52 protein-coding genes and 1 tRNA gene (2 of these 53 running past the window's edge) are annotated in these 57,671 nt (G+C 50.0%); 48 read left to right on the top strand and 5 right to left on the bottom strand.

Features of this window, described 5'->3' with window-relative positions; translation table 11 throughout:
• The 8 genes from HH215_RS12620 to pstA (HH215_RS12585) form a co-directional block, all read left to right on the top strand.
• Positions 1 to 1,054, top strand: the 3' portion of a protein-coding gene (locus HH215_RS12620; protein WP_169280227.1) for a substrate-binding domain-containing protein. The gene continues 11 nt to the left of window position 1, outside the view; the window shows 1,054 of its 1,065 coding nt (coding positions 12-1,065); its start codon lies beyond the left edge, outside the window; its stop codon occupies positions 1,052 to 1,054.
• Positions 1,055 to 1,306: 252 nt separating this feature from the next.
• Positions 1,307 to 2,269: a sugar phosphate isomerase/epimerase family protein gene (locus HH215_RS12615; RefSeq protein ID WP_169280226.1), complete on the top strand. Its 963-nt coding sequence runs from the start codon at positions 1,307 to 1,309 to the stop codon at positions 2,267 to 2,269.
• Positions 2,270 to 2,292: 23 nt separating this feature from the next.
• Entirely contained in the window at positions 2,293 to 3,429 is a 1,137-nt protein-coding gene (locus HH215_RS12610; protein ID WP_169284366.1) for a Gfo/Idh/MocA family protein, read from the top strand.
• A gap of 1,415 nt (positions 3,430 to 4,844) precedes the next feature.
• A complete protein-coding gene (locus HH215_RS12605) occupies positions 4,845 to 6,011 on the top strand; it encodes a methyl-accepting chemotaxis protein (protein ID WP_169280225.1) in 1,167 nt (388 codons plus the stop codon).
• Between the two features lie 373 nt (positions 6,012 to 6,384).
• A complete protein-coding gene (locus tag HH215_RS12600) occupies positions 6,385 to 7,737 on the top strand; it encodes a stalk domain-containing protein (RefSeq protein ID WP_169280224.1) in 1,353 nt (450 codons plus the stop codon).
• 50 nt (positions 7,738 to 7,787) lie between these two features.
• A complete protein-coding gene (locus HH215_RS12595; RefSeq protein ID WP_169280223.1) occupies positions 7,788 to 8,639 on the top strand; it encodes a phosphate ABC transporter substrate-binding protein in 852 nt (283 codons plus the stop codon).
• A gap of 90 nt (positions 8,640 to 8,729) precedes the next feature.
• Complete coding sequence (gene pstC / locus HH215_RS12590) at positions 8,730 to 9,698, top strand: phosphate ABC transporter permease subunit PstC (protein WP_169280222.1); 969 nt, start codon at positions 8,730 to 8,732, stop codon at positions 9,696 to 9,698.
• Between the two features lie 26 nt (positions 9,699 to 9,724).
• The gene (pstA, locus tag HH215_RS12585) at positions 9,725 to 10,591 is read left to right on the top strand and encodes a phosphate ABC transporter permease PstA (RefSeq protein WP_169284365.1); all 867 of its coding nucleotides are present in this window, start codon (positions 9,725 to 9,727) and stop codon (positions 10,589 to 10,591) included.
• A gap of 34 nt (positions 10,592 to 10,625) precedes the next feature.
• On the opposite strand, the gene HH215_RS12580 is transcribed toward pstA (HH215_RS12585), so the two are convergent.
• Positions 10,626 to 11,480: a LysR family transcriptional regulator gene (locus HH215_RS12580; protein ID WP_169280221.1), complete on the bottom strand. Its 855-nt coding sequence runs from the start codon at positions 11,478 to 11,480 to the stop codon at positions 10,626 to 10,628.
• Between the two features lie 204 nt (positions 11,481 to 11,684).
• Here HH215_RS12580 and HH215_RS12575 point away from each other — a divergent pair, with 204 nt between their 5' ends.
• From HH215_RS12575 to HH215_RS12515, 13 genes are all read left to right on the top strand, one after another.
• Complete coding sequence (locus HH215_RS12575; RefSeq protein WP_169284364.1) at positions 11,685 to 12,584, top strand: phosphate ABC transporter substrate-binding protein; 900 nt, start codon at positions 11,685 to 11,687, stop codon at positions 12,582 to 12,584.
• A 77-nt stretch (positions 12,585 to 12,661) separates the two neighbouring features.
• On the top strand, positions 12,662 to 13,564 hold the full coding sequence (pstC, locus tag HH215_RS12570) for a phosphate ABC transporter permease subunit PstC (protein WP_169280220.1): 903 nt from the start codon (positions 12,662 to 12,664) through the stop codon (positions 13,562 to 13,564).
• Positions 13,561 to 14,448: a phosphate ABC transporter permease PstA gene (pstA, locus tag HH215_RS12565; RefSeq protein ID WP_169280219.1), complete on the top strand. Its 888-nt coding sequence runs from the start codon at positions 13,561 to 13,563 to the stop codon at positions 14,446 to 14,448. The genes pstC (HH215_RS12570) and pstA (HH215_RS12565) overlap by 4 nt, the downstream gene beginning before the upstream one ends.
• Positions 14,449 to 14,460: 12 nt before the next feature.
• Positions 14,461 to 15,219, top strand: coding sequence for a phosphate ABC transporter ATP-binding protein PstB (gene pstB / locus HH215_RS12560; protein WP_169280218.1), 759 nt, complete (start codon positions 14,461 to 14,463; stop codon positions 15,217 to 15,219).
• A gap of 36 nt (positions 15,220 to 15,255) precedes the next feature.
• Positions 15,256 to 16,011: a phosphate ABC transporter ATP-binding protein PstB gene (gene pstB, locus HH215_RS12555; RefSeq protein ID WP_169280217.1), complete on the top strand. Its 756-nt coding sequence runs from the start codon at positions 15,256 to 15,258 to the stop codon at positions 16,009 to 16,011.
• Between the two features lie 24 nt (positions 16,012 to 16,035).
• Positions 16,036 to 16,695, top strand: a complete 660-nt coding sequence (gene phoU / locus HH215_RS12550; RefSeq protein WP_169284363.1) for a phosphate signaling complex protein PhoU — start codon at positions 16,036 to 16,038, stop codon at positions 16,693 to 16,695.
• Between the two features lie 941 nt (positions 16,696 to 17,636).
• Positions 17,637 to 19,934, top strand: a complete 2,298-nt coding sequence (locus tag HH215_RS12545; protein WP_169280216.1) for a GGDEF domain-containing protein — start codon at positions 17,637 to 17,639, stop codon at positions 19,932 to 19,934.
• 78 nt (positions 19,935 to 20,012) lie between these two features.
• Positions 20,013 to 21,242, top strand: coding sequence for an EAL domain-containing protein (locus HH215_RS12540; protein ID WP_169280215.1), 1,230 nt, complete (start codon positions 20,013 to 20,015; stop codon positions 21,240 to 21,242).
• A 121-nt stretch (positions 21,243 to 21,363) separates the two neighbouring features.
• Complete coding sequence (gene polA / locus HH215_RS12535) at positions 21,364 to 24,036, top strand: DNA polymerase I (RefSeq protein WP_169280214.1); 2,673 nt, start codon at positions 21,364 to 21,366, stop codon at positions 24,034 to 24,036.
• Between the two features lie 52 nt (positions 24,037 to 24,088).
• Positions 24,089 to 25,009: a DNA-formamidopyrimidine glycosylase gene (mutM, locus tag HH215_RS12530; protein WP_169280213.1), complete on the top strand. Its 921-nt coding sequence runs from the start codon at positions 24,089 to 24,091 to the stop codon at positions 25,007 to 25,009.
• A gap of 130 nt (positions 25,010 to 25,139) precedes the next feature.
• Positions 25,140 to 25,835 carry a sporulation membrane protein YtaF gene (ytaF, locus tag HH215_RS12525; protein WP_375140497.1) on the top strand — a complete coding sequence of 232 codons (696 nt, stop codon included), beginning with the start codon at positions 25,140 to 25,142 and terminating at the stop codon, positions 25,833 to 25,835.
• A 26-nt stretch (positions 25,836 to 25,861) separates the two neighbouring features.
• Positions 25,862 to 26,458: a dephospho-CoA kinase gene (gene coaE / locus HH215_RS12520; protein ID WP_169280212.1), complete on the top strand. Its 597-nt coding sequence runs from the start codon at positions 25,862 to 25,864 to the stop codon at positions 26,456 to 26,458.
• On the top strand, positions 26,455 to 27,024 hold the full coding sequence (locus HH215_RS12515) for a lytic transglycosylase domain-containing protein (RefSeq protein ID WP_169280211.1): 570 nt from the start codon (positions 26,455 to 26,457) through the stop codon (positions 27,022 to 27,024). The genes coaE and HH215_RS12515 overlap by 4 nt, the downstream gene beginning before the upstream one ends.
• Before the next feature lie 96 nt (positions 27,025 to 27,120).
• On the opposite strand, the gene HH215_RS12510 is transcribed toward HH215_RS12515, so the two are convergent.
• Positions 27,121 to 27,333, bottom strand: a complete 213-nt coding sequence (locus HH215_RS12510; protein ID WP_169280210.1) for an alpha/beta-type small acid-soluble spore protein — start codon at positions 27,331 to 27,333, stop codon at positions 27,121 to 27,123.
• A 111-nt stretch (positions 27,334 to 27,444) separates the two neighbouring features.
• On the opposite strand from HH215_RS12510, the gene nrdR reads away from it, so the two are divergent.
• The 8 genes from nrdR (at position 27,445) to HH215_RS12470 (ending at position 33,615) form a co-directional block, all read left to right on the top strand.
• Entirely contained in the window at positions 27,445 to 27,906 is a 462-nt protein-coding gene (gene nrdR, locus HH215_RS12505) for a transcriptional regulator NrdR (RefSeq protein ID WP_169280209.1), read from the top strand.
• Positions 27,907 to 28,233: 327 nt separating this feature from the next.
• Positions 28,234 to 28,309, top strand: a tRNA-Ala gene (locus tag HH215_RS12500).
• 793 nt (positions 28,310 to 29,102) lie between these two features.
• Positions 29,103 to 30,359 carry an ABC transporter substrate-binding protein gene (locus HH215_RS12495; protein WP_169280208.1) on the top strand — a complete coding sequence of 419 codons (1,257 nt, stop codon included), beginning with the start codon at positions 29,103 to 29,105 and terminating at the stop codon, positions 30,357 to 30,359.
• Positions 30,360 to 30,407: 48 nt separating this feature from the next.
• On the top strand, positions 30,408 to 30,794 hold the full coding sequence (locus tag HH215_RS12490; protein ID WP_169280207.1) for a hypothetical protein: 387 nt from the start codon (positions 30,408 to 30,410) through the stop codon (positions 30,792 to 30,794).
• Positions 30,791 to 31,627 carry a helix-turn-helix domain-containing protein gene (locus tag HH215_RS12485; protein WP_169280206.1) on the top strand — a complete coding sequence of 279 codons (837 nt, stop codon included), beginning with the start codon at positions 30,791 to 30,793 and terminating at the stop codon, positions 31,625 to 31,627. The genes HH215_RS12490 and HH215_RS12485 overlap by 4 nt, the downstream gene beginning before the upstream one ends.
• A 98-nt stretch (positions 31,628 to 31,725) precedes the next feature.
• On the top strand, positions 31,726 to 32,301 hold the full coding sequence (locus HH215_RS12480; RefSeq protein WP_169280205.1) for a dihydrofolate reductase family protein: 576 nt from the start codon (positions 31,726 to 31,728) through the stop codon (positions 32,299 to 32,301).
• A 188-nt stretch (positions 32,302 to 32,489) separates the two neighbouring features.
• Positions 32,490 to 33,401, top strand: a complete 912-nt coding sequence (locus tag HH215_RS12475) for a Crp/Fnr family transcriptional regulator (RefSeq protein ID WP_169280204.1) — start codon at positions 32,490 to 32,492, stop codon at positions 33,399 to 33,401.
• A gap of 19 nt (positions 33,402 to 33,420) precedes the next feature.
• Positions 33,421 to 33,615 carry a hypothetical protein gene (locus HH215_RS12470; protein ID WP_169280203.1) on the top strand — a complete coding sequence of 65 codons (195 nt, stop codon included), beginning with the start codon at positions 33,421 to 33,423 and terminating at the stop codon, positions 33,613 to 33,615.
• On the opposite strand, the gene HH215_RS12465 is transcribed toward HH215_RS12470, so the two are convergent.
• The gene (locus HH215_RS12465) at positions 33,575 to 34,300 is read right to left on the bottom strand and encodes a response regulator transcription factor (protein WP_169280202.1); all 726 of its coding nucleotides are present in this window, start codon (positions 34,298 to 34,300) and stop codon (positions 33,575 to 33,577) included. The two genes, HH215_RS12470 and HH215_RS12465, sit on opposite strands and share 41 nt — an antisense overlap.
• Positions 34,301 to 34,511: 211 nt before the next feature.
• On the opposite strand from HH215_RS12465, the gene HH215_RS12460 reads away from it, so the two are divergent.
• The 11 genes from HH215_RS12460 (at position 34,512) to HH215_RS12410 (ending at position 45,761) form a co-directional block, all read left to right on the top strand.
• Positions 34,512 to 36,170: a helix-turn-helix domain-containing protein gene (locus tag HH215_RS12460; protein WP_169280201.1), complete on the top strand. Its 1,659-nt coding sequence runs from the start codon at positions 34,512 to 34,514 to the stop codon at positions 36,168 to 36,170.
• A 140-nt stretch (positions 36,171 to 36,310) separates the two neighbouring features.
• Complete coding sequence (locus HH215_RS12455; RefSeq protein WP_169280200.1) at positions 36,311 to 37,291, top strand: iron-hydroxamate ABC transporter substrate-binding protein; 981 nt, start codon at positions 36,311 to 36,313, stop codon at positions 37,289 to 37,291.
• A gap of 20 nt (positions 37,292 to 37,311) precedes the next feature.
• Positions 37,312 to 38,316 (top strand): FecCD family ABC transporter permease, encoded by a 1,005-nt coding sequence (locus HH215_RS12450; protein WP_169280199.1) that lies wholly within the window; start codon positions 37,312 to 37,314, stop codon positions 38,314 to 38,316.
• Positions 38,313 to 39,320 carry a FecCD family ABC transporter permease gene (locus HH215_RS12445; protein ID WP_169280198.1) on the top strand — a complete coding sequence of 336 codons (1,008 nt, stop codon included), beginning with the start codon at positions 38,313 to 38,315 and terminating at the stop codon, positions 39,318 to 39,320. The genes HH215_RS12450 and HH215_RS12445 overlap by 4 nt, the downstream gene beginning before the upstream one ends.
• Before the next feature lie 150 nt (positions 39,321 to 39,470).
• Positions 39,471 to 40,274 (top strand): hypothetical protein, encoded by an 804-nt coding sequence (locus HH215_RS12440; protein WP_169280197.1) that lies wholly within the window; start codon positions 39,471 to 39,473, stop codon positions 40,272 to 40,274.
• A gap of 282 nt (positions 40,275 to 40,556) precedes the next feature.
• On the top strand, positions 40,557 to 41,588 hold the full coding sequence (locus HH215_RS12435; protein WP_169280196.1) for an ATP-binding cassette domain-containing protein: 1,032 nt from the start codon (positions 40,557 to 40,559) through the stop codon (positions 41,586 to 41,588).
• Positions 41,585 to 42,400, top strand: a complete 816-nt coding sequence (locus tag HH215_RS12430; protein ID WP_169280195.1) for an ABC transporter permease — start codon at positions 41,585 to 41,587, stop codon at positions 42,398 to 42,400. Before HH215_RS12435 ends, HH215_RS12430 begins: the two co-directional genes overlap by 4 nt.
• Positions 42,401 to 42,539: 139 nt before the next feature.
• Positions 42,540 to 43,520 (top strand): helix-turn-helix transcriptional regulator, encoded by a 981-nt coding sequence (locus tag HH215_RS12425; RefSeq protein ID WP_169280194.1) that lies wholly within the window; start codon positions 42,540 to 42,542, stop codon positions 43,518 to 43,520.
• 78 nt (positions 43,521 to 43,598) lie between these two features.
• A complete protein-coding gene (locus HH215_RS12420) occupies positions 43,599 to 44,150 on the top strand; it encodes an SRPBCC domain-containing protein (protein WP_310735591.1) in 552 nt (183 codons plus the stop codon).
• Between the two features lie 217 nt (positions 44,151 to 44,367).
• The gene (locus HH215_RS12415) at positions 44,368 to 45,039 is read left to right on the top strand and encodes a DUF4386 domain-containing protein (protein ID WP_254450458.1); all 672 of its coding nucleotides are present in this window, start codon (positions 44,368 to 44,370) and stop codon (positions 45,037 to 45,039) included.
• A gap of 113 nt (positions 45,040 to 45,152) precedes the next feature.
• Positions 45,153 to 45,761 carry a hypothetical protein gene (locus HH215_RS12410; RefSeq protein ID WP_169280193.1) on the top strand — a complete coding sequence of 203 codons (609 nt, stop codon included), beginning with the start codon at positions 45,153 to 45,155 and terminating at the stop codon, positions 45,759 to 45,761.
• A 142-nt stretch (positions 45,762 to 45,903) separates the two neighbouring features.
• On the opposite strand, the gene HH215_RS12405 is transcribed toward HH215_RS12410, so the two are convergent.
• On the bottom strand, positions 45,904 to 46,782 hold the full coding sequence (locus tag HH215_RS12405; RefSeq protein WP_169280192.1) for a LysR family transcriptional regulator: 879 nt from the start codon (positions 46,780 to 46,782) through the stop codon (positions 45,904 to 45,906).
• A 122-nt stretch (positions 46,783 to 46,904) separates the two neighbouring features.
• Here HH215_RS12405 and zwf point away from each other — a divergent pair, with 122 nt between their 5' ends.
• From zwf to HH215_RS12380, 5 genes are all read left to right on the top strand, one after another.
• Positions 46,905 to 48,437 carry a glucose-6-phosphate dehydrogenase gene (gene zwf / locus HH215_RS12400; protein ID WP_169280191.1) on the top strand — a complete coding sequence of 511 codons (1,533 nt, stop codon included), beginning with the start codon at positions 46,905 to 46,907 and terminating at the stop codon, positions 48,435 to 48,437.
• Positions 48,415 to 50,400, top strand: a complete 1,986-nt coding sequence (tkt, locus tag HH215_RS12395; protein ID WP_169280190.1) for a transketolase — start codon at positions 48,415 to 48,417, stop codon at positions 50,398 to 50,400. Before zwf ends, tkt begins: the two co-directional genes overlap by 23 nt.
• 52 nt (positions 50,401 to 50,452) lie before the next feature.
• A complete protein-coding gene (gene fsa / locus HH215_RS12390; protein ID WP_169280189.1) occupies positions 50,453 to 51,118 on the top strand; it encodes a fructose-6-phosphate aldolase in 666 nt (221 codons plus the stop codon).
• Positions 51,119 to 51,163: 45 nt separating this feature from the next.
• Positions 51,164 to 52,573, top strand: coding sequence for an NADP-dependent phosphogluconate dehydrogenase (gene gnd / locus HH215_RS12385; protein WP_169280188.1), 1,410 nt, complete (start codon positions 51,164 to 51,166; stop codon positions 52,571 to 52,573).
• A 149-nt stretch (positions 52,574 to 52,722) separates the two neighbouring features.
• The gene (locus HH215_RS12380) at positions 52,723 to 53,481 is read left to right on the top strand and encodes a YheC/YheD family protein (protein ID WP_169280187.1); all 759 of its coding nucleotides are present in this window, start codon (positions 52,723 to 52,725) and stop codon (positions 53,479 to 53,481) included.
• A 4-nt stretch (positions 53,482 to 53,485) separates the two neighbouring features.
• Here the strand turns inward: HH215_RS12380 and HH215_RS12375 are convergent, their stop codons facing one another.
• Entirely contained in the window at positions 53,486 to 53,734 is a 249-nt protein-coding gene (locus HH215_RS12375) for a hypothetical protein (protein ID WP_169280186.1), read from the bottom strand.
• Between the two features lie 299 nt (positions 53,735 to 54,033).
• On the opposite strand from HH215_RS12375, the gene HH215_RS12370 reads away from it, so the two are divergent.
• The 3 genes from HH215_RS12370 to HH215_RS12360 form a co-directional block, all read left to right on the top strand.
• Entirely contained in the window at positions 54,034 to 55,569 is a 1,536-nt protein-coding gene (locus HH215_RS12370; RefSeq protein ID WP_169280185.1) for a glycoside hydrolase family 31 protein, read from the top strand.
• Positions 55,570 to 55,620: 51 nt separating this feature from the next.
• Complete coding sequence (locus HH215_RS12365; protein WP_310735616.1) at positions 55,621 to 56,661, top strand: LacI family DNA-binding transcriptional regulator; 1,041 nt, start codon at positions 55,621 to 55,623, stop codon at positions 56,659 to 56,661.
• 238 nt (positions 56,662 to 56,899) lie between these two features.
• Positions 56,900 to 57,671: the beginning of a DUF4832 domain-containing protein gene (locus HH215_RS12360; RefSeq protein ID WP_169280183.1), read on the top strand. 2,144 nt of this gene lie beyond the right edge of the window; only the first 772 of its 2,916 coding nucleotides appear in the window; the start codon lies at positions 56,900 to 56,902; its stop codon lies beyond the right edge, outside the window.

Here is a 57,671-nt window from a genome sequence, read left to right as displayed (position 1 = left end):
ATCGCTTTTATCGTTCATCGTAATTCTGGCATTCGCAGTTGTACTTTCCGCATGCAACAGCGGGAATAACGAGAGCTCGGAAAGCCCGCAGGCAAGTAACTCGGCAAGTCCGGAAGCAACCGCTTCGGGAGATGAAGCTAATGCGGTCGGCGGTAACTACACGATCGGAATCTCGCTTCCCGCTGCCGATCACGGATGGATGGGCGCGCTAATCGGCAATGCCAAGGCGGAGGCCGAGAAGCATAAGAACATTGAATCGATCGTCTATACCGCTAAAGATCCGGCAAAACAGACATCGGACATCGAAGACCTGATCACGAAGAAAGTCGATGCCATCGTTATGCTGCCGATCGAATCGGCCGCGCTTACGCCGGCGGCCGAGAAAGTGGCTAAGGCAGGCATTCCGCTTATCGTTATCGACCGCGCGGTTAATACCGAGAGCTACCGTTTATATGTCGGCGGCGACAATTATGGAATCGGATACGGCGATGCGAAGTATCTTGTCGATGCCCTTGTTAAACGTAATGGGAAAGCGGCAGGCAAAGTCGTCGAGATCAGCGGCGTGCCTTCGTCGGTAACCGATTTACGCTCTAAAGGTTTCCGCGATTACATTAAAGATTATCCGGAAATCGAGATCATCGCTTCCCAACCGGGCGACTTTACTCGGGAGAAAGCGCTGAAAGCGACGGAAAACATTTTGCAAGCGAACAAACTGATCGATGCCGTCTATTCCCAGGACGACGATATGACCGTCGGAATCGTGCAAGCGATCAAAGACGCCAAGAGACAAGATGAAATGTTCATCGTCAGCTCCGGCGGCATGCAGGAAATCTATAAGATGATGAAAGAAAAAGCGAAACCGGAAATCGTCGTTTCCTTGACGTATTCCCCGACCATGAGCGGTACCGCCGTTAAGATGGCTACATTGATCCTGGAAGGAAAAGGCATCGAAGGTTTCTGGGAGAAAAGCGTACCTCACCACATCGTACTTGAGGCTACTCCCGTTACGCCGGACAACGTGGACGCTTACTTGAATCCCGACTCCAAATATTGATACTAAAATGACTAAATCGGGAAATGAATTCATGGACAAAGTAATGTAATCTAGATTTAACCCTATTAGGGATAGGAGGAGGCGAGTCGCCCTTACCGGCGGCTCGTTTTCGTTACTTTTCCTAAGTAACATGAAATAGGGGGTGGCATTAAGCATGCGTTTTCATGTAAACTAGAGTTGTCTTTCGTGAACGCGTGTACATTTCCAGCAACATCATAATGATCCGATTAAGAAAGGTTTGGTGGTTAACAAGTGAAAGCAGGCGTATTTATCGTATTGTTCAGCCAGCAATCGTTCGAGCAAGCGCTTGATACCGTTAAAGCGGCAGGTTTGCAAGCAGTTGAAATCGGAACCGGTGCATATCCGGGAACCGCGCACGTGAACGCGCAGGAAATCGTGAACGACGAGGCCGCTATTCGCCGTATTCGGGATGCCGTAGATTCACGCGGCTTAACGATCAGCGCATTGAGCTGTCACGGAAATCCTCTTCATCCGGATGCGGCCGTCGCCAAATCCCATCATGACGATTTCGTCGCTACCGTCCAACTGGCGGAGAAGCTTGGCGTGGATACCGTCATTACGTTCTCCGGTTGCCCCGGCGAATCCGAGAACTCTAAGTACCCGTCCTGGGTTACTTGCCCTTGGCCGCCTGATTTCTTGACCGTACTCGAATGGCAATGGAACGAAATCGCGATTCCTTATTGGAAGGAACAATCCGCGTTCTTGCGCAAACATAACGTGAGAGTAGCGATCGAAGCCCATCCGGGTTTCCTCGTATACAACACGGAGACGGCTCTTCGCCTTCGCGAGGAAGCGGGAGACAATATCGGCGTTAACTTCGATCCTTCCCACTTGTTCTGGCAAGGCATGGATCCGATCGAGTGCATCAAAGCGCTCGGGAAGTCCATCTATCACGTGCATGCGAAGGATACGAAGATCGACAAACGCAATACGGCGCTGAACGGCGTTCTCGATACGAAACATTACGGCGACATTCTGAACCGCTCTTTCGTGTTCCGGACGGTAGGATACGGCCATGACGACGAGTTTTGGAAAGATCTCGTGAGCACGCTTCGTCTTGTAGGCTATGAAGGAACGATCAGCATCGAACACGAAGACGGCGTAATGAGCGTTAACGAAGGCTTCACGAAAGCTGCGAATTTCCTTAACTCCCTCATCTTGAAGGAGAGCGCGGGTGAGATGTGGTGGGCGTAAGCAAAAATAAAATCAACGTAGGCATGGTTGGATACAAGTTTATGGGCAAGGCGCACAGCCATGCGTACAAAGACGTCGGAATGTTCTTCGAACCGGCGGCGGATGTCGTCATGAAGGCGATCTGCGGGCGCGACGAGAACGGCGTTAAGGAAGCGGCCGATAAATTCGGCTGGGAATCCTACGAGACGGACTGGCGGAAAATGATCGAGCGCGACGATATCGATTTCGTCGATATCAACGCGCCGAGCGACGCTCACAAGGAAATCGCGCTTGCAGCCATTGCGGCAGGCAAGCACGTATTTTGCGAGAAGCCGCTTGCCCTGACCTTGGCGGATGGACGCGAGATGCTGGAAGCAGCGGAGAAAGCGGGGGTTAAGCATGGCATTTGCTTCAACTATCGTTTCTTGCCTGCCGTTCAGCTTGCTAAGCAAATTATCGACGAAGGACGCTTAGGCGAAATTCATCATTATCGCGCGACTTATCTTCAGGATTGGCTCGTTGATCCGAACACGCCGCTCGCTTGGCGGCTCAAGAAAGAAGTTGCGGGATCCGGCGCTCACGGCGATATCAACGCGCATAGCATCGATCTTGCCCGGTTCTTGATCGGAGAGTTCGATCGCGTAGTCGGTCATAATCGGACATTCGTTAAAGAGCGTCCGCTGCTTACCGGTTCGTCCGGGTTGTCCGGTACGGGTTCGACGACTGAGAAAGGTGAAGTAACCGTCGACGACGCGACGGGCTTTCTGGCCGACTTCAAAAACGGAGCGATGGGGATGTTCATCGCTTCGCGGTTTGCGGCCGGCCGCAAAAACCACAACACGTTCGAGATTCACGGCAGCAAGGGCTCCATCCGCTGGGATCTTGAGAAGCTTAACGAGCTAGAAGTTTATTTCCGCGAGGACGAGCCTAATCTTGCCGGATTTCGTCGGATTATGGCCACGGAGCCGTCGCACAAGTACGCGGGCAACTGGTGGCCGACCGGACATATTATCGGTTACGAGCATGCATTCGTTCATATCGTATACGAATTCTTACAACATATGGCGATCGATTCGCCGTTCACGCCAACGTTCCTCGACGGCGTGAAATGCCAAGAAGTGCTGGAAGCGGTAGATCTGTCGATCGAGCGCGGCGCTTGGGTGAACGTTGACGAAGTTTAAAAAGTATTGAGGCACGATGCTAGGTGAGAATTTGAGTCGGGTCGAGTGGAGTCGGAGAATCTATGATTCTCCGGCTTTTTTTGAAGATTCAGAAAGTATATAATTGCTCTGCTTGTCTGAATCGTCTACGACATAAACGTTCCCCCGCCATCCCCAAGGACGGCGGAAGCTGTTTATGCTTGTTTCTATTTATGTTTTTGAAGGGGATAAATGGATATATATATAGTTATTTTTCCTGCTAATAGCTGCTTGTGAACAAATAAATGGATTTCTACATTTATTCACGGCCATCGATCGTTTGGGCTCGATTAGGGAAGTGAAACAACTGTATTAATCCATCTATTTTAGATTTTTAGGCATTTAGTGAGGAAAGCAACTGTACTTTTCCAGTTATTTTACGCGTTCTAGTTAAGAGATACGCCTGCCTGAAAGTAGATTTCCCGCCAGTCAAGGCCACCATGCCGAACATTTCTTTCAGCTAAAAATGTGACGTAAGTAGTAATAAATTTTCGATACTTTTCTGTTAGGTCTCCGATAAGAATTAATGTCTGATGGGATATTTGAAAAGGCGAATTCGCATGGTTTGATGGATTGCTTTCTCAAATCTAGGTGTAAGAAGTCTAGTAATCAGATCTACCTCTAGCACTATGGGAGGAAATAGCTCGACTGATCCGGGTTAATTCGGAGGAAGAGACACGCCATAGTACCAGAATTCACCATTATAGCTTCCACCAACCTTCGATCAGCCGCGATAGTACCAGAATTCACCACTATAGCCTCCAATAACCATCGATCAGCCGCGATAGTACCGGAATTCACCACTATAGTCTCCACTAACCATCGATCAGCCGCCATAGTGCCAGATTTCACCACTATAGCCTCCACCAACCTTCGATCAGCCGCGATAGTACAGGAATTCACCACTATAGTCTCCACTAACCATCGATCAGCCGCGATAGTACCAGAATTCACCACTATAGCCTCCACCAACCTTCGCTCAGCCGCCATAGTGCCAGATTTCACCACTATTGCCTCCACCAACCATCGATCCGACGTCATAGTATCAAAATTCACCACTATAGCTTCCACCAACCTTCGATCAGCCGCGATAGTACCGGAATTCACCACTATAGTCTCCACTAACCATCGATCAGCCGCGATAGTACCAGAATTCACCACTATAGCCTCCACCAACCTTCGATCAGCAGCCACAGTGTCAGATTTCAGCACTATTGCCTCCACCAACCATCGTTCCGACAACGCTAGACTATTTTCCGAGTTTACAGTCTACTTTCGTTCGACAAACTTTACATTCCGTTAACGAATTTCGAACAAATGGATGACATCGATTTGATACTTTCTATATAGGTAATATTTTCCGAGCCCTATAACCGAAATAGAACGAGGTGTTTCTCATGGTAAGTACATCGGTTCTAACGAAACCCGAGGCGGAACGGACGACAGCCCGCGTGTCGAGGGTAATAGATCAACCCGTAATCGAAATTTTCCAACCGATTGTCGTCAGAGATTGGATGAAAGGCTGCCCCGTCATTCCGCCGACCCAGATGAGCGATGACCTGGTTACTTTGTTCCGGAGGAAAAAACAGTTCGATTGCGTCGTGGTGTGCGATGACTTGCAGCGTCCGGTAGGTTTGATTATGAAAGATAGGTTTTTCCGGTTGTTGGGCTCCTTGTACGGAATGTCTCTATTCGGACATAAGGCAATATCCGAGCAGATGGATTCAGCCCCGCTAATCGCGGAAATTTCCATCGACCCGCAGGAACTAATCGACCGTGCCTTATCTCGCGGAGAGGAGACTTTCTACGATGCGGTCGTATTAACGGATAACGGAAAATTCGTCGGGGTATTGACGATGAACGATCTGTTGAACGTTTCACGGCTGTTGCAGAGGGAAGCGGTAAGCAGGCAAATTCGCACGATCAAAGATACCGAAACGATGATCACGAGCATTCACGAGTCCGTTGATAGCGTTTCGGAGGCAACGAACGATACGCAAGCTTGCAGCGAACGCATTACGGAAATTACCGATCAAGGGCGGGAAGAGCTCGATGAGACGTTGCAGCTGTTCAAGCTCTGGTCTGCGAATGCGGTCAAGCAGGAGAAGGCCGTCGATCAGCTTACGGAGAGGTCGGCGGCGGCAGACGGAATCATTCGGTTAATCGCGGACTTGGCCGATCAATGTAATCTGCTTGCGGTGAACGCCACGATCGAAGCGGCGCGGGCAGGCGAGCATGGCAAAGGCTTCGGCGTCGTCGCGAATGAAATCCGTTTGTTAGCCGATCAGACGAAACACTCCGCGGGACAGATCACCGGCCTGATCAAGTCGATGACGGAAGCCGCGCAAAGCGCCGCGAAGCTAGTCGGAGAAGGGAAGAAGGGAGCCGATAAAGGATTTTCCCAAGTCAAGAAAACCGAGGATATTTTCGCGCAACTGTGGAGCTCCTCCGAGCTTAATCAAGAAGCGGCGTCTAGACTCATGGAAGCATCGCGCGAAGCTCAACTCAGATCTAATGAGGTGCGGAAGGAGTTTCAGAAGCTAGTCCAACAATTAAACGCTTAAGCGGTAGTTCAAAAAGTCATCTTTTGATCACGAAGTGAAGCAAGGAGCGGATTCGACATCGAATCTTGAATTCAGCCGGGCCTTCCGGTGCTCACGTAGGTTTCGCCTACGCTCCGCTCCTCAGTCCCTAAGCTTCATCCAACCTTCTCGGTGCTGAAAACCTGACTTTTTGAACTTCATTTGAAGCGGTAGTTCAAATATAATCTTAAATTTAACAATTAGAAAATAATTCCTGAACAGACGCTTTACAAAACGGGACTATACTCACATTAGCAAGTAGAATCTACCATAATCAGAAGGGTGATCAGAGTCGATGTTGCTAAAAAAAGCGTCTATTGTTTCTGTATTAGCGTTGGCAGTCGGAGTATCCGCCGTGGGTGCGGCATCAGCGGCAACCGCAACGAAAGCGACCGTAGTACAGGTTACAAATTCGGCTTATATCGTGAACGGAGTATCCGTTAACCTCAGTACGTTCTTCGAAAAGGGCAGAACGATGGTGTCCATTCGGGATCTTAGCTTGAAACTCGGCGCTAAGCTGCAAGTCGTCAACGGCGAAATTCAGGCGATCTTAAACGGTCACACGGTACTACTTAAGGCGAACAGCAACCTAATCAAGGTTGACGGCGTAGAGAAGCAACTGGAAGTTCCGGTTAAAAGCGTTAAAGGCACTACATATGTGGAGTTGAAAGCATACGTCGAAGCTTTAGGAGCCCAATTCGCCAAAGATCCGTCCGGCGCGATCTGGATCGATGCGGATTTGCTTGCTAACGTTGACCATATCGAATGGGTAGACTCTTCCAAATTCATTGCTTCGCAAGAGAACGAGACGGGACGTACGGATTACTTGGTCGATGCGCAATCCGGCAAATATCAGAGGCTGTTGATTTCTGCCGATGCATCCGATCTAGCGATTGCTCCGAATGGAACTAAAGCGGCCTACACGAACGCTAGCGGCGAAGTTTACGTCATTAACTTCGACTCTATCGCCCCTACTAAAGTCAGCGGAGACACGAGCATCAAGCCTGAATTGGTCTGGTCCGCGGACAGCGCGTCCATCTATTTCCTGCAAGGGGATAAGGGAAGCGTAATCGCCAAGCTGGATCCGACGATCAACAAAATCTCGAAGATCGTAGACGATAAAGTCGATTACAAAGCAAACCTGGCCGTATCCACGGACGGCAATACGTTTACTTACACGGTTACGAAACCGGGCGCGGTCGTAGCGGACAGCTCGAAACCGGTAGAGAGCGACGACGTTGCTATCGATATGAAAGGTACGGAGCCGCAAATTTTCTTGTATAAAGTCGATCCGGCTATTAAAGACAACAAGGCTGTGCAATTGACGACTTCCGCGGACGACAAAGTGTTCATTCAAGCTTCGCCGGATGCTTCAAGCGTAGCATTCGTAAACGTCGGCAGCGACGAGGCGGCGAAATCCGCGCTTGTATCGGTCGGCAGCGACAAGGCGGTAAAAACGTTGTTCAACGAGAAAGACGTTTATCAAGCGGTTCTTACCGACGGCAAATGGTATTTGCTGACGGAAGGAAGCGGAGCCAACAATTTCGTCTACGAAATCGATTCCGCAACCGGCACTTCCAAGCAGTTGTACACGCTGGACGAATCCGTAAGCGAGATCGTTGTAAAATCGGGCGCGCCGTTCGCGATTATTAACGAAGGCCGGGTGTTCCTGAACATCAACGGACTTTGGAAACCTACAACAAGATAATAGGCCATTCAATCAATTAACGTTCCGAGAATCGAGAGGAGAACTTAACCATGAAATTATTTAAATCCTTATCCGTCGCTGCGATGGCGATCGCTTTGATCACGTCGTCCGTATCCGTAGTCGGCGCTGCCAGCTCTTTGAAAGGCAAAATCGTAATCAACGGATCTTCCGCGCTTCTTCCTTTGACGCTTCAAGCGGCTAACGAGTTCAAAAAGCTGAATCCGAAAGTTAAAATCTCTGCTTCCGCGGCAGGTTCCATCACGGGACCGCAATCCGTGCGCAAAGGCATCGCGGATATCGGCGCAGTAGACTGGGATGCTTCCCAAGACGTTCCGGGCTTCAAAAAATTCGACGGTCAAGTGGCGCATAAAGTAGCCGTTATCCCGTTCGCCGCAGTCGTGAACAAGAACGTTAAAGTCGACAACTTGACTACGAAACAGCTTCAGGATATTTTCTCGGGCAAAGTGACGAACTGGAAAGACGTTGGCGGATCGGATGGCGATATTATCGTCGTTAACCGCGCATTCGGTTCCGGTACTCGCGTTAACTTCCAAATGAAAGCATTGGCAGGCTCCGAATTTCTGAGCAAAGGCAGCAACTACAAAGAAGTCAAATCGAGCGGAGACATGAAAACGGCCGTAGAAACGACTCCTAACGCGATCGGATACATGGATCTTGTATACGTAACGAGCAACATGAAAGCCGTTAAAATCAATGACGTTGCTCCATCCGAAGCTAACTTAGTTAACGGAACTTACAAAGTGTGGGGCTTCGGATATTACATGACGAAGGGCCAACCGGACGGTGCGACGAAGGCATTCATCGAATACATTCAAAGCAGCAAGTTCCAAAACGGTTCTCTGAAAAAGCTTAAATTTATCCCGATTTCCGCGATTAAGTAGTCAATAGCGTTCTAACAACCAAACATACGTAAGAAACCAGCATAGCGTCATCACGCGAAGCTGGTTTCTTCATGGGAGGATCAACCACTCATGCACTTGGAAACGTCCGCGCAAGGCCGGATTGCCGAGCGAAACCCGAATGAGCTCGGGGGCAGCATTAAAGCCGGTTCAGGCAAGTTATTCGATCGGAAGAACCGGTTGTTGTTCTATAACCGCACATTCAAAATCATCTGTATCGCAAGCGCGATATTCGTTTGTCTTGTCTTGTTCAGCATTCTGTTCTTCATGTTCCGGACCGGCGTACTGACTTTCCGGGACGTCTCGCCTCTTACGTTCTTCTTCTCGAGCGATTGGAGTCCGGAGAACGAAAGCTATGGCGCCTTCGTATTCATTTTCGGAACGTTCGCGCTAACGCTTCTAACCCTCTTGATCTCGGTCCCGTTATCGGTCGTCATCGCGGTGTTTTTAGCCGAAATCGCTCCTTCATGGCTGCGTAACTTATTGCGCCCCGTTCTGGATTTGTTAGTCGGAATCCCGTCGGTCGTATACGGTTTTCTAGGATTGACGATCTTGATTCCGCTTCTGAGGGACGTGACCGGCACGAACATGGGGGACGGCATTTTGGCGGCGGCGATCGTACTGACGATCATGGTATTGCCGACGATCAGCCGGATCAGCGACGATGCGATCAGCGTCGTGCCGCGGAAATACCGCGATGCTTCTTACGCGCTTGGCGCAACGAGATTCCAAACGATATTCAAGGTGACCATTCCGGCCGCCCGCAGCGGAATTATGTATGGCGTCATCTTAGGAATGGCTCGCGCGATCGGGGAGACGATGGCCGTCGTCATGGTTATCGGCAATACGCCGCAACTGGCGGACGCCCTGTTCAAGCCTACCTCTGTTCTGACGAGTAACATCGTTATGCAGATCGCCAACGTTCCGTTCGACTCGACTTGGAATAACGCTCTCTATATGATGGGCTTCCTATTGTTGGTTATCTCTCTCTTCATGATCGTCGTTGTGCGCTTGCTACAACGGAAAGGAGCCCACGAATGAAAACAGCTTCCACGGGGACGCGCGGGATGTTCAGCACCGGCAGAGGAATCAATGGCGTTAACAATCGGATATTCACCGTTTTCGTCTGGGGAGTATCGGCCTGTATCGTATTATTCATATGCGCATTGCTTTATCTGATCCTGCAAAAAGGGCTTCCGAGCCTGACATGGGACTTCATTACGGGATTGCCAAGCGAGATGGAAGAAGGCGGAGGGATTGGACCAGCGCTGTTCAATTCCTTCTACATGCTCTTCATTTCGTTGCTTATCGCGGTTCCGCTAGGAATGGCTGCTGGCATCTATTTGGCGGAGTTCGCGCCGAACAACAAACTGATCGGATTCGTGAGAATATGCGTCGAAGGATTGGCATCCGTTCCTTCTATTATATTCGGGTTATTCGGAATCGCTTTGTTCGTCGAAATGTTTCAGATCGGTCTTACGATTATCGGGGGAGCGATCAGCTTGGCTTTCCTTAACCTGCCGGTCATGACCCGGGTAACGGAGGAAGCGATCCGTGCCGTGCCGAAAGAAATGAAACAAGCTTCGTTCGCCTTGGGAGCCACTCATCTGCAGACGATCAGGCGCGTCCTCGTACCGACGGCGATCAGCGGAATCGTAACGGGAATATGTTTGGTCGCGGGTCGCGCTTTCGGAGAAAGCGCCGTAATTATCCTGACCGCGGGCGTGACGACATCCGGAGAAATGTGGGATTTCAATCTGCTCTCGCCGGGAGAGACGCTGGCCGTTCATCTGTGGTACGTGCAATCCGAGGCCATCGTGCCCGATGCGGTATCGATCTCGGATAAATCGGCAGCCGTGCTCGTGTTCATTATCCTTCTATTTAATATCGTGTTTCGTATCCCGCTGTGGATTAAAGATCGGAAAAACCGCTAAGTGCACTATAAGTGAGAGTTCAAAGAGTCAGGTTTTATTGAAATACCGAATCCACGAACCGCCTTACGAGGGTAGGGTTCCAGTAGTTCGGTCTCCAGGACGCGTACAAACTCCAAGGCGAGGATTGTCCCGGCAGATCGAGTACCGCTACCCTTTGGGCAGGATCCGGAAGCACGATTTCGGGCAAGATCGCCAATCCCATTCCGGCGCTGACCGCGCCGAGAATCAGTTCGATCGAATCGAACTTCGCTTTGACGTCTAACGACCAACTGAGCATCGCTCTCCATAAAGCAATATTTTCGTTTAAGCTGACTTCCGTGTGATCGATAAAGGCATACTTATAAAGATGATGTGCAGCGATTTCTTTAGATTGAAGCAAAGGATGTCCCAACGGCACGACCAGCTTAAGCGCGGAAGATTTCAATTTTTCCTCCATGAAGTCATCGTTTTCCCTGGAAGGCATACCGCAGAGGATCACATCAAGCATCTCGGCTTGCAATTGACGATTAAGCGTTTCTTCGTCGCCCGATTGAATGGAGATCAGAATATCGGATTGATTTTTGTAATGGAGCAACCAGCCCGAACGGGCCAGAGCGGTCAATGCGCAGTCCGTGCATCCAACCCGGAGAGCCGCTCTTTCATTATCCCGCCATTCGCCGATTTTAGATTCCGCTTCCGAATAGAGCTTGCTGATTTGAAAAGCGTAAGGCAACATCATCTTCCCTGCGTTGGTGAGATAGATACGACCGGCTTTGGCCTCGAACAATTTAACGCCCCACTCGGACTCCATTTTCTTCATATGAAAACTAATCGTCGGCTGCTTCATCTCAAGCGCATTGGCAACCGCGGTTACTTGTTTGAATCGATCCAGAAGGACCAGTATTTTCATTTTTAACAGACTGATGATAAAAACCCCGCTTTGTTTAACGCATTATTGAATTCGCCTATAATAATAACACTTACATAGATAAAATGTATTTATTTTTTTCACTTAGTTAACACAACGAAAACATCAGCCTAACGACAACCTTCTACAATATGAACTGTAAGCAAAAAAACACGAGAGTTGGAAGGGGTTCTACAAGAAATGAAGATGAAAAAGACGATGACGGTATTAATGGCATTGACTCTGACGGTAGCCCTGGCTGCATGCGGCCAAAATAATAAAGGAAACGGCAACGCAAGCAACGGCGGCGGAAGCGAAATCGAAGGCTCGTTCTTAGCATCCGGATCTTCGGCGCTACTGCCTCTCGTTGAACAAGTATCGAAGAAGTTCATGGAAACGAACAACAAGGTGTCCATTCAAGTTCAAGCCGGCGGAAGCGGCACGGGTTTGACGCAAGTTTCCGAAGGACAATCGGCTATCGGTAACTCCGACGTATTCGCGGAAGAGAAGCTGGACGCGGACAAAGCGGCCGAGCTAGTCGATCACCAAGTCGCGGTTGTCGGTATCGCGGCGGTCGTGAATAAAGAAGTAACGGTCGATAATCTTACGAAACAACAATTGGTCGATATTTTCACGGGTAAAGTCACGAACTGGAAAGACGTAGGCGGTAACGATCAAAACATTCAAATCATTAACCGTCCTTCTAGCTCCGGTACTCGCGCTACTTTCGAGAAATACGCGTTAGGCCAAAAATCGGAAGATCTGAAAGGTTCGATCCAAGAAGATTCCTCCGGTACGGTTAATAAACTTGTCGGCGAAACGCCAGGAGCGATCGGTTACTTGGCTCTGTCTTACCTGGATGATTCCATCAAAACAGTGAAATACGAAGGCGTCGAAGCAAGCGTGGATAACGTAGCGAACGGAACTTATCCAGTTTGGGCATACGAGCACATGTACACTAAAGGCGAACCGAACGCAGCGGTTAAAGCATTCCTCGATTACATGCTGAGCGATGAAGTTCAGAACGGCGACGTTGTCGAGCTTGGATACATCCCTGCAAGCAAAATGGAAGTTAAACGCGATGTAGAAGGCAACATCACGAAGTAATCCAGGTTCCATATCATGAGCCAATCAAGAGGCAGATTGTCTTTGCCTCTTGATTGGCTGTGTAAAGGGAGAGATTTATGGCTCAGTCGCTAGAACGGCAAAAAGCGAAACCGCATCTTGTTGAGGAATGGGTAGGCAAAGTTTACACATTGCTATGCATCGCGTTCCTGATTATCACGATTTTCTCCATCGTATATTTTGTTGCTTCTAAAGGTCTTAGTACGTTTTTCGTAAACCATGTTAACGTCATCGACCTGTTATCGGGGTTGAAATGGGTCCCGGAAGGCGAACCTGCACTGTTCGGAGCGCTCCCTTTTATCTTCGGATCATTCAGTACATCCATACTCGCAGCGCTTATCGCAGCGCCGCTCGGTTTCTGCGCGGCCGTGTTCATGGTAGAGATCGCGCCTAAATTCGGACGCCGGTACTTACAGCCCGTCATTGAACTATTGGCCGGCATTCCATCCGTCGTGTACGGTTTCGTCGGGTTGAGCGTGATCGTTCCGTTCTTCCGCAACGTGTTTCCCGGACAAGGAATCGGTATCGCGGCGGGAGCGATCGTGCTTTCCGTAATGATTCTACCCACGATTACGACAATAGCGACCGACGCGTTAGCCGCGCTGCCTAGGGGTCTTAAAGAAGGCTCGTTCGCGCTTGGGGCTACCCGTTGGCAAACCATATACCGTATTGTTCTTCCCACGACGTTGCCGGCATTGATGACGGGTATCGTGCTCGGCATCGCGCGCGCTTTCGGCGAGGCGCTTGCCGTACAGATGGTCATCGGAAACGCTCCGCATATCCCGCGTTCCCTGTTCGAATCGGCTTCTACGTTAACAAGCGCGATTACGCTTAGCATGGGGAATACGGCTATGGGAACGATCGCCAATAACGCCTTGTGGTCTTTGGCCTTGATCCTCATGCTAATGACATTCGTCTTCGTATTCATCGTGCGTTGGCTGGAGGGGAGATCGAAATTATGAGAGCAAAAACCGCGGACAAAATCGCGACAAGCGTCATTATAGCGGTAGCGGCCTTAATCGTTCTAGTATTAGCCGGGTTGCTCGGCTATATCCTCGTCAGGGGCTTAGGCCATATCAGCTTCGACTTTCTGACGTCGGCTCCGGAGACGATTCGTAAAGGCGGCGGAATCGGACCGCAACTGTTCAACTCCGTATTCTTGCTCGTCCTGACGATGCTGATCACGATCCCTATCGGACTCGGCGCGGGAATCTACATGAGCGAATACGCTCCCGCTAACCGGATTACGAACTTCATTCGTTTAATCGTGGAAGTGTTATCGTCCGTCCCTTCAATTATCGTCGGGTTGTTCGGGCTTCTCGTTCTGGTCAATTTATTCGGCTTCGGATTCTCCCTGTTCTCGGGCGCATTGGCATTAACCGTATTTAACTTGCCGCTCATGGTGCGTATTACCGAGCAAGGACTTAAAGGCGTTCCGCGCGAGCAGAAGGAAGCTAGCTTAGCCTTGGGCTTATCCAAGTGGAAAACGATCACGTCCGTTATGCTGCCGATTGCGCTTCCCGTGATTCTAACGGGAACGATTCTCGCGGCCGGAAGAGTGTTCGGCGAAGCCGCCGCCTTATTGTTCACCGCCGGCATGAGCTCTCCGCGACTCGACTTCACGGATTGGAATCCGTTCAGCCCGTTCTCTCCGCTGAATCCGTTCCGTCCGGCCGAGACGCTGGCCGTCCATATTTGGAAGATCAATTCCGAAGGCTTGGCACCCGATGCCGCCGAGATCGCGGCCGGAGCGTCCGCCGTACTCGTCATCACCGTTCTTATCTTCAACTTTGGCGCGAGATGGCTCGGACGTTATATGCACCGGAAATTTACCGCAATCAAATAAGGGGGTTATCGCGTGGAATCCATCGGATTGTCCGCTAAAGACTTGACCGTATCTTACGGCGATAGGCCTGCCGTCAAGAAAGTATCGCTCGATTTCTCCGCCAAGCAGGTAACCGCGCTAATCGGTCCGTCCGGCTGCGGGAAGTCGACCTTCTTGCGGAGCTTGAATCGAATGAACGACCTCATCGCGAATTGTACGGTAACGGGAGAAATATGGATCAGGGACCAGAACATCAACAGCCCGACGACCGACGTCGTATCGTTACGTCAGCGAATCGGCATGGTCTGGCAACGCCCGAATCCTTTTCATAAATCGATCTACGAGAACATTGCTTTCGGCCCCCGCTATCATGGAGTCAAGAAAAAAAGCGAGTTGGACGAGATCGTCGAACAATCGTTAAAGAAAGCCGCTTTATGGGAAGAAACCAAAGATCGGCTCCACAATTCCGCGTTGGCCTTATCAGGAGGACAGCAACAACGTCTATGCATCGCTCGTTCGATAGCGGTTAAACCCGATATCATTCTCATGGATGAGCCGGCGTCCGCGTTGGATCCCGTATCGACTTCGAAGATCGAAGAGCTGATCGCGGAACTGAAGCAGGATTATTGCATCGTCATCGTTACGCACAACATGCATCAAGCGGCTCGAGTTTCGGATAAAACGGCTTTTTTCCTAATGGGGGAAGTCGTGGAATACGATCTCACGCACAATATTTTCACCAATCCGCAGAAAACACAGACAAGCGACTACATCACCGGACGGTTTGGTTAATCGCAAGCATTCATTTCTGACAAGGGAGAATCGGCCATGAACTCCATCATCGAGATCAATGATTTGGACTTATTTTATGGAGAGTTTCACGCTTTGAAGCATGTCAACATGGAGATTCCCGAGAAAGCCATTACCGCCTTTATCGGTCCTTCCGGCTGCGGCAAATCAACGTTGCTTAGAACGTTTAACCGGATGAACGATATGATTTCCGGTACGCGGATCGAAGGAAAGGTCGCGATCGCGGGTACGGATATTTATTCGGACGAGGTAGACGTCGAGACGTTGCGCAAACGGGTGGGAATGGTGTTCCAGCAGCCGAATCCTTTTCCGAAATCGATTTACGACAATGTCGCTTACGGGCCTCGCTTGCACGGCATTTCGGATCGCAAGAAGCTGGACGAGATCGTCGAGACGAGCCTGCGCTCCGCCGCGCTCTGGAACGAAGTCAAGGATCATTTGAAACGTTCCGCTTACAGCATATCCGGCGGACAGCAGCAGCGTCTATGCATCGCCCGCGCGTTAGCGGTCGAACCGGACATTCTGCTCATGGACGAAGCGACTTCGGCGCTCGATCCGATCTCCACGCTGAAGATCGAGGAGTTGGCGCAAGAGCTCAAGGATCGTTACACGATCGTCATGGTTACGCACAACATGCATCAAGCGGCTCGCGTTTCGCAGCAAACCGTCTTCTTCCTGAACGGGGAAGTCGTCGAGTATTCGGAAACGGAGCGTTTGTTCTCCAATCCGACAGACCAACGTACGGAAGATTACATTAGTGGACGGTTCGGTTGATTCCGAGAGAGGATGGTTTGGATGATGGTTAAACGCCTGGAATTGGATCACGGCTTGGAAGATATGACGCAATTGCTCGTCGAGATGGGGAATCGCGTGGAAAGCGCCCTTATCGAATCTATGAACGCTTTGAAGAACGGCGACGTGGAAACCGCAAAGAAAATCGTGAAATCCGATTCCGAGCTTAATCAAATGGAAGAGAAGATCAGCGAGATCGGCGCGAAGCTCATCGCTACGCAGCAACCGGTAGCGAAGGATCTTCGCCGGATTCTGATCGCATTCAAGATATCGTCCGATCTGGAGAGAATGGGAGACTTGTCCGTCGACATCGCTAAGGTCGTTATCCGCCTGGACGGTCAAGAGCTGATTAAACCATTGCTTGATCTGCCGAGAATGGCGGAGCTTGTCGCGGTTATGATTCAAGAATCGTTGCAATCTTACGTAGACGAGAACGTCGACTTAGCCTACAAGAGCGCGAAGGACGACGATCAGGTCGACGCGCTGTATTCACAGATCATCCGCGAGCTGTTCTCGCTAATGGTCGAGAATCCGAAGACGGTCAGCCAAGCGATGTTGCTTAGCTTCGTCGGCCGCTATATCGAGCGGATCGCGGATCACGCCACGAACATCGCGGAGAGCGTCGTATACTTGATGACGGGCAAACGGCCGGATTTGAATCAATAAGTGAGTTAGGTTGGCGAGTGAGGAACGCCGCGTTTTCCCTGTTGGGGAGAGCGCGGTTTTTTGCAGTTCTAGTCGACGGATTAAGGCTACGGGTACTTCGCGGGCAGGGAAAAACAGCGGAGGGTGGATATAATTTGAACCCGTATCATGTGAATGTCGAAAAAATGCAGGGTGGTGTCGAAAAATGTAAATAAAATAGCTATTTATACTTACACTAATTTCCAAATTTGGTTCTATGCACTCCTGGCTTTGCAGACTATAGTTAAGATAGAAAAAAACGTTGGAGGGATCTTATGTTTAAGTCGAAGAGGATAAAGTTTTCAATGTTATCAGCAATACGCAATACTGTTTCTGTTTGTTCTATTTACTACAACTACAGTTGAAAAAGATGTTATTGCATCGACTGACGTTAATAACCACATGACTTCCTCAGACACATTATTTCAAGACATTGCAATTCAGTTACCTTTAACATCCGAGCAGCAGAAACAATTATTTTTTGAGAAAAAGTATAATGATAAAGTAATGAATTTGATAATCAAACATTTTGGTAGTTGGATGAATTAGAGGATTATGGATTTGCTAAGATTGATACATCAAATGGGTTTAAATATGTCTTTTCTTTTACACTTGAAAATAAAAAAGTGATTGATTTTATGGAAGATATTAAAATAAATATACCGTTGGAGATATTAGAATTCAGGAAAGTTACGAAGACGTATTCAGAACTTTCATTGTTACAACAACAAATAGATATGACTGCGACGGAGAATCGAAATCCGCGCAGTCTTTTATTTTCCTCTACGCGGCAGCGAGAGGTTTTTTTGTTGATTTTACTCTCCGTTAACATAAAGCGGCGTTTAAGATCACGATGCCGTGTTACGTTGGAGGAAATGAACGGATCTCACAATTCGGGAATCGTCGGTCGGAGGTAAATCATCATGAATGAGACCAACGGATGGTTAGACCAGAATATCTTGCGACGCTGGACGAACAAAGATGGGCTTCCGCATCATTGCGGTTTGTTTATCGTCCGGTACTACGGCGGACAAGAATCGGGGCCGGAAAGGAAAGACAATCCCTCTCCGCGCTTAGCGAACATTCTTCGCGCGATAGCTTTGCGGGTATCGAAGATCGAGGAGCAGGTGCGAGGGTGGACGTTGTCCGAGACCGGCTTCGTATTGGCCGTCTCTTTCATGGAAGACGGGGCGAACGAACGCGAAATCAGCGCCGGCAGATTGGCCTTCCTGATTCGCGATACGGCCCAGCGCGTATTGTTGGATTTCCGGTGTCCCGAGGCGAAGCAAGCGGGCGTTATCCGGTGCGGATTCGGTTGGGCGTTCGGAGGGGCCGACGCAACGTCCGAGCGGCCGCCGACGCACGCTGGGGACTGGGAGAACGCACTCCTCGGCGCTTACGAAGCCGCATGGCAAAAGATGTTTTTTTCACCCGTGCCGATGATTCGTTTTCCGCTTGCGGAAGCCTACGAGACTTTGACCGGACTTGAGTTCGAGGTCCGTTATTCCCCGATCGTCTCGCTGTCGGACGGTTCCTTATACGGATACGAGGCGGTTCCCGTCGATCCCGCGAAGGGAACGCGGATTGATCCGCAAGCCATCTACGCGCAAGCGGACCAAACGGGCAAGTTGTTCGAATGGGATCGCCGCTTCCGCGAGACGGCTATTCGCGGCTTGCCTTCCCGCAACGGCGACGTCAAGCTGTTCCTTCCGGTGCCGGCCAAAATCATTTTCGACCCGAGGCTTTACCCCGGAAGCACGCTTAGAAGAATCGAGGCGGCGAATTTGCGGCCCGAGCATGTCGTTCTCGTCATTATCGGAGGGGATAACGAATCGGCGGCAATGACGGAATCGGCCTTGAAACATTACCGCAATCAAGGGTTTCACATCGCGCTTTCCGGGATCGAACCCGGGCTTGAATCTTTGCGGCGGATGGCGGACATGCATCCGGATTATGCCCTGATGCACATCGGCTGGATGAGCGGTTCGGCGACGGACCCGGTGGAAGAGAGTTTGCTGCAAGCGTTGGTCGGCGTGGCCCGCAAGGAGCGGATCGTCTTTATCGCATGCGGTCCCGACCTGGAGAAGCACCTTCCAGGTCTAGTGGCCGGTGGAATGAACTACGCGCAAGTGAATTGGCTAAGGGACGGATCCGGCGAGAAGACGGCGAAACTTCTGTCTGCGCTTAAGGAGCGAATTCAGGCTGAAGTGAACAAGAAGTTCCTCGGCGCAACGGGCACGATGTCGGAGTTAATCAATCCGGTGAAGCAATTCGATCGGGATACGCCCGTGTCGGAAGTATCCAGGCATTTCGAACTGCATCGGGAAGCGCAAGGCATCGTTATCGCCGACGGGAGCGGCAAACCGGTCGGACTGGTCATGAAAGAGAAGCTTCTGCAGCTTCTGTCCGGTCAGTTCGGTCTGCCGCTCTATTGGAATCGCGCGGTCGGGAAAATCATGGATACCCACCCGATGGTCGTGGAGGATTCCATAACGGTTGACCAAGCTTCGCAAATGGCGATGGCCCGCGAGCCGGATAAGCTATACGACGCGGTAATCATTACCCGGGAAGGAATCGTTACCGGAATTACATCGATTCGTTCCATGCTGGAATGGATTTCGCAATCTAGAATGACAGCCGCGCAATGGGCGAATCCGCTTTCCGGATTGCCGGGTAACGAGCCCATTCGACGCGAGCTTATCCGTCGATTGGCGGACGGGCGGCCGTTTGCCGTGCTCTATGCGGATTTGGATTATTTTAAGTGGTACAACGATCAATATGGCTTCCAAAGAGGCGACGAAGTGATCCGGTTCACGGGAGAAACCTTAATCGAGGTCGTTAGCGCGCAATTGAATTGCGAGTGTTTCGTCGGACATATCGGCGGGGATGATTTTATCGTGATTTCAAGCGGTTCGGATTCCGTCGAGCTGGCAAACGAAGTTATTCGGAGGTTCGAGGAGGGAATCGGGACGTACACGGGAAAACACAAGGGACCCGTTCTCGACAGGGGAGGACATCCCGTAGAGGCCTCAGGGCTGTCGCTTTCTTTGTCCTTGTTGTTATGCCAATCCACGGGAGGTTGGACCCCGGAATCTTTGTCGGAGAGAGCGGCTTTGCTTAAGAAAAAGGCTAAACAGCTCCGAGGAAACACGCTCGTATGGGAAGCAATAGCGGATAATGTCGAAAATCGGCGTAAATCCGCGGATTTAACCGCTCATTAACATAATTTACGTATTGGCTTTACAAAACTTTGGTAAATTTAAAGTCCGAAGTTACTGCGGAAGATGGTGTTCTATACAATGGGGACTTCTTGGTTTGGCATGGAGCATGTAATCGAGCGAATCGAACATCATCGATCTATCGGAATGATCGGAATCGATTTGACGGAGTGGCATAACGGATTCTCGTCGGAATTCAGAGAGTCCGAGTTCAATTGGACGAACTGGCTCTCTATATCCATGGGCCGCAACGATCTTTGGTTCGGAGACGTGGTGGCGGGTCATCTATGGCTATATGCCGAAATTCCGGGTTCGCTAGGCGACGAAGAGAGCGATGCCTACTTAAGGGTGCTGGCTAAGCGAGTTAAGGAAGCCATTATTGCGCACAATGGACCTGCCGGCAACTCTACCGCTCAAGCCAACAGGCAACAAGATCGGGGGATCGGTTATTCCCTATTGCGCGATTGGGATCGAGTGCCGGCCAAGGACGTAATCTATCAAGGCGTGCTTCGCGCAACGGGACTGATCCGGGATTCCTTGATGGACCAAAGCGATTGGGAGCTGCGTATCGAACTGGATCGCTTGCTCTCGGAAAGCAGCATTCGCAGCGTATACCAACCGATTATGCGGCTTGGCGACGGTAGAGTATTCGGCTACGAAGCGTTAACGAGATGCCCGGAGGGCAGTTTGTTCGAAGGTCCGCTTGCCTTGTTCCAGTTCGCCGAGAAGCACAATATGGCCTTCGCGTTAGATAGATTGGCTAGGGAAAAGGCGATTCGGTATTGCCCGTCGTTAGGCGCGGTTCAGAAAATATTCATTAACGTGACGATGGGAATCATTAACGACCCGCATTTCGTATCCGGCCAAACCGTTCATTGGCTGAATGAACGAGGCTTGTTTCCCGGTCAAGTCGTATTCGAACTTACCGAACGCAGGTCGATCGACGACTTCGAAGCGGCGAAAAAAATATTAGGGCATTATCGGAGCCAAGGCTACGAGATCGCGATAGACGATGCGGGAGCGGGTTATTCTTCGCTGCAGTCGATCGTCGAGCTTAACCCCGATTACATTAAAGTAGATCGGTCGCTCGTGCGTATGGCGGATAAGGACGAAATGAAGAAACACATGCTTAGAACTTTCGTCAGGTTCGCCAAGAAGATGAACATCCGTACGGTCGCCGAAGGCATAGAGAGACCGGAGGAGCTTCGGCTCCTGCGAGCGATGGGATTCGATTTCGCGCAAGGTTATTTGTTAGGAAGGCCGAGCGAATTTCCGGCTACGGCCATGATGGGAGCTTTCCCCAAAGCTTAACGGCGAAGGGAAGGCTTCTTTTTTCTTTCTATTAAAAAGGAAACAAGCGGCGGGATGCGGCACCCCCGGCAGTATGTTATGATTATTGTACGAATAATGTCGGTGAGGTGAGCGCTCGGTCATGAGCAATGAATTGGACAAGCTGGTTTTAATCGACGGCAATAGCATTATCAGTCGCGCTTTCTACGCGATTCCGCCTTTGACGAGCAGCAATGGTCTGCATACGAACGCGGTGCTTGGATTTACGACGATGCTTCTTAAAGTGTTGGAGGAAGAAAAACCAAGCCATGTGCTCGTCGCTTTCGACGCGGGGAAGGTCACTTTTCGGCACGAAGGGTATTCGGAGTATAAAGGCGGACGCCAGAAAACTCCGCCCGAGCTATCGGAGCAGTTCCCGCTGCTGAAGGAGCTTCTTCAAGCTTTCTCGATCTCGCAATTCGAGCTCGCTGGATATGAGGCGGACGATATTATCGGGACGATGGCAAGGCTCGCGGAAGAACAAGGGAAAACCGCGATCGTCGTATCCGGAGACAAGGATATGCTGCAGCTAACGACCGATCAAGTGAGCGTATTGATTACGCGCAAAGGGGTTAGCGAAGTCGAAAGATACACGCCGAGCGCGATCGGGGAAAAATACGGTCTCACGCCGGCGCAGATCATCGATCTCAAAGGTCTTATGGGAGACGCAAGCGATAATATTCCGGGCGTTCCCGGCGTCGGAGAGAAGACGGCGTTAAAGCTGCTTCACGAATTCGGCACGGTCGAGAACGTCTTGGCCAATATAGAAGAAATTAAAGGCAAGCTTCGCGAGAACATCGAGTCCCATATGGACGATGCCCGAATGAGCAAGCAGCTCGCGACGATCTTTCGCGAAGTACCGCTCGACTATTCGCTAGACGATGTGACTTGGAAGGGCTACGATTCGGCCGTCCTTGCCGGGGCGCTGCGTAAGCTGGAGTTTAAGAATCTGGTTGAACGGTTGAATCTAAGCGGAGCGAACGACGCAACCGAAGCGGAAAGCGCGGAAGCGGCATCCCAATACGAGGTTGTCAGAGTCGATACGGTCGGATGGGAGAGGCTGAACGGAGCATTGGCGACCGCGGAAGCCGTGCTCGTCGAGTCGTCCGGAGACAATCCTCATCACGGAGAAGGCATCGGATTGTCGATCGTCTCCGGTTCGGAATGTTTCACGATTCCTTATGCATATCTTGCTTCGCCCGAAGCGGCCTCTCTACGAAGCTGGCTAGAGAACGCCGAAGCTTCGAAAACCTGTTATGACGCTCACCGCGTCGAGCTTATTTTGGCGAGCTCCGGAATTGCCTTGAGCGGGCAAACGTTCGACGTGCAGCTTGCGGCTTATTTACTCGATCCTACCGAAGCGGATCCTTCGCTCCAAGGTTTGCTTCAACGCCACGGCTTGCCGCCGATTCTGTCGGATGAAGCGGTATACGGCAAAGGCGCGAAATACCGTCTTCCCGGCGATGGCGAGCTTGCGAAGCATTTGGCCGCCAAAGCTGATGCGATTCGCAGGCTGAAGCCCCTTCTCTCGGAGAAGCTAGAGAAGCTTGGGATGAATGAGCTCTTCTACGAGCTTGAACAGCCGTTATCGGGCGTTCTTGCCAAGATGGAGATGCAAGGGATTACGGTGCAGACGGAAGCGCTTCAAGATTTAGGCACGGAATTCCAACGCCGAATCGATGAAATCACGAAGGCCGTGTACGAATCGGCCGGCTTCGAGTTTAATATCGGATCCCCTAGGCAGCTTGGGGAAGTTCTATTCGAAAGACTAGGCCTCCCCGTCGTCAAGAAGACGAAAACCGGCTACTCGACCGACGCGGAAGTGTTGGAGAAGCTGGAACCGCATCATGAGATCGTACGGCTGATTCTGCACTATCGCCAATTGGCGAAGCTGCAATCGACTTACATCGAAGGGTTGTTGAAAGAAATTCGCCCGGAAACGGGTAAGATTCATACGTTCTATAAACAAACGATCGCGGCGACGGGAAGGCTGTCGAGCCAATTCCCTAACCTGCAAAACATACCGATTCGAATGGAAGAAGGCAGACAAATCCGCAAGGCGTTCGTTCCTTCTGAGCCGGGCTGGGTCATTCTGGCGGCCGACTATTCGCAGATCGAATTGCGGGTGCTTGCCCATATTTCCGGCGACGACGGGCTTAAGGAAGCGTTCCTTAAAGATATGGACATTCATACGAAAACGGCGATGGACGTCTTCGGCGTCCCGGCCGACCAAGTAGACGGCAATATGCGGCGCCAAGCGAAAGCGGTAAACTTCGGAATCGTGTACGGGATCAGCGATTGGGGACTTTCGCAGAACTTGAACATTACCCGCGGCGAGGCGGCCGACTTTATCGAGCAATACTATCGGACATTCCCGGGCGTTAAAAGATATATGGTTACCGTCGTCGAAGAAGCCAAGAAGAATGGTTACGTCACGACGATGATGCAACGCAGACGGTTATTGCCGGAAATTAACCATTCCAACTTCAATCTTCGGTCGTTCGCCGAACGAACGGCTATGAATACGCCGATTCAGGGAACCGCCGCCGATATTATCAAGCTTGCGATGCTGCGCATGAACGAAGCGCTGCTCGAACGAGGCTTGCGTAGCCGCATGCTGCTGCAGGTACACGATGAACTGGTGTTCGAGGTGCCGCAAGAGGAATTGGAAGCGATGAAGGCGTTAGTGCCCGACGTGATGAGCACGGCGCTTAAGTTGGACGTACCGTTATTGGCGGAAGTCAGCGTCGGAAGCAACTGGTACGAAGCGAAGTAACGTGGATCTAAGGAACAACATCAGCAATTGCAACTAGAGGAAGGGGATTGTCATGCCTGAATTGCCGGAGGTTGAAACCGTCCGCCGGACTTTAAATGAGCTTATCGTCGGGAAGACAATCGACCGCGTTACCGTGAACTTACCCCGCATCATTCAGAAACCGGACGACACGCAACTGTTTGCTGCCCTATTGGAAGGAAGAACGTTTCAATCCGTCGAGCGAAGGGGGAAGTTTCTGAGACTCCTCCTCGATGGAATCGTGCTTGTTTCCCATCTTCGGATGGAGGGACGTTATGGTTTGTTCGGGAAAGAAGAGCCGACGGAAATCCATACCCACGTCATTTTCCATTTCACGGACGGAACCGAATTGCGATATAAGGATGTTCGCCAATTCGGAACGATGCATCTTTTTCAGCCCGGAGAAGAATTACAAGCCCGCCCGTTGAATAAACTGGGATTGGAGCCTCTGGAAGAAGGGTTCACGTTGGAGACGTTCCAGCGTGCGCTCGGTAAACGGTCGACGAAGATCAAACCGTTGCTGCTTAATCAAGAGGTCATTGTCGGATTAGGCAACATCTACGTGGATGAGGCGCTGCATACCGCGGGCATTCACCCGGAGAGGCAATGGAACGAGCTGACGAAGAAAGAACGGGAGCTTCTACACCTCGCGATCGTGGAGACTTTGTCGGCTGCCGTAGAAGCCGGAGGCTCCTCCATCAAATCCTACGTGAACGGCCAAGGAGAGATGGGGCTGTTCCAGCATAGCTTGAAGGTGTATGGAAGGAACGGCGATTGTTGCCATACTTGCGGTACGCTAATCGAAAAGTCGGTTGTCGGAGGCCGGGGTACGCACGTATGTCCTAAGTGCCAGAAACAGCCTCGCAACGTAAACCGGTCCCGGACGACCTCGTCGATCGAGTCGCGCAATGCGGTTAAACATCGATTGGATGGTAAAAGTAGTAAGGATAGTTAGATTTTCTAGGCATTCGCACATAAAAGTTCGGGCTGGCGGGGCATTCAATCCTTCCCGTGCATAGGATGAACAGAACCTGGCTTCCGGTAACGGAAGATTAGGTAAGCATCCATGCAGGAGGAAATGCATTATGATGGCACCTGTCGCTTCGCTCGTTTTGTTGTCTTTTGCGGTTAGTCTTGACGGCTTCGGGGTTGGCATGACTTATGGCGTAAGGAAAATCAAAATTCCGGTGTCTTCCATTTTTATTATTTCGGCATGTTCGGGCTTGATTATTCTATTGTCGATGATGGCCGGAGTCGCCCTCACGGGGTGGATGTCGCCCCACGGCGCGTCCGCGACGGGCGCCGTCATTCTGATCGGTATCGGATTGGCCGCGCTTATCCAATTCATTCGCAGCGGAGAGCGAGAGGATCGCGAACGGCGCGCGAGCAATGACGGAAGCGAGAAGGCTATCGGAACGAAGGAGATGGAGCCCCAAGCGCCCGTTCTCCAAATGGAGCTTAAAGTGTTCGGATTCATCATTCAAATTCTAAGATCGCCGTCGGCGGCGGATATGGACCGTTCCGGAACGATCAGCGCCGGAGAAGCTTTTCTGCTCGGAACCGCTTTGTCGCTTGATGCGTTCGGTGCCGGCATAGGCGCCGCTCTGGTGGGCTATCCTCCTTTCCTTACCGCCGTGCTCATCGCCGCGTCGAGCGGACTGTTTCTATGGTCGGGAACCCAGGTCGGATTCGTGGCTTCGGGCTGGCGTTGGGTCAGGCAGCTATCGATGCTGCCGGGTATTATTCTCATTGCCATGGGAATATTCAAACTGTTCATATAAAGGATGTTCAAAAAGGAAGAGAAATTATGAATATCGGTTTAACTGGCGGTATCGCCACCGGTAAAAGCACGGTCGCCAAACTTCTTACGGATCGCGGCGCGATATTGATCGATCTGGACGGAATTGCCCGGGAGGTCGTTGAGCCCGGGCAACCGTCTCTTCTCGCTATCGCGGAACGTTTCGGTCATACCGTGATTCAAGCGGACGGGACTCTTGACCGCAAGAAGCTAGGCTCGATCGTATTCGCGGATGCCGCCGAGCGGAAAGCGCTCGAGGCCATTACCCACCCGGCGATCCGGACCGTGATGAAACGGAGAATGGCCGATCATGAAAGCGGCAATCCCGATAAACTCGTAGTCGTGGACGTTCCGCTGCTGTTCGAGTCGAAGCTGGAGTCTTATTTTGAGCGGATTATGGTCGTTTATGTCCCTCGAGACTCTCAATTGAGAAGATTAATGGAACGGGACAAGCTTACTGCCGAAGAAGCGGAGAAACGCCTTAGAGCGCAGATGGATATAGAGGACAAAAGGCTCAAGGCGGATATCCTGATCGATAATAGCGGTAGTCTTGCTAACACAACTGAGCAAATCGATCGCTATTGGCGAGAAAAGGGGCTTGGATGAGTAGAAGAATTAAACGCAAAAGATTTATCCTTCCCCTTGTTCTAATCCTGCTTGGAGCGCTATTCGTGCAGTCGGATTGGCTGGGCAGATGGATTTATCCGATATCTTTTCAGGAAGAAATCAAAAAGAACGCCGCTACATATGATCTCGACCCTCTACTGATCGCCGCCATCATCCGCGTCGAATCGAACTATAGATTGAATGCGGTTTCTCCGAAAGGAGCCGTCGGTATTATGCAGATCATGCCGGAGACGGCGAAATGGATTTTGCAGAAGGATGATTTCGGAAGTATTACGGTAAAAGATGCAGGTCGGGAAGCGCATGCCGGAATTGCTCTCGGGTCATGGTACGTGAAGGAGTTAAATCGTCAATTCGATGGAAAACTGATCGTATCGCTGGCGGCTTACAACGCGGGTCCGGGAAAAGTGCGGCAATGGCTGGAAAAAGGGACTTGGGACGGCGAAGAACAAACTTTACGCAATATTCCTTACGGAGAGACTAGACATTACGTCCAACGTGTGATGTATTATTATAAGAAGTATCAGAAAGTGTACGAGACGTTATAAAGAGGATAAACGGAAGAGGAAGCCTTGAAGCATTACGCTTCAAAGCTTCCCGGTATTAAGTGCCTTCGGTTGTTAGATTCATCGGCTTCCGCATGATTAGCGACCAGCCAGTTGTTGTTCGGCGATTTGCACCAAACGGCGGGTAATGTTACCCCCGATCGAACCGTTGTCCTTTGTGGTCATGTTACCTTGATATCCATCTTGCGGGATGGCGATGCCAAGCTCTTGAGCGGCTTCGTATTTCAGTTGGTTCAAGCCTGCTGTCGCTTGAGGAACGAGCAATGTATTGCTGCCACTGTTTTGTGCCATGAATGTTCACCTCCTTGCGGTTGGTAACTGTATTATGTGCTTTATTTTTCTGTTCATGTAAGGGAAGGTTTGGAAATAAAAAAATAATCGGATGGAGGCGACATCGCCGCTATGAAATGTCCTTATTGCGATTACAGCGGAACTAAGGTTCTGGATTCGCGACCTGCCAACGACAACAAATCGATCCGCCGCCGTCGGGAGTGCGAGAAGTGCAGCCGTAGGTTCACGACGTTCGAGACCATCGAGGAAACGCCCTTAATCGTCATTAAGAAAGACGGCAGTCGCGAGGAATTCAGCCGGGATAAAGTGCTTCGCGGTCTGCTGAGAGCGTGCGAGAAGCGCCCCGTATCCGTTGGACAGCTGGAAGTGATCGTCTCGGACGTGGAGAGGGAGCTTCGCAATACGGCTCATGCCGAAGTCGAAAGCCGGATCATCGGCGAATTGCTCATGGAGCATATTTACTCGGTCGATGAAGTCGCGTATGTTCGCTTTGCTTCGGTGTACAGGCAGTTCAAGGACATCAATATGTTCCTGAAGGAACTCAATACGTTGATGAGCAAACACGGCATCTAAGCTCAGCTTGGCTTGATAGGGGGCCGGGCTTGGGTGCCGCGTGTTAGTGAGCATGGACATGAATAACGACTGAATATTGGACGGCTCGGAGCATTTGCGCGACTGAGTCTTGTTCATGGTTCGAATAGTAGCGGCATGACTCGGAGAGATGAGCGGGTTAACTTTTGCATGGGAACGGATTATGAGCATCAAATTAGCAAAAAGCGTTGACATCGCCTTTGTAGCTGTGATAAACTCATTTTTGTCGCCAATTACGAGCGCTTAGCTCAGTTGCGATCCGCCGTTGGGTAGTGTACTATTCCGAAAAGAATTTCGAGTTTATATCCCGGGCCTTTAGCTCAGCTGGGAGAGCGCTTCGCTGGCAGCGAAGAGGTCAGCGGTTCGATCCCGCTAAGGTCCACCATACTTTACTTTCAAAACGACAGAGATGTCGTTTTTTTAAGTCGTTTTCAAAAGCTTCAAATGTGCGGGGGCGGGAGGACAGGCCATGAACAAAGAAAATCAGGTCTTAATGGGTTTTAGGGATTTATATAACTAAATGGTCTGGCTATGTTGCAGAGTCCTTTTATATGACTCGCGGTGCCATAAGTAAATGAACCAAGAAGCTCATAAAAAAAAGGCCTTATCGAAAGCTACCAGAAGTGGGTATAGATAGTAACTCAGAATAAATTTGAATAATGAATTGGAAATCACGGGCAGCCCAACTCAATTGAGAACGGGTTGCTCTTTTTTATTGTTAATTTGTTTCGGTGGAATCAAAGATATCATTGTTGAGGTGAGATTTTAGGTGTTCATATTGAGATCGCGAAATAATCAGAACACGAAATATACCATAGTTAAAGCATTAAACAGAGAAGTATATATGATCATTTGGTGAGACGTTAACTTCATGGTTTTGTTTCATCTCCACAAAATCCGACAAAAATGGTTTACATATTAAGTAACTATGATAAAATATTACCTCAAAAGGGAGTTGTGAAACAAAGATAAAACAATCCAAATTTGCAAAATCGGGGGGACTATGATTTTCAAGTTGGTATTTGAAAGAACAGAGATGTTGGCAAATTGGCCGCTGTTTATTTGAGAAATGCTGACTACTAAATGAAAGGATAGAAACCATGAGATTACGACTATTCATCCTAACGATAATCATGATTTTGCTACTAAGCGCATGCCAGACAAATGAAAAAAAGGTAGTGGAAAACGTAACCTTGAAAGTTGTTTATTATGATCAAAACATGTTTAATCGCGATTACGGTGAATTATTCGCATCAAGGTACCCGAATATTGATGTCGAGGTATTGCCCATTACCTATTATTCAAACCCCCAAAACAACGGCGTGGATTCGATTAGTCAATACATAATAACGAATCAACCCGATGTTGTGCTTCTAAGGGATATCGATTTAATAACGCTGTCGCAAAAAAAAGAATTGGTTAATTTATCCTTTCTTATTAAGGAAGAAAAGTATGATCTCAGTACGATGCTGCCTTCCGTTATTGATTTAATTAGGAAGCTAGGTGACGGAGATATTTACGGTTTGGCCCCTACTTTCGAAAATACGGCGCTCTTTTACAATAAAGATATTTTCGATAAAGCCGGAATTGATTATCCGGTCGACAATATGACTTGGAAAGACGTGCTGCTTCTAAGTCAAAGGTTTAATGGTAACGAGTCTGCATACGGTTTTTATAAGGGCAAAAACTCAAGCCTATTTAATTTTGTTATCAAAAGAATCGGTTACCTTAGCGGGATAAACTTCTACAACGCGAAAGATAAAAAAATTACATTGAATACGGCATTCTGGAAGTCCATCTTCGAACAAGTCATCGAAGGATACCATAATAAAAGTCTCTTTCTTGATACCAATCAGGAAATAAAAAGCAGATATAAGTTTAGCGACGAAGTCGACATCGTTTACGGGTCCAATTTGTTTGTCAAGGGCAAAGCCGCTATGACGATTGACTCTATTGCTTTGGCGAGCGACATCGAGAAAGCGCAACAAGCATTGAAGAATATTACACCTATGAATTGGGCAGTCGTTACGATGCCTGTAGATCCCTTAAACCCCGATGAAACAACTGCGCTTCATTTGAATCAAATTTTTTCCATTAACGCGAAATCGCAAAATATTGAAGCGGCTTGGGAACTCATCAAGTTTATCAATGGAGAAGAGTGGGCGAAATTAAAATCGAAATCATCATCCGTACTGTTAACAAGATTCGAGAACATGAAAGAAATGTATGGTCACGATATTGAGGCATTCTATAAATTAAAGCCGAACGGTAAGTTTTACAACTCAGATGGTTTACCAGACGCATTCCACAAAGAATTTAATGCACTTGGTAACGAAGAAATACTTAAAGTCATCCAAGGAACGAGCACGTTAGAGGATGCATTGATTGAGATTGAAAAAAATGGGCAAGTCATTCTAAATAAATATGTTCAATAGTAACGAGGGAGAATAAGCAAAGATATTGTGCAGAGGGAGGCGAGAGAGTTGAATACGACGGTAACACTCTGGCGCCTAATTTTCGCCGGGTCCGTGCTGACAGTCAGCTTTTATCGTAAAGACATCCACTTGGGAGCGACGCGCAAAGAGCAAGATCTCGGAGTTCTCCCCATCTATTTCACCTGGTCGGTAGTATTCGCAATTTTCAATGTGATATGGCTAATCGGATGGATTCTGTGGGGCATTTTGATAGCAGCCATTCCGGCTGGCATGTCGGTTCCCTCTGTCCGCGTACATTCAACCCATTTATTCCAGTTACTATTGTTGGACGATTCGCTGCTGGAAGGGTTCGAGCTCGCGATTATTTTGAGCTGTATTTTTCTCGTCGGAGGCTGGCTTTTCACAAGCCGCAGGAAGTTCTTGGAAGGAAGATGACGACCATCAACTTTAAAGTCGTGCCTCCTTCTCCAGCTTTAAGCCGAGATATCGAGTGTCTGCGAATCTCAACTTATGCAGGCCATCAGCCGCTTGAGGTTAAAGTTTGTCCAAGCGGCTACCCCGGCATTGTCTTCCAGCTTGCTGCAGATACAAAGGCGGCGATAGAATGTATCGCGATCCGCTCCGCGCAAACCTTCAATATTCCTTTCTTATTTCTGCATGGACAAGGCTCGGAGCCGAGCATCATGCGTTTTCGAGGTGCGCCTTATACGACGATCCAATTGGTGTTTAAGCCCCATGCACTTTACAGCTTGTTTGGATGGGACGCGGCTGGTCATAACCAAGGCCTGTTGGCTCCGGATCAATTCAATGCGGTGGAACTGGAGAAGCAGCTCTTGTCCGCGGACTCAACCGACGAACGGATTGATTTGCTCTATGACTTTATTATGAACGCGTTAAAGCAGAACAATAGGCGTGACGAGCTCATCGAGTCGGTACTTGATTACATTCGCGACCATATCGCGACAATTACGTTGCAAGATCTGCTTGCCGTTTTCTATATTTCCGAGCGGCAATTTCAGAAACGCTTCGCCCGCGTGGTTGGCATGCCGCCTAATTTGTTCATCAGGGTAAGACGCGTAAATGAAGCTTTGCGGTTGATGCATTCTGGGCAGTATGAACGATTGTCCGACGTTGCTTATGCGCTGAATTATTATGATCAGTCTCATTTTATACGCGATATGAAAATGTTTTCCTGGGTAAGCCCGAAACATATTGCGATGAAGGTTAGCGAATTTCATAGCGATCTGGCAGGATCCTCCTATTTATAATAAAGTACGGTTTTGTCCAATTTTTTTATCGCGTTTCCGGTTATGATCAAGTTATTCCGATAGGAAATAACGATTCAATTAACGAGGAGCGAAAAGCGATGAACAAAATTAAAGTGCTGAACCGAATATCGATCGATGGTTATTTTGCCAGCACCAACGAAGCGGCTTTCGGTATGGATTGGTTTATTCATGACCCGGAGGTTGACCAAGCCGCGCATGCAATCGGCGGCAAGATGAACATCCTTATTTTGGGAGGCACGACTTTCCGCGGATTTGAACGTTACTGGTTGCCGGTGCTCCATAAACCGGATGCGCCTAGTCATTTGAAAGAGATAGCCCAAGAACTGACCGATATGACCAAAATCGTTTTCTCCAAAACAATCAATGAAACGGAGTGGGACAACACCGAAATTTATTATGACAACCTGATCGAAGTGGTACGACAATTAAAAAGAGACGCTAGCTCTGACATTCTTGTGTTGGGTAGTGGCTCCATCGTGCAGCAGCTTGCCGAGAAAGAATTGATCGACGAGTATATCTTTATTGTCAGTCCGGTCGTGGCGGGCAAAGGAAAACCTTTGTTTGAGCATGTCAAGCAGTTTGCGCTCACCCCGTTAGAGGCGAGGACGTTTGAATCCGGAAACGTAGTGCTTCATTACGTTGTAAACAAATAACTTTTACACGTCACCAATCAGGTACAGTAACAACAAGGAAGTCCCCTCCTTCGCCTCCCCGGCGGGCAGAGGACTTTTTTTATACGATTTTTAACCAGTTAACCGCTATTTTACCTGTGCTCATTAGGATAGTAAGTAGAAGAGACTAACAATATTGCGCGCAAAGAAAGGCTGAGGTGGGATTTGCCGTGACAATCGTGGGAATCGAGAACGTACGAGTGGAGATGAGGGTAGGCAGAGACGTTTACTCCGGCACGGGCGCGAAATTGTTCGCCGCGGGAACGATATTGACGAAGGAAAACATTCAAATGCTGAGAAGGCATAACGTTAAGAAAATAGAAGTGGACGAAAGCTGGGATAGTGCGGGGGAAATACGCAAAAAGTCGTTATATGCCTCCAAGGTTAGAGCTAGAGACGAGTCATCCGTTCACCCTTACCAGTCGACGATTCGCCATATTCCGCTATTCGCTAACTTAACGGACGATCAAGCGCGTAAATTCGCGAGCCGATTTACTTTGGAGAAGCATCGCGCCCAGACGAATCTTTTCCGGGAAGGGGATCCATGTACCTCCCTATTAGTCGTGCTAAGCGGTTCCGTCATGCTGTTTAACCAAAGCCCCCATGGAGGAGTCGATAGCATTTCTTCCCTCCTGAAGCCCGGCGATAGCTTCGGGGAACTGGAGTTTATAGAAGGCGATCCGCGATCCGTTGCGGCTCAAACCCTTGCGGATACGGAAATCATTTCCTTGACGAGGGAAAACTTCTCGAACGTAATGCGCAGCGATTCCAACATCGCGAGGATCGTCATGAAGGAAATGAATAACCGAATTTATAGCGCCAAGCCATTTATGGATGAATTAGCAGGAATGGACCCCCGCTCGCGAGTAGTGAATTGTCTAGTTAAGCTGACGAACCATTTCGGCAAAAGAACGAATTATTCGATCGAGGTGGATATGCCGCTAGAAATGAACGAATTGGCGCAGATGGCCGGCGTAAAGCTTAACGAGCTCCATGAAGTGTTGGGTCGGTTGGAGGAAAAGAGGTTTCTCAAGATGCACGCGCACTACTTCGCGATTAACCTTCAGCAGATGAGAGTATGAGAGGGAGGACTGACCTATCATGGAGAAACCCGTGTCGATCAAGGCTGCCAATCCAGGAGACGTTCTTGCCGGCGAAGTCATAACGGCCGCCGGCAGGGTGCTGTTGCCATCGGGAGTAACGCTTACGAGGGAGATTTTGGATGATTTGAAGCGTGACGGAGTTTATACGCTGATTATCCGTACGAACTCGATTCCACAGAACCATATGGATTAAACCTGTATCCCAGACGCGCAACCGTAATAATGTATCGGGGGACGGCGGGGTTCGGTTCGATTTTTTTGCGCAGATTGGAAATATGGACTTTAACGGTGTCCTTGGAATAGTTGGCCTCGTTATCCCAGGCTTGGCGATAGAGTTGTTCAGAATGAAACACTTGATTAGGCTGTTTAGCCATTACGATCAACAATTGAATATCTTTGGCCAGAAGCTGTACGGGTCGGTTATTGACTTTTACGGTCATTCTTTCCAGATCGATCGAAAGTCCCGGGAACTCCAGGGACCGTTTTTTGGCGTCTTCGGACGAGTCGAGGAGCGTGCTCCAACGAAGATTGGATTTTATCCGGAGGATGAGCTCGACGGGGTCGAACGGTTTACGGATGTAATCGTCGCCGCCGGCTTGAAGAGCTTTGACCTTATCCTCCGACTGGGGAGTGCCCGTAACGAAAAGAATGGGCCGATGATACTGTTTGCGTATGTTGTTGCATAGAGAGATTCCATCCATATCGGGCATCTGAATGTCGAGAATGATCAGATCCGGTTCTTCCGTTGCCAATAACTCGAGCGCCTGAGCCGCGTGGAGGGCATTGCGGACGAAATAACCTTCATGAACGAGAAAGGCGGTAACCAAGCTTTGAATATCGGGATCGTCGTCAACGACTAATATGACTTTGTCTCTCATCCTATCGGAATCCTCCTTAGGTAACGTCGGACGGCAGAGTATATCTTTATTTTACCATTTTTTCGACAAATCGGACAATCTTCTTGTCGAATAAGCGAGAAAATGTTACATACCCTTTTAGAGGTTGTAGTGGATTTGAACGGATTTGGCATTATAGTATAGATAGGGGATTTGTTTTCCTTCACTTTCCATCGTATCGGAGGCATCGGTTGTGAATAACGTTGTTGACTCGGAATGGGCGGAGTCCCGCTTTCCGTTATATACGGCTGACAACATTCATTCGCTGTATAGTACCTCGAATCTCCCTATGTATAAGATTAACGAACATTTAACGGTATTGATTGCGATTGCCGCAGGCAAGGGCATTCTTAAAGCCGGGGACCGCATGTACGAACTCGAGGAAGGGAGCGTCCTCCTTCTACCGGAACATACCGATGCCGCATTAATCGCGAACCGACTGCATTCGCTCCATGCTTATAAGCTGGCTATCGGTACCAGGGAGCAGACGAGACCCGCGCCATCGGGCTCAATGACGCGCAAGAGTGAGGTGGCCTCCAATCCGAGTATTCTTTTCTTCTCATACGAACCTTCGATTGTAGCCGGTGTGGAGGAGCTCTATGTCCATCGGTCTCCCGAAAGCGAAGCTCGCCATGTACGGAATCAAATTGTGTTCCACCAAGTTCTTCTGCAATTGCTCGAGAAGCAGGAATCCAAACACGCGGCAAGCGAGCAGCCATCTATGGAACGCAGCATTGCTTATCTGGAAAACCATTATAGCGAGAAGATAACGAGCGAACGGTTAGCCGAGATTGCTGGTGTAAGCCGATCGCATTTTTCCATATTGTTTAAGCAATTGACCGGTTTCTCGCCCAATGAATACTTGTCCCGGCTTCGCGTTCACCGAGCCAAGGAGCTACTAATTAGCGGATCGGGCACGCTCAGGGAGATTGCGTTGAAGGTCGGCTATAAGGATGAATTTTATCTTAGCCGCCGATTCAAGCAGCAGACGGGGGCGGCTCCTTCAAGCTACAACCGCGGATCCATCGGGCGCGTGGCGGTAATGCTTACGCCATACGCCAGTCATCTATTGCTTCTTGGACTGGAACCGACCGTCATCATTTCGGACAACAACGAATATGTGAATGCAGCGGGTCTGCAGCCGCCGCAAACGATGGTGTTCATTAGCGGCGACAGTTCCAAAGAACTGGTGAATTCGGTATTGCTCGATCACAACGTCGAGCTGATTATCGCGGCAAGCCAGCATTTGAATCATTTCGGGCTGAGCGCCGAACATCTGCGGGCGGTAGCGCCAGTCGTGGAAATTTCATGGATGGAAATCGGTTGGAAAGAACATCTGCGTCTTATCGCGAATGCTATTGAAAGAAGCGATCGGGCGGAGCTATGGTTAGCCGAATTCGAGCAAGAAGAGCAGGCGGCACGTTCACGAGTACAGCAGAGCGGAGTGGCTAACGAGATCATTACGATTCTTGTCATTAAGCCCGAGAAACTGCTCGTATACGGAGCGCGCAATGTCGGATATGTCATGTATCAATCGCTTAGGCTACAACCGCCTGCAAAGATCAAGCTGGAGATCGAGAAGCTCGGGGATCAGCTACATTCCATTCCTATTGAGATATCCGAGCTTGCGGAGTATGCGGGAGATCGGTTATTGGTCATCGTATTTCCCGATGTGAAGGGATCTACCGCGCATTCCGAAGCGATATTCAACTCTTCCTATTGGCACGAGCTTTCCGCCGTTCAGCGGAATAACGTACATCATCTGGATATGGACGAGTGGATTCCTTACAATCCGGTATCGATTCGGTTGCAGCTTCAACGAGCCGTAGAGTTATTTGCAGGCATTCAATAGTCCAAGCCCTTTTCCGAACAAAAAGGCATGGTTCGGCGAAACGCGTATCTCTATAATAATGAATGTACTGAGAATGATTTTCATAATCATTCTTGACTTTATTGAGAGATCGCATTTGAAAAAGGGAGAGAGTCATTTTTATGAAAAAGCTGTCCGTACCATTCGTTCTGATCCTTGTTCTTCTATTAAGCGCTTGCGGCGGTAACGAAGCGAATAAGAACAATAATGCAAGCAGTCCTTCCGCCGAGTCTTCTTCGGCTGCTCCGTCGGCGTCGGAAACGGCATCGCCATCGACGACTTCGGAATCCGATACCTTTACTTATCAGTCGGAGAGCGGACCCGTAGAGGTTCCCACTAATCCGCAACGCGTCGTTGTACTCACCCGATTCTTAACGGGGAACGTAATGATCCTCGGAGTACCGGTGGTCGGCGTGGATGAAATGTCCAAAGACAACCCGAATTTCGGAGATAAGCTGAAAGACGTAGAGGCTGTATCGGACGAAAGCCTCGAGAAGATCATCGAGCTGAATCCGGATCTGATTATCGGACTTTCGGATATTAAGAACATCGATAAATTTAAACAAATCGCCCCAACCGTTACTTATACGTATGGAAAAGTCGATTTCAAGCAGCAGCAGTTGGAAGTCGGTAAATTGTTGAACAAAGAAAAAGAAGCGCAAGCTTGGGTCGAAGATTTCGACGCCAGAACGAAAAAAGCCGGCGAAGAAATCAAGGCGAAGATCGGCGCGAACGCGACGGTATCGGTCATCGAGACGTTTAATAAGCAACTTTACGTCTATGGCGATAACTTTGGTCGCGGAACGGAAATCCTGTATCAGCAATTCGGTCTGGGCATGCCCGAGAAGGTCAAGGAAGCAACGAGCAAAGACGGTTTCTTCGCCGTATCGACGGAAGTTCTGAAGGATTATATGGGCGACTACGTTATTTTCAGCAAAAACGCCGATGAAGACAACACTTTCCAAGATACCGAGACGTACAAGAATATTCCCGCCGTCAAAAATCAACATGTCTTTGAGGCCGATGCGAAGGCGTTCTATTTCAACGATCCGCTAAGCATGGAATACCAATTGGAATTTTTCATTAAGCATTTCCTCGGCTAATAAGGAAAAGATGAGCGTCCATGAACAGTAAACGACACCCCGTTTCCATAACCTATAAGCTGCTAGGCAGCGTGTTGGCTCTCGTTCTCTGTTTCTTGCTATCGATGGTATTCGGTGCGGCGGAAACAACGCTTCGCGACGTATGGCTAGCGCTGATCTCCAATGCGAAGGACGAGAAAATTCTCGTCCTTCGCGAGCTTCGGCTGCCTCGTGAGCTGGCCGCCATTCTGATCGGCGCGGCGTTAGCCGTATCCGGAGCCATCATGCAAGGAGTCACCCGCAATCCGTTGGCCGATCCTGGTTTACTGGGGTTGACCTCCGGAGCGAATATGGCGCTTGCTCTGGCATTCGTCTTTTTTCCGGGGCTGAGCTACTTTGGCATCATGGTAGCCTGTTTCTTCGGTGCCGCGCTTGGAGCGGCATTGGTTCTCGCACTCGGTTCGACGCGTCGGGGACGCTTGTCCCCGATTCGCATCGTACTGGCCGGGGCGGCCGTTTCCGCGTTTCTATATGCCATCGCCGAGGGCGTTAGCATCGTGTTCAAAATATCCAAAGACGTGTCCATGTGGACCGCCGGAGGGTTGATCGGAACGACGTGGGGACAAATCCAGGCGATTGCGCCGGTCATTCTTCTGGGCATCGTCGTGGCTCTGTTCCTATCTAACCAAGTGAGCATTCTCAGCTTAAGCGACGACGTTGCGACAGGACTTGGTCAGAAGCTCGTGTTGATCAAAACCGTTCTGTTCGTGCTCGTTATCGTGCTTACCGGAGCTTCCGTTGCCCTTGTCGGAAATTTGGCATTCGTCGGCCTTATGATCCCGCACATCGTGCGCAGATTCGCGGGCACCGATTATCGGCATGTTCTGCCTTTCTCGGCGTTGACGGGGGCCACGTTCATGCTGCTTGCCGATACGCTTGGCCGAACGATTAACGCGCCTTACGAAACTCCCGTAGTAGCGATAGTAGCTATGTTGGGCTTGCCTTTCTTCCTGTTCGTCGTGCGTAGAGGAGGCAAACTCTCATGATCATGAACGCTCTCGTTCGCAAACAACGACTCATCCTTCTCGTCAGCTTAGGACTGATCGTCGTCACGGCCGTGGCCGGCATGGGGCTGGGGTACGCTTCTCTGTCGTTTGACAGACTAATCCCCGTCTTGTTCGGTCATGGCACCTTCAAAGAAGATTTCGTCCTGTTCTCCGTCCGGTTGCCGCGGATCGTGATCACGTTGCTATCGGGAATGGCGCTTGCGTTGGCCGGATCGATCTTGCAGAGCGTCACCCGCAACGATCTGGCCGACCCGGGCCTCATCGGCATCAATTCCGGTGCCGGCGTGGCGATCGCCGTCTTCTTCCTGTACTTCCCGATCGATGTCGGATCGTTCGTCTATGTTCTTCCGCTTGTCGCTTTTGTCGGCGCGTTGATCACTGCCGCACTTATTTATTTATTCGCGTATAGCCGGACGAACGGGCTTGATCCCATTCGGCTGGTGTTGGTCGGAGTCGGCTTCTCCTTAGCGTTGTCGGGGATTATGATCGTGATCATTTCTTCTGCGGAACGCTCGAAGGTCGACTTCATCGCCAAATGGATCGCGGGCAATATATGGGGGACGGATTGGCCGTTTATCTGGGCTTTACTTCCGTGGGTGATATTGCTTATCCCGTTTACCTTGTATAAGTCCGTTAGGCTTAATCTGCTGAGTCTGGGCGACGAAACGGCGATCGGCGTCGGGCTGAAGCTGGAGCGGGAACGTCTCGTGTTAATCATGACGGCCGTCGCCGCATCCGCATCCGCCGTATCCGTTACGGGCGGGATCGCTTTTATCGGATTAATGGCGCCACATATCGCCAAGGCGCTGGTCGGTCCGCGCAATCAACTGTTTATCCCCGTAGCGGTTCTGATCGGAGGATGGTTGCTCTTGATCGCGGATACGGTCGGACGCAATCTCGTCGATCCCGACGGTATTCCGGCCGGTATAATGGTATCTGTGATCGGCGGGCCTTATTTCGTTTATTTGCTGCTAAAGAAGTAGTTCCGACTTTCGACCGGAAATCGGATTCTACGAAAACCCCCTTCCTATTGCGGAAGGGGGTTTGTTTTAGCATTCTCATTGCTAGGCTTAGCAACTTTCCTTTTTACCAGTCGTTATTGTTAAAGATAGGAAAAAGGAGGTGGCGTTCAATTGGTAGCCGGAAAAGCGAAAATAGCGATGAAAACCATGATTGTGCTCGGGTTAAGTTTAATCGCGATTTCTTGTTCCGCTGACAGCGGGAAAAGGGAGAATGGTGTGAACAGTGTTAGCAGTGGGAACGTTGCCGGTTCGCCGGCAACGTTCGAGCCGGAGCAAATCCCCCAAGCGTCCGAAGAGGAACAGCAGCTTCTGGGATCGATTTCGGGAGAAGACATTACGCTTTACGGAAGAAGTTCGGGCGGCGTACTTCTGCAAGCGAACGGCAAAGAGCACGTATTCGAAGATTGGCTTTATATGACGCCAAGGGGAATTTCGCCAAGCATGCAGTTTAATGACTACGACGGAGACGGAAGAAAGGAAATCGCGCTATCCTTGAACGTCGGATCGGGAACGGGATTGGCGATCGACGAATTACGAGTCGTAAATCCGGACACTTTCGAGGACGATTTCTTCGCGCCGGACGATTACCTTGCCCAGCTTAGTCAAGCGATCGGCTTCCAAGTCGTCAAGGAGGACGACAGGTTAACCGGATTGCTTTCAATAGAAGGGAACGTCCAGAAGGTCGACCTGCAACAATACGATTCACAGGATTACGGCCCCATTCTGGACGGACTAATCTTCTCGAGTATCGTTTATTTTAATCTGGAGAACGATCGGATGGAGGCGCAATTCGGAGCCGGCATGAACGTCGAGGCATTCGTTTCGCCAGAATATATCGGCAATTTGTTCGCGGACGTCAAATACGCCTCCGGCAAATTTACTTTACATAACTTCCGGTTCGAGAAAAATGCTTAATGGCCTTTATTGATTTCGATCAGATTTCAGGCAGATTCACGAAAGTAGGCTACTCGATGCCCCATGGTAGCGTAGTTTGCATTGAATTCATGCGGTCTACGCATAGATTCAATTGGTTCATTCGCCAACAGAGGCTCTAAGGCAATATTAATATCTCCCGTTTGAAACTCGGCGAACGGAGTGTCTTCATTCCCGTGGAGTAGCTAAGATTCGTAGTTCATATTCAGTTCACAGACGCGAGTTATTATCCTTTGTGTAATCAGTTGTATAGGAGGAATCACAATGGATCGCGTAAATAAAAAGAAAATGGATCCGAACAATGGCGATTGGGCCGTAGAAGCAAGCGGACTCGTCAAAATGTTCGGCAACAATCGTGCGGTGGATGGCGTTGATTTGAAAGTACGCACCGGTTCGATCTATGGCGTACTTGGTCCCAATGGGGCAGGCAAGACGACGACGATCAGAATGCTGGCGACTTTACTTCGACCGGACGCGGGTTCGGCGAGAATCTTCGGGCACGACGTCGTGAAGGAGTCGCAGATCGTCCGCCAGTTAATCGGAGTGACCGGTCAGTACGCATCGGTCGACGAGTCACTCAGCGCAACGGAGAACTTGATCATCTTCTCCCGACTGCTTGGGCTGGGGCGAGCGGAGGCACGGCGCAAAGCAGCCGATCTGCTTGAGGAATTCGGATTGACGGAAGCGGCGAAGCGCCCGCTCAAAAATTTCTCCGGCGGTATGCGTCGCCGGCTTGATCTAGCTGCGAGCCTTATCGCTCAGCCGCCGCTTATCTTCTTGGACGAACCTACGACCGGATTGGATCCGCGAACGCGCGCACAGATGTGGGATACGATCCGCCGGCTGGTGAAGACGGGGTCGACCGTCCTGCTAACGACGCAGTATCTCGATGAAGCAGATCAGTTAGCCGACCGGATCGCAGTAATCGATCATGGCATCGTAGTTGCCGAAGGAACCGTGAATGAACTGAAAGCGTCCGTCGGCACATCTTCGTTACATTTGAGAGTCAGCAATGCGGAAGATATCCAGGATGCTCGGCGGATCATCGAACAAGTGCTTAAAGTTCAGGCATCTTTATCGTCGGAAGCCGGCAAGCTTACGGCACCGATGGCGAATGCCGACCTTGTCACCGACCTGTTAATCGCCCTCCGCAGTACGGGGATTCGCTTGGACGAGGTGAGCGTGCAGAAGCCGACCCTCGACGAAGTATTCCTAACGATTACAGGCCATGGCGTGAAGGAAGACGCGTCCGTGGAATCCGATGTATCGAACAAAGCGGAGGTGGCAAGAGTATGAATAACGCGATCATTAAGCCGGGTGCTGAACGCAGTCTGAAAAACCATACGAACTTCGGCCAGTCGGTTCGCCATTCGTTGACGATGGCATATCGGGGGTTGTTGAAAATTCGGCGCACGCCCGAGCAATTGTTCGACGTAACGCTTCAGCCCATCATTTTCACCCTTATGTTTACCTATATTTTCGGCGGAGCGATCTCCGGCGACGTACTGAGCTATTTGCCGGTTATCATTCCGGGTATCCTCGTGCAGACCGTGATCACGACTTCCATCGTCACCGGCGTCCAATTGCGGGAGGATATGGATAAAGGCGTGTTTGACCGATTCAAGTCGCTGCCTATCGCACGTATAGCCCCATTGGCGGGAGCTCTGTTGGCAGACACGATCCGGTATACGATTGCGACGGTGCTTACCTTTACGATGGGATATATTATGGGTTATCGGCCCGAAGGCGGCCTAGGTTACGTTGCCATAGCCGCGATTGTCGTAATTGTCAGCGCTTGGGCCATCAGTTGGATCTTCGCCTTCTTCGGAGTCATCGCCCGTACGGCTTCGAGCGTTCAAGGGATCTCGATGATCGTGCTGTTTCCTCTCACGTTTCTTTCCAACGCATTCGTACCGGTTGATACGATGCCCAATTGGCTGCAATGGTTCGTTAACATCAATCCGATTTCGCATCTCGTCACCGCAGTGCGGGATCTTGCCAACTCGGGCACCGTAGGCTGGGACCTCGGCATCTCCCTCATCGGCGCCGGCGTCATCGTGGCGATCTTCGCGCCGATCACGGTACGTGCCTATATGCGCCGGACGTAGTCAATGATTTGCTAGGTAAACGCTGCGCGCAGTCCACTAGGGCTGCGCTTTTTTATGTTTTAGGAAAAGGGAAATTTTATAATACAATGTAAAAAATACAGCCTGACAACATCCGGATGAAAGGGGGCCGCTGTGAACGATGTCTAAAGCCGACAACATGCTGGCTATTCTAAGGCTCCTGAAGTCGAGAAGAAGAATGACGGCCAAACAGTTGTCCGATGAATTGGAAATTCATATTCGAACGGTTTATCGGCTTATCGATGCGCAATGTATTTCCGGCGTTCCGATTATTTCGGAGGTAGGTCGCGATGGCGGTTATTATATTCCGGAATCGATTAAGCTCGAACCTCTGTTTTTTCAAATCGATGAACAAAAGGCGCTCCTGCACGCGGCAACATTCGCCCGAGAAGCGGGGTACCCGTCCGGTTCGGCGCTTAGTCGCGCGGTTGCGAAAATCAAGCGATTTACTTCACCGGAGCAATTAGAGCGCGTGGAGCGTCAAGAGACGACTCTTGAGGTCATACAACCCCCTTCCGATCCCTCTCTTCTTCCCGTGCTTAATGAGTTAGAACTAAGCATGAACATGCAAACCAGTCTTGAAATCGATTACCAAACTGGTTATGACGGCGCCATGAACAGACGTAAGGTCGATCCCTATGGACTCGTCCATTGGAAAAGCAAATGGTATGCGGTAGGCTACTGCCATCTTCGGGGAGAAATACGCAGCTTCCGGGTTGACCGAATGAATCGTTTGGCGCGCACCGATCACAAGTTTCAACGACCTTTGCATTTTTCCTCACGCGAGTTTTTATTAGGCAGTATGCTTTCCGAATCGGAATCGGGATATAGAGATGCGGACAATGATTCATTGATATCCGTACATATTCAAGGTAACCCTCAGGCTATTGACGATCTATGCGGGCATTGGCTATTGGGGCACGCGCTCGTGGAACGAATGGCCGATCGGGCTCATTTCAAGCTGGATGAACATAATCTATACACGCAAATTCCTTATTATCTGCTCTCCTTCGGAGGGAAAATACGAATAGAAGCGCCCGAAGAATTGAAACAATGCATGATGGACATCACGTCATCCTTGTTAGATTATTATCGATCCTAATACTTATGAACACTGACCGATTATGTCAGTATTTAAGTTATACAATGAGATAAAAAAGAGGCGTCGGGAGGAGAAAAGGTGGTAGGCTCCATTTTCAAACAAGAAGTAGCAAAGGCGACCGGGAGATCGTGGGAACAGTGGATCTCGATACTTGACCGGAGCGTAGATCCGCTAGGGTCTCATGAACAAATTAGAAATCATATACTCGAAGAGCATGGAGTTACGGAGGAATGGAGCGAATGGATATCGGTCCTATATGAACAGCTGTTGGGACGAATACCGGTGGGAGCTACCAAAGACGCGGGCGTGCAGATCGGCGTAAGGAGAACATTGGCCATTACGAAGGAGCAAGCCTGGAATTTCCTTCTGTCGCCTGCAGGATTGTCTTTATGGATCGGGGATGTGCCTCCATTAAAGTTGCAGATCGGACAAGAGTACGAATCGAAAGAAGGCGTTTCCGGTAAAATAACGGCGGTCGTACCTTATCACAAGCTGAGAATGACGTGGAAACGCCCGGAGTGGGACAACCCGTCCCGTCTTCAACTCTATTTTTTGTCCACGAAATCCGGAAAAACTACGCTCGCTGTCCATCAGGAAATGTTGGATGAAGTCTATATGAGAGAGAGATGAGGCGTTATTGGGACGAGATGTTGAATAAGCTCATCAATAGCGAGACTTATGCAAGATGAAAAATAAGTTTTCCGAATAGCCCGTTCCATGGAAACGCCGAAACCGGCGTTTTTTTCGTTAAACCATACTTAAGTATGTTCATGACACTCCCTCTTAGCTGTTATGCTACAGCCCAAAGAGATTTAATTTCAAATCAAAGGAGAGTCCAACGAACATCATGACAATGAACTCGTACAGAAAAACCGCGGTAGCCATAGGGTTATTATTTCTCATCGCGACGGTCGCCTATATGGTCGGAAGCGGGCTGATCGATTCCGTAATCCATAGTGAACAATCGCTTGAGCAGGTCTATCCTGAACGAACGAAAGTAATGACGGGTGTGTTTCTTGAACTGATTAACGCGGTTGCGGTCGTGTGTATTGCCATACTCATGTTTCCAATCCTTAAAAAGCAGAACGAAGCGATGGCTATAGGGTACTACGGTTCTAGAATTATGGAATCGGTTTTTCTTTTAGCGAGTATTATCGGCATTTTGTTGCTTGTTGCTGCAAGTCAAGATTATGCGGGCTCAGGGGCAACTGAAGGTTCATATTACGATACGATAAAGACTCTTACGACTAAAGGGTACGATTTGGCTTTCGACCTGGCCATGTTAGTTCTTAGCTTGGGCAGTTTAATGTTTTGTTATTTGCTTTATCGATCGCAGCTTGTCCCGCGAATCCTTTCCGTCATTGGTCTAATTGGTTATGTCGCTTTATTAGCCAGCAGTTGTTTAGGAATTATCGGTAAAGATCCGGGCATGCTGCTGTTTATACCGGGAGCCGTATTCGAAATCGTTTTTCCGATATGGTTGATTGTTAAAGGTTTTAATTTTAAAGCGAAAGACTGAAGCTTTAAGCGGCTATTTATTGGAGTAGCTATTAATTGGAACTGGAGTTTGTATGCCGTGGACTAGACTGTTCAAAGAGCCCAATGATATGATGGTTATCGGGTGAAGCAGATATGAATAACGAGACAACCAACGAAAACGCAAACGACAATCAAACAGAAAAATGGAACGATCTAGTCAAGGCAGTACACCATAACGGCATCACTGCTTTGAAAATGCACTTCGAAGAAGTCGAGGGACAAGTACTGAACCAAGAAATCTACGGTCCGGTTTTCGTTTTTCAAGTAAAAGACGACGCGAATAACGCGTATGCTTGCGGTTTTTTCCTTCGCGAGTTGGTCGCGAAGTTCCAATCGGGCGGCGATCCCGCGCAATGGATGGCTTCATTTTACTTCGAATTGATGAAGACGGAAGGCGGAAGACCGCTTCCTAAACCGCCTGCTAGCGAAGACGATGCCAAAGCGTTAATAGACAAGGTGTTGGTTCCGCTGTGCATGGAGGCCGTTCGCGAAGAATTCGCCCCGCAGCAAATTCATGCGGGCCTGGATTGGAATCAAGAGCACGGTCCGGTGTTCGAAGCCGGTTTCCCGGAAATCAAGGACGGGAACAACGTATGCGCGGTTCCTCTTCATCTCTTGTTCACGCATTGGCTTCTAAACCGCGATCCTTCCGACATTCTTGTCCAAGGCTTGTACAAAATTCGAGAAGAACACGGAATGTAACTCGAATTCGCCGATCTTCACGACGATCGGACAACGAATAACCGTTTGCTAGCAACCTGCCCAAAGGTTGAAAGCAAACGGTTATTTGCCGTCGGCGCTGGAATATTATCGCGAAAGACGTAAAAATCTAATCCCCCGACGATTACCGGATGCTTTCGATAAATTCGCTAGCCGCGCTGGACAGAGGCATGTTGCGCATTATCATAATCCCTACGTTAGAGGGAGGCAGTTGCACGTCTAATTGGATCTCGAACAGGGAGCCGTCCTCCAGCTCCTTCGAGACGAACTCTCTAGTGACGTAAGAGATGCCGAGACCTCTTCGCGCGAACTCGATTAACAGATCCACGCTCCCGACCTCGATTTCGGGCTTGAGTTTATAGCCGTATCCTTGAAACAATTCCGTAATGGCCATTCGTGCCCGGCTGTTCCTGGAGAACAAGATAACAGGGTAGCGGAGCAGCATCTCAAGCGAAAGCACCATGTTTTTAAGCTCGGCATAACGAGCCCCCGCCACGAAACAATCCTGCAGCTGGATACTTTCCCTCACTTCTAATTGGGAATCGACGATCGGCATGCGCACGACGCCCAAATCGATTCTGCCTTCCTTCAAAAAAGCGATGACCTCCGGCGTCGTTCCGTGATTTAAGTGCAGCTTGATGCTAGGATGTTTCCGATGAAAATCTTCCAGATAGGGCAGCATGTAATGCTTGAACAACGAATCGCTTCCTCCGATTCGCAGCTCGCCGCTGTCGAGATTTTTTAACGCGGCGAGTTTTTCTTCGGCCAGCGAGATTAAAATCTGCGACTTTTCGATATAGGAATAAAGAATCGTTCCCTCCTGCGTCAGCGAAACGCCTTTTGAGTTCCGATAAAACAAAGTGATACCGAAGCTGTCTTCCAACTGCTTGATGGCGTGGCTAACGCTGGGTTGAGTAAGATATAGCGCCTTGGCGGCCTGAGTTAAACTGCCCGTTTTCGCCGCCCAATAAAAAACTTTGTACAATTCGTAGTTATTGTTCATAGACGTGGTCTATAGCTCCTGTGAAATATATTAATTACATGTATGGCTGTTAAAAGTATTATAGTGGAACTACGAAGAAGAAACCAGAGCCTGCGGGATCTCTGATGGAGGGAGAAAGGAAGATGGAGCCAACCACATTCGTTTTGTTTGGAGCAACTGGCGATTTAGCGAAAAGAAAAATATACCCTGCTTTATATAATTTGTTCGTCGATGGCAAACTGCCGCAATCCTTTTCGTTGGTCGGCCTCGGAAGAAGAGAATGGACCGACGAGTCCTTCCGGGCCAATGTCGAGCAATCTCTTCGGCAATTTTCCAGACGCGAAGCGAACGATGCCGAGTTAGTCAAACGATTCGTGGACGCATTCCGTTATTGCGTTCTGGATATAGGCCGTAAAGAAGATTATCAGAAGCTGTTACGATTGATTGAACAGCGGGAGGAAGCGTTAGGCGCTCCGCCGAATCGGATGTTTTATTTATCGGTCGGACCCGAATTTTTCGAACCGATCGCGGCGAATATCCAAGATAGCGGACTGGGTTCGGCGCAAGGCTGGAAACGTCTCGTTATCGAGAAACCATTCGGCCACGATCTGCCATCCGCACGGGACCTAAATCTGAAACTGAGCAAAGCTTTCGACGAACAGGAAATTTTCCGAATCGACCATTACCTCGGTAAACCGATGGTTCAGAAGCTTGGGTCTCTGCAACAAGCCAATCCGGTTATTCAAGCTTTATGGACGAATCGTTATATCGCCAACGTCCAGATTACGGCCAATGAAACGGTTGGAGTCGAGGAAAGAGCGGGCTATTACGATCATATCGGCGCCGTAAGAGACATGTTCCAGAATCACCTGCTGCAATTGCTTATGATGGCCGCGATTCATCTTCCTCACGACAGTACCTCCGAGAAGGTGAGGTTCAAGAAGAAGAAGATCATGGAGGCGCTCGAGCCGGTTCAGAAACAAGAGGTCGGCGCCAGCGTAATCCGCGGGCAGTACGAAGCGGGAACCGTTCAAGGGAAGCCGGTCGTCGGCTATACTTCCGAACCGGGCATCGCGCCTGACTCCATGAACGATACGTTTATTGCCGCCCGATTGCTGATCGAGGATTCCTATTGGCGAGGCGTTCCGTTTTACATTCGTACGGGTAAAAGATTGGCGGAGAAGTCGACGAGGATCGTAGTCGAGTTCAAAGAACCGATAAAGGCGGCCTCCGAGACGAGCGAAGAGGGCGCAACGCCCAATCTGCTCATCTTCGAAATCGGGCCTAACGAAGGGATTACGCTTCAGCTCAATACGAAGGACCTCGAACATGAAGGGGAATTTAAGCCCGTTCATATCGATATCGACCTTCTAGGCGGTCAAGATAACGTTCCCGAGGCTTACGAGAATTTGATTTTCGATGCTTTGCGCGGCGATTCCACGTTCTTCGCGCATTGGGACGAAGTGGAATTGTCCTGGCAGTGGGTACAACCGCTCTTAGACGCGTTCGAAGAGAATTTAATTCCTCTTCATTCGTATGCGGCCGGCTCATACGGGCCTGCCGAGTCCGATGCGCTGCTCGCACAGGACGGCTACCATTGGTGGTTCGATGTCAAACCGGAACAACAAATTCAGAATCGAGAAGGAGAACCTTATGCCTACAACGCAAACCATTGAACAATTAGCGATCGATACGATCAGAACTCTTTCCATTGATGCCATTAACAGCGCCAATTCCGGTCATCCGGGGTTGCCGATGGGAGCCGCGCCGATGGCTTACGCCCTCTGGTCCGCGCAATTGAACCATAATCCCGGTAACGCGAAGTGGTTTAACCGCGACCGGTTCGTGCTTTCGGCGGGTCACGGTTCCGCATTACTTTATAGTCTCCTGCATTTGTCGGGATATAAGGTGTCGATCGATGATTTAAAACAGTTTCGCAAGCTGAACAGCCTCACTCCGGGACATCCGGAATTCGGGCACACGGACGGCGTAGACGCCACTACGGGACCTCTGGGTCAAGGGATCGCGATGGCGGTCGGAATGGCGATGGCGGAAGCGCATCTGGCCTCCAAGTTCAATCAAGACGGTTTCCCGGTCGTCGATCATCATACGTACGCGCTAGTCGGCGACGGATGTTTAATGGAAGGGATCTCTTACGAAGCGATGTCCATGGCCGGGCATATGAAGCTTGGCAAATTAATCGTGCTGTACGATTCCAACGACATCTCCTTGGACGGAGCGCTTAACCTAAGCTTCGGGGAAAATGTGCAAAAGAGGGCGGAATCGGCGCAATGGGAATACTTAAGGGTCGAGGACGGCAACGACGTAGCGCAAATCGCGAAAGCGATCGAAGCGGCTAAACGCAACGATTCGCAACCTACCCTTATCGAAATCAGAACGATTATCGGATACGGCAGCAAGGTCGCGGGAACGAACAAAGCGCACGGCAATCCGCTCGGTAAAGAAGAAGCCAAAGCGACGAAAGAAGTATACGGCTGGCAGTACGAAGAAGAGTTCACCGTACCGGAACAAGTAAAAGCCCACTTCGAGCAACTGAAAAGCAAAGGCGCTGCCAAAGAAGAAGAGTGGAACAAACTATTCGCTTCTTACTCGGCGAAGTTTCCTTCGCAAGGACGAGAGCTCGCGCAAGCGATCGACGGTTCCGTGCTGATCGATACCGCGGACGTTCTTACTTTCGACGCGTCCAAAACGTTATCCACTCGCGTAGCTAGCGGCGAAGCGATCAACCATTACGTGAAAACCGTTCCTTCCATCTTCGGAGGAAGCGCGGATTTATCCCATTCGACGATGACGGATATTAAAGGCGAGAAAACTTTCGCCATCGATTCCTATTCGGGACGTAACGTCTACTTTGGCGTACGCGAGCATGCAATGGGAGCTGCCGGTAACGGTATGGCGCTGCATAGAGGCGTCAAGTCGTTCGTAAGTACCTTCTTCGTATTCAGCGATTATTTGCGCCCGTCCATTCGATTGGCCGCCCTGCAGAAATTGCCTGTCATTTACGTATTTACCCATGATTCCATCGCCGTAGGGGAAGACGGTCCAACGCATGAGCCCGTGGAGCACTTGGCCGCGTTGCGCACGATCCCGGGACTTACGGTCATCCGTCCGAGCGACGCGAATGAAACGGCAAGCGCATGGGCGTATGCGCTACAACAAAAAGAAGGTCCGGTAGCCCTAGTTCTTAGCCGCCAGAATCTGCCTATCTATGAATCCACTAAGGGCAATGTGGCGGAAGTGGCTAAAGGAGCTTACGTTCTCACGGAAACGAACGCTCAACCGGACGTCATCTTAATCGGAACCGGTTCCGAAGTTTCGTTGGCCGTCAATGCCAAAGCGGAGCTAGAGAAGGAAAACCTATCAGTTCGCGTCGTCGCTATGCCGAGCAGAGAACTGTTCGATCGTCAATCCGAAGCGTATAAGGAGTCCGTTCTGCCTGCTTCCGTCTCGAATCGGGTTGCCATCGAAGCCGGCATTTCGTTAGGCTGGGAACGCTATACGGGACCTAAAGGGAAGATCTTGTCGATCGACACGTTCGGCGCTTCGGGACCGGGCAACGAGGTCATGGCGTATTTCGGTTTTACCGTCGATCGCGTGGTAGGCTTAGCGAAACAATAACTGAAGTCATGTAACCCGTAACCAACCAAACAAATAAACGGAGGTAACTCAAATGAAATTTTTTATCGACACGGCGAATTTGACAGACATCAAAAAAGCTTATGAAATCGGCATCTTATCCGGCGTGACCACGAACCCTTCCTTAGTCGCCAAAGAAGGAGTGAAGTTTGAAGATCGCATCGCGGAAATATTGCGGGAAGTGCCCGAAGTCGAATCGGTTTCCGCCGAAGTTACGCCCGACGCGGTAACGGCCGAAGAAATGATCGCGCAAGCGAACGAACTCATTAAGATCAATAACGGAGACAAGAACATCACGATCAAACTTCCGATGACGTTAGCGGGCTTAGCGGCTTGCCGTTATTTGACCAAAAAAGGCGTGAAAACAAACGTTACGTTGATTTTCACGGTGAACCAAGCACTGTTGGCTGCCCGCGCAGGCGCAACCTACGTTTCTCCATTCCTTGGCCGCCTGGACGATATTTCGGAAGACGGCGTCCAACTAATCGTGAAAGTCGCCGAGTTGTTCCGCATTCATAACCTGGACGCGCAAATTATCGCCGCATCGGTTCGCCATCCGGATCATGTAACACGCGTAGCGATGGCCGGCGCGCATATCGCAACGATTCCTTTCGCGGTCATCGAACAGATCTCCAAGCACCCTCTGACGGATCAAGGAATGGAGAAATTCGCGGCCGATTGGAAAAAAGCGGTTCAATAAATAAAGAGAAGCAAGTAGATAATGGGATGGGAGAGAAAGCCTACGATGAGTAAACAACAAATCGGCGTGGTCGGCTTAGCCGTCATGGGCAAAAACTTGGCTCTGAATATCGAAAGCAAAGGATTCTCCGTTGCTCTATATAATCGTTCGCGCGAGAAAACCGATGAATTATTGGCGGAAGCGAAAGGGAAGAACTTAGTTGGAGCTTACAGCGTCGAACAATTCGTTCAATCGCTCGAAACTCCGCGTAAAATACTAATTATGGTTAAAGCGGGTCAAGCGACGGACGATACGATTAATCAACTCGTTCCTTATCTTAGCCAAGGGGATATCCTGATCGACGGCGGCAACGCTTATTTCCCCGACACGCAAAGAAGAAATATAGAGCTTGAAGCGAAAGGGTTCCGCTTTATCGGAGCGGGCGTATCGGGCGGAGAAGAAGGCGCGCTTAACGGTCCGGCGATTATGCCGGGAGGCCAGAAGGATGCGTATGAGCTCGTAGAACCGATCTTGACCGCCATTTCGGCGAAAGTTAACGGCGATCCTTGCTCCACTTATATCGGTGAAGGCGGCGCCGGGCATTACGTCAAAATGGTCCATAACGGGATCGAATACGGCGATATGCAATTGATCGGCGAAGCGTATCATTTGTTGAAAGACGTATTGGGCCTAAATACGAGCGAACTTCATGACATCTTTACCGAATGGAACAACGGAGAGCTGGATTCCTATTTGATCGAAATTACGGCGGATATATTCGGTAAGACGGATCCGGAGACGGGCAAGCCGATGGTCGATGTCATTCTGGATTCGGCGGGACAGAAAGGAACCGGGAAGTGGACAAGTCAGAGCGCGCTGGATTTGGGCGTGCCATTGTCCATCATTACGGAGTCCGTGTTCGCCAGGTTTATTTCCGCGATGAAGGAAGAGCGCGTTGCGGCCAGCAAGAAGCTGTTCGGTCCCGAGACGTCGGAATACGACGGCGATCCTAAGGAATTCATCGAAGCCGTTCGCAAAGCTCTGTACGCCAGCAAGATCGCTTCTTACGCGCAAGGTTTCGCACAGATGCGAGCCGCTTCCGAAGCCTACGGCTGGAATCTGGAATACGGCAATATTGCGATGATTTTCCGCGGGGGCTGTATTATTCGGGCAAGGTTCCTGCAAAACATCAAGGACGCTTACGACCGCGATCCATCGCTCAAAAACCTGTTCCTGGACGAATATTTCAGCGAGATCGTCGGCAAATATCAGGGAGCTTGGAGAAACGTCATCGCTATTGCCGTGTCTAGAGGCATTCCGATTCCTGCGTTTTCTTCGGCTCTGGCTTATTACGATAGCTATCGTTCGGAAAGATTGCCGGCTAATCTACTGCAAGCGCAAAGGGATTATTTCGGGGCTCATACGTTCGAGCGGTTGGATCAAAAGGGAAGCTTCCATTTTCAATGGATGAATTAATCGAATAAGCATTAAACGGCACTCCTGTGGAATTCACGGGGGTGCTTTTCATTTTCTCATCGTCGTACAATGGATTATTTGGGTATGCGCTGTTTCGGGCAAGCATTCCAAATACATAACCTGTGAGTAAGGCAGAGGAGGGCGGTAACATGAACAAATATGCCAGCACATCGATCAAAAGCAAATGGCGGAAGACGAAGTGGATGTTGCGGGATTCGCGGCTTCGTCCGTATATTCCGGAAACGCTGCAGTTTAGTAAAGGAAGTTTGCAGAGCATGCTTAAGCGGCATACCGTACTGTATTTCAAACCGACCGGCGGCTCGGGAGGAAACCGGATTATCCGGATCGTGAAGACATCGTCGGGAGCGTATAAATTAAAGGGAAGCCGCAATGCTACGGTTTCTTCGGTTGACGCGTTGTATCATCAGCTTAAATCTTACTCTAAGTCTAGGGGATATCTTCTGCAAAAAGGAATTAACCTCGAGAATACGAACGGTCGACCGTTCGATATCCGCGTGATGGTGCAAAAACCCGATTCCGGCAAGTGGAGAACAACCGCGCTGTTTACGAAGATAGGAAGGCAAGGGAAGGTCGTCAACAATTACAACCAAGGGGGAAAAGTGGCATTCCTGCCGGAAACCTTAAGGGGGGCAGGTTACTCGGCTGGTAAGATCGACTATACGACCAAGAAGTTGTCTCGTCTTGGGGAGAATGCAGGGTATTGTTTCGACCGTCATCTTAAAGGATTCCGTGAGTTAGGACTGGATGTGGCTATCGATAAGAGCGGTCGGTATTGGATTCTGGAGACGAATACTCGCCCGCAGTTCTATCCGCTTAGGAACAAGATGAATAAAAGCGCATATCTGCGAATTCTCAAATATGCCAAGCAATATGGAAGATACAAGTGACGGATTAACGAGTTGCGTAATCGGCTTGACGATTAGGCTTATGATGGAGCACTCGACCGGTGCGGCCCGTGAGTTTCCGCAGGAGCATCGGTCCGGCAATGCTGCCGAGGAATGGGACGAAGAGTGGCGCATGAAGCCCGATTAATCCCTTATATACGACCGAGCTTAAGATGAAGTCGTACGCGATAAACCGTATGAGATCGCCGCGAGTGACGACGACGATAATAATCTCGCGGCGATGCCTTCGCGCCATGGCTACACCTCCGATCGTTTAGGACTTTTGAGTGTATGCGTTGTGGCTTGGCCATTATGAACCTTAAGAACCTTGAATCGCCGGAGCCCGAATATTCGGCCGGCGGCGCTAATAAAATCGTGAGTAAAACGGGAAGGGCAGCCGGAGGAAAATACCGGGTCTGCCCTTTTTGCTGCGACAAAAACGTCTGTTTTTCCGAAAGAGAAAAAATATCGAGTTTTTGTGTTGACGGTGAAAGGGAGTTAAGACTAAGATAATAAAAAGTTGCGCAAATACTTTCCTAAATGGGGGATGACGATATGGCACGATTAATAAAGGAAATACAAACGTTACCGGGAGAGCTTTGGTGGGGCGGGGCGATCCATGACGGGATACGGATGCCTTACGGGATGGAAGACGTTCAGTTGAATTTAACGAATTTGTTAGAGAACTCGGGAGCTCCCTTCTTCGTGTCGAACCGGGGCAGGTACATATGGCATGATCGTCCGTTCTCCATTGCATTCCATGCCGCATCGATTCGTATCGAATACGAGGAAGGGGAAATTGTGCTTGCGGACAGCCTCGCGGATTTGCCTCGGGCTTTCGACGACGGCGCGAAACGGTTTTTTCCCGCCGACGGACGTTATCCGGATCCGATCGCGTTTACGGCGCCGCAATATTGCACGTGGATGGAAATGCATTACGAGCCGACCCAGGACAAAACGATCGCTTACGCGAAAGAAATACTGAGCAATGGCTTTCCTCCGGGCGTTCTGATCATCGACGATAATTGGATGGAGGATTACGGGACGTGGACCTTCCATTCGAAGCGTTTTCCCGATCCGAAGACGATGGTGGAGACGCTCCATGAAATGGGCTTTAAGGTCATGTTGTGGGTTTGTCCCTATGTAAGTCCGGATAGCTTCAACGGAAGAATGCTAGATAAAAAAGGCTTCTTGGTTAACGACGAAGAGGGAAGAATGGCCATTCGGCGTTGGTGGAACGGCTGCAGCGCGGTACTCGACTATACGCTGCCGGAAGCGTTCGAATGGTTCAAGGGGACCCTAGACGAGCTCGTTAACCGATATGGCATTGACGGGTTCAAATTCGATGCGGGCGATCCGTCCGGCGACTCCTCTTGGGCGTGGGCGACTTCCTTTCGCTGGCAGGGCACTCAGATCCCGAACGAAGACTGCGCGGCTTATAGTCGCTTAGGCCTAAACTATCCGCTCAGCGAATATCGCGCTAGCTGGAAGACGGGGGGCGCGCCGTTAATGCAGCGGTTAAGGGACAAGCCGCATAGCTGGGATGAGGACGGGATCCGTTCGCTTATTCCGAACTCCATCGCGCAAGGGCTGGTCGGTTCCGCTTTTAATTGCCCGGATATGGTAGGGGGCGGATGGGACGGAGACTTGCAAGGGACTCCGTTCGACCCGGAGCTGTTCGTACGTTATTCGCAATGCGCCGCGTTGTTTCCGATGATGCAGTTTTCGACGGCACCCTGGAAGGTGCTCAACGAAGAGTTAGGTACTTATTGCATGGATGCCGTGAAGCTGCGCCTTCGAATGGGGCCGGAGCTGCTTCGTTTGGCGGAGGAAGCCGGCCGGCTAGGCACCCCGATCCTCCGCGCGTTGGAATTCGTCTTTCCAGGCCAAGGATTCGAGCGGGTTAAAGACCAATTCATGTTGGGAGAACGGATTCTCGTTGCCCCGGTTCTCGCCAAAGGGGCGAAGGAGCGGGTAATCGTTTTTCCCGAAGGGCTATGGTTGGGGGACGATGCAAGTTGCGTGCAAGGACCGTGCGAACGAACCGTAGACGCGCCTTTATCCCGGTTGCCTTGGTATCGACGCCAATGAAATACGTTTGACTCCGGGGCTTGTCCTCATTAAGATGAAAATGTAGGTTGTATCAGACTGGAGGGGGCACTCATTAAGCTCAAAGAGATCGCCGAAAAGGCCAACGTTTCGATCAGTACCGTTTCCCGCATTATTAACAATCAGGGAAATTTCAGCGATGATACCCGTCGTAAAGTGCTTGACATTGCCAATGAGTATTTGAAGCCGGGGATCACTCCTTCCAGAATGGTTGGCATCTCCTATAGCATCGCGGTGTTCGTACCCGACGTGAACGATTTTTTCGATAACGATCCTTCCTCCTCCGCGGATTTGAACGATCTGAAAGAAGAGTTCGAGTCTTACGGGCATCAGTTCCATATGGCGACCCATACGGCGGATTTATCCCCCGCATCCTCGGCCTATCGGCTCTTGAACGAGAAAAAAATCGACGCGGCCGTCATTTTCGACCCTTTCGTCGGGGATAGTCTCGTAGAAGAACTTATGAACCGGGGAATTCCATATTTGATTACCAACGGCAGAAACTACGAAGCCGCGCAAAATTATATCGATTACGATAATCGCAAAGGCGCTTATGACGTCATTCATTATTTGTACGGTTTAGGGCACAGGCAAATCGGAATGATCGCGGGCCCGAGCGAGCACTTGGTTAACGAAAACAGGCTTCGGGGATGCCGCGACGCTTTTCTCCAATTGGGGATGCCTTGGATGGAATCGAACATTCTGATGGGGGCATTCGATCCCGCGCACGGACATCAAGCGGTGAAAAAAATGCTCGCGGAGCATCCGGACATTACCGCGATATTCGCTTTTAACGATATCATCGCCTTCGGGGCGATGAAAGGGCTGGCGGAGTTGAAGCTACGCGTGCCGAGAGACGTTTCGCTTATCGGCTTCGACGATTTGAAACTTTCCGAGTTTATGATGCCGCCGCTGACGACCGTCCGCAGATTCCGATACGATATCAGCCAGTTGATCGTAAAGATGCTGACGGAGTTAATTACGAACAAAAATATTTCGGAAGTGAACATCAGCTTAAAGACGGAGCTTATCGAGCGAGAATCGTGCGCCAAGGTTATGGTTCGAGAACAATAGAAGCAAGCTAAAAGGGTTATTCCAAGCATCGTTGGAATAGCCTTTTTTTGCTCTTGAATAGGGATTGACACGTTGAGGTATTCCAATTATGATAGGCACAAGGAAAATATTTGCGCAAATTACTTTCCTGAATGACGACTCGAATTTCATCATGATCAACTTGAAGGAACCTTTTTTTGATCGAATCATGGAAGCGCTATCACGCTTAGCGACAATTCGAACGGGAGGGATTTAAGGGATGAAGTTGTTGTCTGGAAAGTTATGCTTTACATTAGCAGTCGCGCTATTATCCGTTTCATTAAACGCGGGCTGGCCGAGCAAGGAGGTCCATGCGGCCGTGGGACCGATTACCGTCAACCTGTCCGAGACGTCCGAAGCGTTCAAAAATCCGAATATGGGCTTCAGGCCTTCGGTCTACATCGGGAGCACGAACTTCCCGGACAAAGAGTATACTTCGATCTACAAGCATTACATTCCGTACACGAGCCTCGAGAACGCGGCGTCCGATTCCGTGCAGAAGATTAAAGACTGGAGCAACACGGCTTGGGCCGGATTGGAGAACCGGAATATCAAAGTGGTCCCGCGCGTCGTGATCGTCTACCCGAATACGGGGGAGTATTGGCCGGACGGCATCCCGCACGGGGATCCCGCGCAGCAGTGGCTGTCGGACACTTACAAAACCCGGATGGTCGCGTTTATCAACAAGCTGGGACAAGCTTGGGACAACGATCCCCGCGTGGCCGCCGTCGAATTCGGTTTGTTCGGGAATTGGGGCGAGCAGCACATCTATCCCAATAAGTTCGCAGACGGAACGGACCGCATTCCGCTGAGCTTCCAGCAGGCACTGGGCGATGCTTACGTCAACGCTTTTCATAATAAGAAAGTGATGGTCCGGTACCCGGATACTTTCATCGGTTATCCTTTCGGCATCCAGTGGGATTCCTTCGCCTTGCCGGACGATGTCGCGGGGGGCAACGGCGAGATCGCGAGAGACGCTTGGAGGACGCAAA

Source organism: Cohnella herbarum (assembly GCF_012849095.1).
GTDB lineage: Bacteria > Bacillota > Bacilli > Paenibacillales > Paenibacillaceae > Cohnella > Cohnella herbarum.
Note: the sequence above shows the minus strand (reverse complement) of the source record. Positions and strands in the feature narration are given on the sequence as shown.

Bases quoted from the DNA above. Each gene is read 5' to 3' on its own strand.
- polA (WP_169280214.1), top strand. From the start codon at position 21,364: ATGAGCAATGAATTGGACAAGCTGGTTTTAATCGACGGCAATAGCATT.
- HH215_RS12370 (WP_169280185.1), top strand. From the start codon at position 54,034: ATGGCACGATTAATAAAGGAAATACAAACGTTACCGGGAGAGCTTTGG.
- HH215_RS12610 (WP_169284366.1), top strand. From the start codon at position 2,293: ATGGTTGGATACAAGTTTATGGGCAAGGCGCACAGCCATGCGTACAAA.
- pstB (WP_169280217.1), top strand. From the start codon at position 15,256: ATGAACTCCATCATCGAGATCAATGATTTGGACTTATTTTATGGAGAG.
- HH215_RS12510 (WP_169280210.1), bottom strand. From the start codon at position 27,333: ATGGCACAAAACAGTGGCAGCAATACATTGCTCGTTCCTCAAGCGACA.
- pstC (WP_169280222.1), top strand. From the start codon at position 8,730: ATGCACTTGGAAACGTCCGCGCAAGGCCGGATTGCCGAGCGAAACCCG.
- HH215_RS12465 (WP_169280202.1), bottom strand. From the start codon at position 34,300: ATGAGAGACAAAGTCATATTAGTCGTTGACGACGATCCCGATATTCAA.
- gnd (WP_169280188.1), top strand. From the start codon at position 51,164: ATGAGTAAACAACAAATCGGCGTGGTCGGCTTAGCCGTCATGGGCAAA.
- tkt (WP_169280190.1), top strand. From the start codon at position 48,415: ATGCCTACAACGCAAACCATTGAACAATTAGCGATCGATACGATCAGA.
- coaE (WP_169280212.1), top strand. From the start codon at position 25,862: ATGAATATCGGTTTAACTGGCGGTATCGCCACCGGTAAAAGCACGGTC.
- HH215_RS12470 (WP_169280203.1), top strand. From the start codon at position 33,421: ATGGAGAAACCCGTGTCGATCAAGGCTGCCAATCCAGGAGACGTTCTT.
- HH215_RS12445 (WP_169280198.1), top strand. From the start codon at position 38,313: ATGATCATGAACGCTCTCGTTCGCAAACAACGACTCATCCTTCTCGTC.
- HH215_RS12480 (WP_169280205.1), top strand. From the start codon at position 31,726: ATGAACAAAATTAAAGTGCTGAACCGAATATCGATCGATGGTTATTTT.
- HH215_RS12425 (WP_169280194.1), top strand. From the start codon at position 42,540: ATGTCTAAAGCCGACAACATGCTGGCTATTCTAAGGCTCCTGAAGTCG.
- HH215_RS12545 (WP_169280216.1), top strand. From the start codon at position 17,637: ATGAATGAGACCAACGGATGGTTAGACCAGAATATCTTGCGACGCTGG.
- HH215_RS12375 (WP_169280186.1), bottom strand. From the start codon at position 53,734: ATGGCGCGAAGGCATCGCCGCGAGATTATTATCGTCGTCGTCACTCGC.
- mutM (WP_169280213.1), top strand. From the start codon at position 24,089: ATGCCTGAATTGCCGGAGGTTGAAACCGTCCGCCGGACTTTAAATGAG.
- HH215_RS12410 (WP_169280193.1), top strand. From the start codon at position 45,153: ATGAATAACGAGACAACCAACGAAAACGCAAACGACAATCAAACAGAA.
- HH215_RS12515 (WP_169280211.1), top strand. From the start codon at position 26,455: ATGAGTAGAAGAATTAAACGCAAAAGATTTATCCTTCCCCTTGTTCTA.
- pstA (WP_169284365.1), top strand. From the start codon at position 9,725: ATGTTCAGCACCGGCAGAGGAATCAATGGCGTTAACAATCGGATATTC.
- pstC (WP_169280220.1), top strand. From the start codon at position 12,662: ATGGCTCAGTCGCTAGAACGGCAAAAAGCGAAACCGCATCTTGTTGAG.
- HH215_RS12455 (WP_169280200.1), top strand. From the start codon at position 36,311: ATGAAAAAGCTGTCCGTACCATTCGTTCTGATCCTTGTTCTTCTATTA.
- HH215_RS12435 (WP_169280196.1), top strand. From the start codon at position 40,557: ATGGATCGCGTAAATAAAAAGAAAATGGATCCGAACAATGGCGATTGG.
- pstA (WP_169280219.1), top strand. From the start codon at position 13,561: ATGAGAGCAAAAACCGCGGACAAAATCGCGACAAGCGTCATTATAGCG.
- HH215_RS12575 (WP_169284364.1), top strand. From the start codon at position 11,685: ATGAAAAAGACGATGACGGTATTAATGGCATTGACTCTGACGGTAGCC.
- nrdR (WP_169280209.1), top strand. From the start codon at position 27,445: ATGAAATGTCCTTATTGCGATTACAGCGGAACTAAGGTTCTGGATTCG.
- HH215_RS12485 (WP_169280206.1), top strand. From the start codon at position 30,791: ATGACGACCATCAACTTTAAAGTCGTGCCTCCTTCTCCAGCTTTAAGC.
- HH215_RS12605 (WP_169280225.1), top strand. From the start codon at position 4,845: ATGGTAAGTACATCGGTTCTAACGAAACCCGAGGCGGAACGGACGACA.
- HH215_RS12540 (WP_169280215.1), top strand. From the start codon at position 20,013: ATGGGGACTTCTTGGTTTGGCATGGAGCATGTAATCGAGCGAATCGAA.
- fsa (WP_169280189.1), top strand. From the start codon at position 50,453: ATGAAATTTTTTATCGACACGGCGAATTTGACAGACATCAAAAAAGCT.
- HH215_RS12430 (WP_169280195.1), top strand. From the start codon at position 41,585: ATGAATAACGCGATCATTAAGCCGGGTGCTGAACGCAGTCTGAAAAAC.
- HH215_RS12450 (WP_169280199.1), top strand. From the start codon at position 37,312: ATGAACAGTAAACGACACCCCGTTTCCATAACCTATAAGCTGCTAGGC.
- HH215_RS12580 (WP_169280221.1), bottom strand. From the start codon at position 11,480: ATGAAAATACTGGTCCTTCTGGATCGATTCAAACAAGTAACCGCGGTT.
- HH215_RS12415 (WP_254450458.1), top strand. From the start codon at position 44,368: ATGACAATGAACTCGTACAGAAAAACCGCGGTAGCCATAGGGTTATTA.
- HH215_RS12595 (WP_169280223.1), top strand. From the start codon at position 7,788: ATGAAATTATTTAAATCCTTATCCGTCGCTGCGATGGCGATCGCTTTG.
- HH215_RS12405 (WP_169280192.1), bottom strand. From the start codon at position 46,782: ATGAACAATAACTACGAATTGTACAAAGTTTTTTATTGGGCGGCGAAA.
- phoU (WP_169284363.1), top strand. From the start codon at position 16,036: ATGGTTAAACGCCTGGAATTGGATCACGGCTTGGAAGATATGACGCAA.
- zwf (WP_169280191.1), top strand. From the start codon at position 46,905: ATGGAGCCAACCACATTCGTTTTGTTTGGAGCAACTGGCGATTTAGCG.
- HH215_RS12380 (WP_169280187.1), top strand. From the start codon at position 52,723: ATGAACAAATATGCCAGCACATCGATCAAAAGCAAATGGCGGAAGACG.
- ytaF (WP_375140497.1), top strand. From the start codon at position 25,140: ATGATGGCACCTGTCGCTTCGCTCGTTTTGTTGTCTTTTGCGGTTAGT.